Raw genomic sequence first — 57,671 nt, 5'->3', positions numbered from 1 at the left:
TAAAGCGGCTATCTCGCCCGGCCAGGTAATAATCCATCGCCATTTCCATGCGTTCTTGCTGGGTTTGCAGCCGGCGTAAAAGTTCGGCCTGGCTGCGGCTCACCAGTTCGGCAGCGGCGGAGGGGGTTGGCGCGCGCAAATCGGCGACGAAATCTGCGATAGTGACATCGGTTTCATGCCCGACGGCGCTGATTATTGGGAGGCGGCTGGCGAAAATCGCGCGCGCCACGCGTTCGTCGTTAAAGCTCCACAAATCTTCCAGCGATCCGCCGCCGCGGCCTACGATCAATACATCGCATTCCGCACGTCGGTTAGCGGTTTCGATAGCCTGCACGATTTGTGGCGGTGCGTCCGCACCCTGAACGGCAGTCGGGTAAACGATGACGGGTAAGCCAGGATCGCGCCGCCGGAGAATATGCAGAATATCGTGCAGCGCGGCACCGGTTTTCGAGGTAATAACCCCCACGCAGCGTGCAGGCGAGGGAAGCGGCTGTTTATGCGCCTGGGCAAAAAGCCCCTCGGCTTCCAAACGCTGCTTCAACTGCTCATATTGCTGCTGCAACAACCCGGCGCCCGCAGGCTGCATACTCTCAGCGATGATTTGATAGTCACCGCGCGGTTCATACAGCGTTACGCTGGCGCGCACCAAGACCTGCTGACCGCTTTGTGGAGAAAATGTCACCCGGCGATTGCTATTGCGGAACATTGCGCAGCGCACCTGGGCAGTATTATCTTTCAGCGTAAAATACCAGTGCCCGGATGCCGGGCGCGTGAAATTCGATATCTCGCCCTGAATCCAGATAAGCCCCATTTCAGCGTCAAGAAGCTGGCGCACGGCCTGGTTCAGGCGACTAACGGTAAATACGGTAGCGGGGAGCGATTGTGGCATGTGAGCGAGATCAAGTTTTTTAACAGCGGGTTATCCGATTGATACTACCGCTCTTGGCGCTGAAGGCAAGGATTTTGATAAAAAAGTGTAGATGCAATCGATTACCGCCTGTATAATGCCGCGGCAATATTTTATCTGTTCCCACCACCCTGGACGAGATATTGCCATGCTACGTATCGCTAAAGAAGCTCTGACGTTTGACGACGTTCTCCTTGTTCCCGCTCACTCTACCGTTCTGCCAAACACGGCCGATCTCAGTACCCAACTCACTAAAACTATTCGTCTTAATATTCCGATGCTGTCCGCTGCTATGGATACCGTTACCGAGGCGCGTCTGGCGATTGCGCTGGCGCAGGAAGGCGGGATGGGATTTATTCATAAAAATATGTCTATTGAACGTCAGGCGGAAGAAGTGCGCCGCGTGAAAAAACACGAAAGCGGCGTGGTGACCGACCCCCAAACCGTTTTACCAGGCACTACGCTGCAGGAAGTTAAGGCATTAACCGAGCGTAATGGCTTTGCCGGATATCCGGTAGTCACCGAAGAGAATGAACTGGTGGGTATCATCACCGGGCGTGATGTGCGTTTTGTTACCGATTTGAGCCAGCCTGTGAGCGCCTACATGACGCCGAAAGATCGTCTGGTAACGGTGCGGGAAGGCGAAGCGCGCGACGTCGTACTAACGAAAATGCATGAAAAACGCGTGGAAAAAGCGCTGGTTGTCGACGACAGTTTTCACCTGCTTGGCATGATTACCGTTAAAGATTTCCAGAAGGCTGAACGTAAACCCCATGCCTGTAAAGATGAGCATGGCCGTTTGCGGGTTGGCGCTGCGGTAGGCGCAGGAGCAGGGAATGAAGAGCGAATCGATGCGTTAGTCGCCGCCGGCGTTGATATATTGCTGATTGACTCTTCCCATGGCCATTCGGAAGGGGTACTGCAGCGTATTCGCGAGACGCGCGCTAAATATCCGGAACTGCAGATTATCGGCGGTAATGTGGCAACGGCGGCGGGCGCGCGGGCGCTGGCAAATGCGGGCGTCAGCGCGGTTAAAGTCGGCATTGGTCCGGGTTCCATTTGCACCACGCGGATCGTTACCGGCGTTGGCGTGCCTCAAATCACCGCCGTTTCCGATGCGGTAGAAGCGCTGGAAGGCACCGGCATTCCGGTTATCGCCGACGGGGGCATTCGCTTTTCGGGCGATATCGCCAAGGCTATCGCCGCAGGCGCCAGTGCGGTAATGGTAGGGGGAATGCTTGCCGGAACGGAAGAATCACCCGGTGAGATTGAGCTGTATCAGGGGCGTTCGTTTAAATCTTATCGTGGAATGGGGTCGTTAGGCGCAATGTCCAAAGGATCGTCAGATCGTTATTTCCAGAGCGATAACGCTGCGGATAAGCTGGTGCCTGAAGGGATTGAAGGCCGGGTGGCGTATAAAGGGCGTCTGAAAGAGATAGTGCACCAGCAAATGGGCGGCCTGCGCTCCTGTATGGGGCTGACCGGCTGTGGTACGATTGATGCCCTGCGCACGCGGGCGGAGTTCGTCCGCATCAGCGGCGCGGGGATTCAGGAAAGCCACGTTCACGACGTGACGATTACCAAAGAGTCGCCTAACTATCGTCTTGGGTCCTGATTTTTATTCGGCGCAGGGTCATATACAATGCCGTGCGCCGACAAACTGGCTTCTCGCTTGCGGTCTCCATGGCGAGAACACGCTCCCGCCGTCCCCGATTTTATGCTGCAGGAAAATATCGGGTGATTTACTTTAGATTGCTACTTGCCTCGGAATAAGCGTCAATGACGGAAAATATTCATAAACATCGCATACTTATCCTTGATTTTGGTTCTCAATATACTCAACTGGTCGCGCGCCGCGTGCGTGAGCTGGGCGTTTATTGTGAGCTGTGGGCGTGGGATGTCAGTGAAGCCCAAATTCGCGAGTTTAATCCTAATGGGATTATTCTTTCTGGCGGCCCGGAAAGCACCACCGAAATGAACAGCCCGCGTGCGCCACAGTACGTTTTTGAGGCAGGGGTGCCGGTCCTGGGCGTATGTTATGGCATGCAGACCATGGCGATGCAGTTAGGCGGCCAGGTCGAAGGGTCCAGTGAACGCGAATTTGGCTATGCGCAGGTGGAGGTCCTGACGGACAGCGCGCTGGTTCGTGGAATTGAAGATACCTTGAGCGCCAGCGGTAAACCGCTGCTGGATGTATGGATGAGTCACGGCGATAAAGTGACTGCTATCCCTGCAGGTTTTGTTACCGTGGCCAGCACAGAAACCTGTCCGTTTGCGATTATGGCGAACGAAGAAAAACGTTTTTACGGCGTGCAATTCCATCCGGAAGTCACGCATACCCATCAAGGAATGCGCATCCTTGAGCGGTTTGTTCGTGATATTTGTCAGTGTGAAGCTCTGTGGACGGCGGCAAAAATTATTGACGACGCCATAGAGCGCATTCGTCATCAGGTCGGAAACGATAAAGTGATCCTTGGCCTGTCTGGCGGCGTTGATTCTTCCGTTACGGCCATGCTGCTGCATCGCGCGATAGGCGATCGCCTGACCTGCGTTTTCGTGGATAACGGGCTTTTGCGGTTAAACGAGGCCGGGCAGGTGATGGAAATGTTCGGCGATCGTTTTGGGCTGAATATTGTGCACGTTCCGGCCGAAGAGCGTTTCCTCTCTGCGCTTGCAGGCATTGACGATCCTGAGGCCAAGCGTAAAACCATTGGGCGGGTTTTTGTCGAGGTATTTGACGAAGAAGCGCTAAAACTTGAGGACGTAAAGTGGCTGGCGCAGGGGACAATTTATCCCGATGTCATTGAGTCAGCCGCATCCGCGACCGGAAAGGCGCATGTGATTAAATCACACCATAATGTGGGCGGCCTGCCGAAAGAGATGAAAATGGGGTTGGTCGAGCCGCTGAAGGAGTTGTTTAAAGACGAAGTGCGGAAAATCGGCCTTGAGCTGGGGCTACCATTCGATATGCTCTACCGCCATCCGTTCCCGGGCCCGGGCCTGGGCGTGCGCGTGCTGGGCGAGGTGAAGAAAGAGTATTGCGATTTGCTGCGCAAAGCCGACGCGATTTTCATTGATGAACTGCGTAAAGCCGAGCTGTACGACAAAGTAAGCCAGGCTTTCACTGTATTCCTGCCGGTGCGCTCCGTTGGCGTAATGGGCGATGGCCGTAAGTACGATTGGGTGGTTTCGCTGCGTGCGGTGGAAACGATTGACTTTATGACCGCGCACTGGGCGCATCTGCCCTATGATTTCCTGGGCCGCGTATCTAATCGCATTATTAATGAGGTTAATGGTATTTCCCGCGTGGTTTATGATATTTCAGGTAAACCGCCTGCCACGATTGAGTGGGAATGATGCATAGCTAGTTCATAGCGCATTATTTCTATTCAAATTATCTCTAACCCTCTGTAATTGCAGAGGGTTCCTGTTTTTATCTACTTATATTTATTCACTCTACACCATATTTTCGACGGTACACGTGACGGTATTATCCTTTGAGTATGCCCCATACCGTCATAATCATGGATGCATTATGGGTGAATTGTGCTTACCGACACTAAACTAAAACCCCTCAGGCTGCAGGAGAAACTGTATAAGGTTTCCGATCGTGACGGGCTGTATGTCGCCGTGCTCACTCAGGCTCTGTCTCGTTCCGTTATGACTGGCGCATTAACGGGGCCGGGAAAAGCTGATGATAGGGCAGTATGGCCGTGACGGTATCAGCCTGGCAGAAGCGTATAAAGAACTCATTGCCGCCAAAAGCTGCTGAAGTCAGGCCCGTCGCCGTCTGTGGCGAAGCGTAACGGTATCATAAAGACTCAGGGATCGGAGATATTCACGGTATATACCGTCGCCTACAAGAAGCTCGTGACCCTGGCCGACAGCATCCGTGCCATGAAGCAGGCCGTAATTGAGTGCGACATTATGCCGGTGCTCGGCAACAAGGTTATGTCCGAGATAACCACCAGCGTGGTGCGCGACCTTTGCGATCGTCTCGTCGAGCGCGGCGGGCGGCGACGGCGATTCAGGGCAGGGAGATAATCAGTAGCGTATATCGCTATGCTAATGACCGTGGCCATGGAATGATTTGGCGTCAGGCGCTGGCCTGTGCGCGTAAACACGAATGAGCAAAAAAGCCCGCTTAGCGCGGGCTTTTTTATGTCTGGCGATTTAGATCTACGTAAAGAAAAGGAGGTTTCTACGGCCGCCTTTTTAAGAAGACTATCGAAATATTCATTTATCCTGATTAATTAAAATGCAAATCTCATGTTCGGCTAAAATCACACTCTCACTTATAGGGAATTCACGGCTCCCCTCCCTGCTGGAAAAATCTTCAGACGCCGTTTTGCTTATCATGCCGTGTTTCTCTTTGGTGAACCCTCTCGGCTGCGAGTGGCTTTCCGCTTAGTGCTTTTCCGGGGGAGGCATTATTACGCTACCCGGCAGTTCATTCCCACTTTCCGTTATTTTCAGCATTGCAACGCTTTGCTGCAATTGACGAGCTTTCCCGGCCATGCTGCTGGCCACCGCCGCAGACTGCTCAACCAGCGCAGCGTTCTGTTGGGTCACATTATCCATTTCATTGATGGCGAGGGCTATTTGATCGATGCCCATGCTTTGCTCTTCGGTCGCTAAAGTGATTTCGCTCATAATATTGCTGACGCGCGTTACGGCGGTAACGATTTCACGAATGGTATCACCGGCATTTTCCACCAAGCCTGAGCCAGTTTTAATATTTTCTTCCGATTCCGCAATCAGTGTGCTTATTTCTTTCGCCGCGTCGGAGCTGCGTTTTGCAAGGGTGCGAACTTCGCTGGCAACCACCGCAAAACCGCGCCCTTGCTCACCGGCTCTGGCTGCCTCTACTGCGGCATTCAGTGCCAGAATATTGGTCTGATTGGCGATACTGTCGATAACGGCGTTAATATTGGCGATTTTGCACGAGCTACTGGTGATATTACGCATCGTATTGATTACCCGATCCATGACTTCGCCACCCCGATGGGCAATAGCGTTAGCATCGACGCTCAGCTGGCTTGCGTGGCGGGCATTATCGGCGTTTTGCCGAACGGTGGTACGTAACTCTTCTGTGCTGGCGGCGGTTTGCTGCAGGGCGGAGGCCTGCTCTTCAGTTCGCGAGGAGAGATCGTTATTACCGGCTTCCATCTCTACTGTGCTTTGTCCAATGCTGGAAGCGCCTTCCTGAACCTGTGTGACAATGCCGGACAGCGAGCTCTGCATAGTGCCAAGGGATTCAAGCATGCGGCCAATTTCGTTGCGCGGCCCAACGTCAAATTTGTGGTGAAGCTCGCCGCGCCCAATTTTTTCAAGTAGTGAGGAGGTCATTAGCAGGCGCTGGAATAGATTTTTACGCAACCAGAAATGGACCAGGAAACAGATGATGATTGCTATAAACACGGCAATAAAAGAGGAAAAAATAGATCTTTCATTGTCATTTTCCGCCAGCTGTTCCTCCTGAATTGAGCGCTTTTTAAGATAGAGCATGTAGTTAGTAATCGCTTCACTGAAATTAACTTCCTGAACTTTATTTGAATAATCTTTCAGGATGTATTGAGTTTTCAGCATATCGACATTATTACGATAGTTGGACGCCAGCGCTTTATAGGCCTCATCAATTTTTTGTTTTAATGCCTTGCCTTCTCCAGAAGCGCTTGAGGAGTTAACTACCTTTTCCATTGCTGCATCAGAGGTATTCAGGTGCTGGGTAATTAAGGCGACTTTTTTATCAATATAATCGTGGGGTTTCTGGATATTATTCAGATAATTAATATCCCCCCGTGCCGCTGAGATGTTATCCATTACATGATTAAGGTTACGGGTTATCGTAATGATATTTCCCAACTTTCCAAAAGAGGCTTTAGCTCGAAAACTATTGTAAAGAGAGATCCCACTTACAGCCACAATAACTAAAGTTAACAGCACAAGGATAAGTTTGATTGCGTTAGATAAACTAAAATTTTTCATAACCTAAAAGAATGTTAAACAAGGGTATCACCAACATCGGCAGTTTTACGCTTTTCTGTAAGCTTTAAGTAAAGAAAAATTGGCAAATGCACTATAAATGTTTACTTGTTTTTACTTTCTTTGTGAATGGCCTGCGGGAGCATCGCGCAAAGATGCAATATTTGTTTTTGGAAAGCGACCGTAAGGGCAAAATATTTGCCTGAAAAACAACCGGTTCAGCGGGCATCAATTGCATATTTGGTGAGTGAATGTGATGCCATTTGATGGCCGGGGACTAACAATTCCATTGCTGGCGGACTTTTCGTTTAAAAAGTGACTCTTACTCCGCCTGATGGACAAATCTGATTCTTTATAGCTTACATCAGCGCAGATGAGAGGATTTGATAACATTCAACGTTTAATACACGGCGTACAATCGCGTGGTGATATGTGGGGATACGTTTAGTAAAGACAAATTCCGGATTATTGCTGCTGGGTTGCGTGGCCGGGTATGTAAACTCTGCGTGACGACATGTTTTACCCGTCACTTCGCGGCGACGGTAAAAAGGGGACACCATGAACGGTACGCTCATGTAGGTTAGAGGAAGCGTCCGTGCAGCATAAAAATAAATATGTGTTATCTCTACGCGCCGCGTGCACAGGATACTCTGGCTTCACTAAAATAGGGGATTCAGCCTTTTCTTAGTATCCTTTTCGCGGCGTAGCTAACCTGCTGGCAGGGCGAGTAATTTTGGGCAAAGATCGGTCACTCTCACCGCCATACTTCCGCTACAGCCAAGCCTAAGAATTATGCTATACAGATAAAATCATTAGATTTCATTAAGTAATTGCCGGTGCTATACAAGAGGATAGGTGCGTCTGAGTGGCCCTATTCATACAGGCTATTTTTGCGCTAAACGCTATTATCTTAACGGGTTGCTGGCTGTTCTCGAATGATAGACAGGCTACTTTGCTGTAAGCGATTTTTCTCCTGCTGATGATGCCAGGCGCCTACGGAAGAGTAGATAAAGCGGGCAAAGAAAAAGAGAAAGCTGATAAGAAAAACCATACGGACCATGCGATTATTTAACCGCTGCTGTTTTCGTATGCCGGGAGGGTGTGCCACTCTGGGTTCCTTTTTAGTAAGTCCGAAATATGGACGACAGGCTCATTTAGGCACAGTGTGCCACGCAGGTCAATAAAACTGACTGTAAAGTTTCGTTAATTGATTCTTAAGTGAAAAATGTTGTTTTTATGATGCGTTACTATTAATTCCCGGTGAATTGAGAACATAAATTGCGGCATCCTCAGATAAATAATCCAGTCACTCAGCGTTGAGTGATATAAATCAAAAATTACTTTTGCTGGCTATCTACAATCGGCCTTCAATTTTTCAAACAGTACTGCGCCAATAGCGCGCGGCGGTCAGGTTGGATGCCTGTCTGAAAAATACGACTGGGAACCAGGGTATTGTGAAGGACAATTCATGCAATGGGCTGACTGGTATCAAAAAAATAAAAATCAGTGGTGGTGTTTACCGCTAATCCTGCAAGTGGTGCTCCATCCGCTGGCGGTGCTGTGCAACGTTTATACGGCCTTTGACGGCGTCCGCGTCGTGCTGTTTTTCATGCCGCCTGCATTAATGATGGCGGCGCTGATGGTGTTTGGCTGGGCCGCTTTGCCAGGCGTAGTGGCTGCGCTGTTTTTCCGCTATCTGCCACTGCGCGGCGCCTCGGATGCCCTCATGTCGTCCGGCCACTATCTTATTGCGCTGGTATTAAGCTGGGGAGGTTACCGTTTATTCGTGCCACGCCGCTTTTCAATAAGCTTCGGTTACGGGAAACTCACTGGATCGCGCCTGTTTTGGCTGGTTTTCTTTTATTCTTCAGTATTTGCGTTGCTGTACCAGGTGGCGATCACTTTTGGCGTATATGACGCGCGCCGTAATCTGCCGGGCAACGACACATTACAGATAACAACGCTGATTAACTATCAAACCTTTCTGGTCAGTAATCTGATTGGCGTTCCCTTCTGGTATTTTATTTTGCGTACACTGCGGCATCCGCATTTTGCGCGCAGCTTCTATTCACGCCTGCGGGCGCAAATGCATCCCCACGCGTCACCCCTGGAAATTGGCCTGGCGGCAACACTACTTGCCCTTATTGGGCTGCTTATCATGCCAATCGGCGATGAGGGGTCAATATTTAATACCAACTATACCTTTACGCTGATTTTGCCGGTAATGATTTGGGGGACAATGCGCTTTGGTTTTCTCTTCATTACGACGGTATGGACGCTGTGCTTGATGGTGCTTAGCCATTACTACTACCGCTATTTGCCGGACAGTAGCGATTACGAAATCCATATGGCCATTACCTCTGCCTGTTATGTGGTGTTTTCATTCACTATTTATCTGATGGGCGGGGTGGTGACGCGCCAGCGAGCCATTTATGAAAAAGTACAGCGAATTGCGTTTGTCGACCCGGTTGTACAGATGCCGAATTTGCGTGCTCTGTCGCGGGATATTAACCATATCACGATGTCGACGCTTTGCCTGCTGCGCTTCCCGGAACTTGAATTGCTGGGACGTAACTACGGGATTTTATTACGCATTGGCTATATGCAGGAGCTGGACGACTGGCTGCAGGAGGTATTATTACCTGATGAGAGACTTTATTATCTCTCCAGTCTGGAGCTCATGCTGCGGCTGAACGGTGAGAAAAGCCAGGATGAAGTGGAAGTGATCGAGCAGCGAATTCGGCAGTTCCGCTATCTATGGGACGGTATGCCGATACAGCCTCAGGTTGGGATCAGCTATTGCTATATCCGCCATCCCGTTGCCCATCATCCGCTGCTATTAGGCGAATTAAGTACTATGGCCGAGTTTTCACTCAGCAGCAGCAGGCCGGAACGGCTACAGCTTTATAGCTCCCGCCATGCGCAGAACGCGATACGCCATAAAGTTGCTATGATGAACAGCCTACAGCGCGCACTGGATATCGGTGCCTTCGAGCTTCAGGCTCAGCGCGTTGAAGGCGTACGGGGAGACGTGTTCTATGAAATCCTGCTGCGCATGGTCAATGAGCACGGCGAAATGCTGGAGCCCGATCGCTTTTTGCCTGCGGCGCACGAGTTTGGTATGTCCTCCCGCATCGATTTATGGGTGCTGGAACAAGCCGTTCAGTTTATTGCGCGGCATCGGGATGTACTGCCGGGTTGCCGGTTTTCCATTAATCTAACGCCAGCATCCGTGTGCCGGGCACCGTTCGCCAGCGATGTTGCTCATTTGCTGGCGCGCTACGAAGTTCAGGCGTGGCAATTAATTTTTGAGGTCACGGAAAGCAATCTGCTAACTAACATCAAGCAGGCGAATATCACGCTATCGACGCTGCAAAGTATGGGATGTCTTATCGCGATTGATGATTTCGGCACCGGCTACGCCAGCTATTCGCGGCTGCGTGAAATGAACGCCGATATCATGAAAATTGACGGTAGCTTTATTCGTAATATTTTGACCAGTAGCCAGGACTACCAAATCGTTGAGTCGATTTGCCAGCTGGCGCGCATGAAAAAAATGCTGGTGGTTGCCGGTTTTGTCGAAACAGAAGAGACGCGCGCGGCGGTGCTGAAACTCGGCGTAGATTATGTTCAGGGCTGGGTTATCAGCCGGCCGCAGCCGCTGGAGTCACTGCTGCCGGCCGGTGAGTAACACATTACTCACTGCTACTTAGCCATTATATTACGCCTGAGGTTTCACCATCATGAGCGAGGCGCCTCCGCTGGCAGCGCCTTTTGCGATCAAACTCAGGCTCAGGTTGTCGCCTCTTCTTCCTCTACGGTAAGTTTCCAGCCCGCAGAATCCCAATACTGTTGTTCACGCTCTAAATCAAGCAAAACCAGCGCATTTTGGCTGAACCACTCGCGGGGAAAACGCAGCGTCCAGTGATTATCATCGGTTTCCAGCGTTAAGGTGGTTGGCGCCGTGGTCGCCTGGCGCTGATTATTTAACAATACGCCCAGTCGCAGCAGCTTAATCATCGGCAAATACTGTTTTTTGCGAAAAAGCGTAAAGCGCGGGACATCATCAAGTTTGATAGCTTTGCGATGAAAGCGCACCAGCGTGGCCATCATTAACTGCTGCTCCTGCGTAAAGCCCGGTAGATCGCTGTGCTGCAGGATATAGGCTGAGTGCCGATGAATGCCGCTGTGGTTGATGCCTAAACCGACTTCATGCAGCATTGCAGCCCATTTGAGCAGCGCCGTCATTTGAGGATTGACGTGCTTAGCGTGGCCAGACTCCCACTGTTCATACATGCGCAGCGTTGTATCCAGCACGCGACGCGCCTGGTCACTGTCAATATCGTAGCGCTGAGCCAGACTTTGAGCGGTGCGGATGCGCACATCCTGATGGCGAAAGCGTCCCTCCATTTCATAAAGCACGCCTTCGCGCAGCGCGCCGTCAGAGAGACGTAACTCTTTAACGGCCAGTGCATCGAATACACCGCACAGGATAGCCAGCCCCGGAACGAAAACCAGCCGGCGTTCGGCGGAAAGGCCAGGAAGCTCAAGCTCATCGACATTCCTGTATTTCAGCACCCGGGCGCTAATTTTTTCCAGCCGCTCCGGCGTGATAAGCCCGTCACGCTCGCCCAGCGCCAGCAGAACTTCATGTGCGGCTTTAATCGTGCCAGAGGCGCCCAGGGCGACGCTCCAGCCCTGAATACGATACTGCCAGGCGAGGTTTTCCAGTTGCTGGATAGCCGCCATGCGCGCCCGGCGAAAATTCATGGGCGTTATCACTCCGCCCGGAAAAAACTGCTGGCCGAAACTGACGCAGCCCATGCGGCGGCTTTCCACCAATTGGGGCTCGAAATTCTCGCCGATGACCAGTTCCGTTGAGCCGCCGCCAATATCAATAACCAGCTTGCTTCCCCGTTCGGGCTGGGTATGTTCTACGCCCATAAAAATCAGGCGCGCCTCTTCGTTGCCGGAAATGATTTCGATAGGATAGGGGATAACCTCTTCCGCCCGGCGCAAAAACTCACCGGCGTTTGAGGCCAGGCGCAGGCTGTGAGTGCCTACGATGGTAACGTTGGCGGCGCTGAACCCCTGCAATCGTTCGGCAAACAGCGCCAGACACGTGAGACCGCGCTCAATGGCATCTTCGCTCAAACGGTAATTTTCATCCAGTCCATCGGCCAGGTATACGCGCTGTTTCAGGCGCCCAATAATTTGCAGCGCGCCATCCACCACCCGGGCGATGACCATATGAAAGCTGTTGGAGCCAAGATCGACGGCCGCGAATTCCTGTGGGCGCGTATTGCGTTGAGTGAGTGGCATAGCTTAATCAGAGAGTTCCAGAGATTTGATATAGTCGTAGATAGCCAGCTGCGCGCGCACCTTGCGGCGATTCCCGCGCGGGACATAGCGATTACTCAGTTCTTTATCGACAATACGCGCCTTAACCGTATCGCTGAATAAAATAGCCAGAATATCCAGCACCCGCTGTTTTAACCGGGGATCGAGCAGGGCAACGGCGACCTCAATGCGGTAATCGATATTACGCGTCATCCAGTCGGCCGAGGAAAGAAAGACTTTTTTGTCGCCCCCGTTTTCAAAAACGTACACCCTGTCGTGTTCGAGGTAGCGATCCACAATACTGATGACGCGAATATTATCGCTGATGCCTTCAAGTTGGGGAATAAGCGAACACATGCCGCGAACCAGCAGGTTGACCGGCACGCCAAAGCTTGAGGCGGTATATAGCCTGTCCACTAAACCCTTATCGACCAGATTATTCAGTTTTAGCGTAATCCCCGAGGGCTGCCCCTGCTGGGCATTCGCTATCTCTTTATCAACCAGCTCGTAGAGCAGACGGCGCGAGTTTTGCGGTGAAACCATCAAATAGTCAAAATTTACCGGGCGATACGGATTTTCGATAAAGTTAAATACCCGACGCACTTCGTTGGTAATGCGCGCATCGGCGGTCAGTAGCGAATAATCGGTATAAGTACGGGCGGTTTTCTCGTTAAAGTTTCCGGTGCCGATGTGCGCGTAACGCACTACATTATCCCCTTCGCGGCGCGAGATCAGAAACAGTTTGGCGTGGATCTTTAACCCCGGCGCCGAGAAAATAACGTGCACGCCCGCCTCAGTCAGGCGCTTGGCCCAGTGAATATTCGCCTCTTCATCAAAGCGCGCCTGCAGTTCCACAACTACGGTGACCTTTTTGCCATTGTGGGCCGCATGGATCATGGCGTCGATAATTCGGGAATCTTTCGCTACGCGATAAATATTGATTTTGATCGCCAGTACGCTGGGGTCGAATGAGGCCTGGCGCAGCAGTTCCAGTACGTGCTCGAAAGTATGATAAGGGTAATACAGCAGAACGTCCCGTTCACGAATGGCGTCAAATCCGTTGCGAAAACTATCGAACCAAACGTGGCGCAGGCGCGGCAGCGGTTTATTGACCAGGTTCGCTTTGCCCACATTGGGAAATTTAATGAAGTCTTTGAAATTATGATAGCGCCCGCCGGGGACAATTGAATCGTAGCGAGAGATAGACAGTTTTTTACGCAGCACTTCCACCATGTCGTCCGGCATATCCCGCTGATAAACAAAGCGCACCGGCTCCGCCGTCAGGCGCTGCTTGAGGCTGGAAGACATTAGCTCAAGCAGACTCGATTCCATTTCATGCACCAAATCATATTCAGCATCGCGCGTCATCTTCATGGAATAGGCGTTAAGCGCATCGTAGTCGAAAAAACCTTTGAAGATTTCATCCAGACAGTAGCGTAATATATTATCTAATATAATCATTGGCTTACGTCTGCGTGGCGTTTCCGGTGGCAGATTAATAAAGCGTGGCACCTTGTCTGATGGGATTTCCAGCAGCGTATAATGCGTTTCCTGCCCGCGCACAATCTCGACCGCCAGATAGGTATAATCGTCTTTCAGAAACTGGACCAGATCCGTTTCACGAGTAATCAAAATCGGTGTGATATGCGGGCGCAGGGAGTGTTTAAAATAGTGGCGCAGCCACTCCTGCTGGTTCGCGGATAACTGGCGTTCGTTAATCAAAAAGATTTGGTTACGCGCCATTTCCAGCAGCAGATCGTTATACAGCGCGTCAAACTCCTGATCGGCTTTCAACACGCGCGACTGAATTTTGTTAAGCAAATGGCGTGAATGAGAGCCCGATCCCTGTTCTTCGCTGATCAAAATACGCTGTTTCAACTCGGCGAAGCGAACTTTATAAAATTCATCCAGATTATTGGAATAGATGCCGAGGAAGCGCATGCGCTCGATGAGCGGATTTGACTTGTCCGCAGCTTCCTGAAGCACGCGCTCATTAAAGGCTAACCAACTGAGTTCTTTTTCGATATACAGTTTTTCCTGACCCATTACGACTCACACTCCGATCTGGTTTTCTCGGGACGTGGCAAATCCGTCTTAACCGCTATTATGGCGAGCAAAGCCCGGCGTTGTCCAACGCCGGTGTGATTTGATTTATCTGGAAAAGTTTCCAGATAAACTGGTCAGGCACTATTCGTCAGCGGCGTAGCCCTGCGGTGGCAGGCGCTGGCCATCCAGCCAGGCGGTGCCGTCGCGCATCACCAGCCGGTTATCGACAAACCAGCTAATCACCAGCGGGTAAATAGCGTGCTCCTGATGCCGCACGCGTGCGGCAACGAGGGCTTCGTCGTCGCCGGGAAAGACGGGAACGGTTGCCTGCAGGATAACCGGGCCGCCGTCCAGTTCTTCGGTTACGAAGTGGACAGAAGCGCCGTGCTCGCTATCGCCATTTTCCAGCGCCCGGCGGTGAGTATGCAGGCCCGGATATTTTGGCAGCAGAGAAGGGTGAATATTGATAAGCCGCCCGGTGTAATGCGCGACGAAATGCGGAGTAAGAATGCGCATATATCCTGCCAACACCACAAGGTCCGGTGCATATTCGTCAATGTGCCGGATAAGCGCGTCGTCAAACGCCGCCCGGTCCGCGTAATCGGATGGGCGGATAGCGTAGCTGGGAATATTCGCATCACGCGCGCGCTCAAGTCCCTGAACATGGCTCCTGGTGCTGAACACGGCCTGCACCGTTGCCTGAATGCGCCCCTGCGCGCAGGCGTCGATAATAGCCTGCAGATTGCTGCCGGTACCGGAAATCAGCACAATGATTTTTTTCATTATTCAATTACCACGCGCGGTCCGCAATCAGATGCGCGTATTTTACCGATTTGCCACGCGTTTTCACCCAGTTCGGTTAACAGGTGCAGGGCGGCATCTGCAGCATCGGCGGGCAGGGCGATAATCATTCCCACACCGCAATTGAAGGTGCGATACATTTCGCGGCGGCTGACATTGCCGGCCCGCTGCAGCCAGGTGAATACCTCAGGCCACCGCCACGAGGATTCATCAATGACGGCCTCAAGGTGCGCCGGAAGTACGCGGGGAATGTTTTCCCAGAATCCGCCGCCGGTGATATGCGCGATCGCGTGGACATTAAGTGCATTGGTCAGCGCTAAAATTGATTTAACGTAAATCCGAGTTGGGGCCAGCAGGCTGTCGGCAAGCGTTGCGTCGCCGAGGCGCTCGTCCAGCGGCGAGCAGCCGCTGACGTCAATAATTTTCCTTATCAGCGAGTAGCCGTTGGAATGCGGGCCGCTGGCGCCGAGCGCGAGTAACACATCGCCGTGCGCCACGCGGCTGCCATCGATAATATCGGCTTTTTCAACCACCCCGACGCAAAAGCCCGCAATATCGTAATCGCTTCCGCCGTACATACCGGGCATTTCCGCCGTTTCACCGCCTACCAGCGCGCAGCCAGCCTGAAGGCAGCCTTCGGCAATGCCGTGAATGACGCTGGCCGCGGTGTCGACGTCCAGCCTGCCGGTGGCGTAGTAATCGAGAAAGAACAGCGGCTCTGCGCCCTGGACGATAAGATCGTTAACGCACATGGCAACCAGGTCGATGCCGATGGTTTCATGGCGCTGTAAATCCATTGCCAGGCGCAGTTTGGTGCCGACGCCGTCGGTGCCGGACACCAGCACCGGCTCCCGGTATTTCTGCGGCAGGGCGCACAGGGCACCGAAACCGCCGAGGCCGCCCATCACTTCCGGGCGGCGCGTTTTTTTAACGGCGCCTTTGATTCTTTCGACCAGCGCATTGCCGGCGTCGATATCCACGCCGGCGTCTTTGTAGCTGAGAGCGGTTTTGTCGGTCACGGCAATCTCCATGCGGTTGGCAGTGCGCCCGAGTTTAACAGTGAACGCAAACGTTTGCGAGCTAGTTATTACTCTCTGTGGCATGGGTTTTGCGAACCCGATTTTATTGTTCGCTTCCCGGCGGGGTGAGGTAAATACTCTATAGTGATCCTAAGCAAACTTGATCCCGGTCACGGCATTGCATATGGCGCAGCCGAGAAAAAGCGGTATAATCCGGCGATTTTTTTTGTGGCTGCCATCTTTTGGGGAGAAAGAGTATGAAGATCGTGGAAGTGAAACACCCGCTGGTTAAACACAAGCTGGGATTGATGCGCGCAAATGACATCAGCACCAAGCGTTTTCGCGAACTCGCCTCTGAAGTAGGCAGCCTGCTGACATATGAAGCCACGGCGGATCTGGAGACCGAAAAAGTCACGATTGAAGGCTGGAACGGCCCGGTTGAGATCGATCAGATTAAGGGTAAGAAAATTACCGTGGTGCCTATTTTGCGCGCCGGTCTCGGTATGATGGAAGGCGTACTGGAAAATGTTCCCAGCGCGCGCATTAGCGTAGTCGGTGTGTATCGCGACGAAGAAACGCTGGAGCCTGTGCCTTATTTCCAAAAGCTGGTATCCAACATCAATGAACGCATGGCGCTGGTGGTAGACCCGATGCTGGCGACGGGCGGTTCAGTGATTGCCACTATTGACCTGCTGAAAAAAGCCGGCTGCACCAGTATTAAAATTTTGGTGCTGGTCGCCGCCCCGGAAGGGATTCGGGCGCTGGAGAAAGCGCATCCGGACGTAGAGCTGTATACCGCGTCTATCGATCGGGGGCTGGATAACCACGGTTATATTATTCCAGGGCTCGGCGATGCCGGTGATAAAATATTTGGTACCAAATAATAAATATGCCGACTAATAAGTCGGCTTTTTTTTGGCTATATGCCTGACTTGGTTTACACACTCAGAGGATTAAAGTTATGACGCGCCGCGCTATTGGGGTTAGTGAACGTCCGCCGCTTTTACAAACCATCCCATTAAGCCTCCAGCATCTTTTCGCTATGTTCGGTTCCACCGTGCTGGTGCCGATTCTGTTTCATATCAATCCTGCCACTGCGCTGCTATTTAACGGGCTGGGGACGCTACTTTATTTATTTATCTGTAAAGGAAAAATTCCCGCCTATCTCGGATCGAGCTTTGCATTTATCTCGCCCGTGCTGCTGCTATTACCGATGGGATATGAACTGGCGCTGGGCGGATTTATTGTTTGCGGAGCGCTGTTCTGCCTGGTGGCACTGATTGTAAAAAAAGCCGGCACTGGCTGGATAGACGTTATGTTCCCGCCTGCGGCGATGGGCGCTATCGTCGCCGTTATCGGGCTGGAACTGGCAGGCGTGGCGGCGAATATGGCCGGGCTACTGCCCGCGCAGGGGCAAATGGCAGATACCACCGCGGTGACGATTTCCCTGACCACGCTCGCGGTAACGGTACTGGGCGCGGTGTTATTTCGCGGATTTCTGGCCATTATCCCTATCCTTATTGGGGTTCTAACGGGCTATGCGCTCTCTTTCGCGATGGGTGTAGTCGATATTACGCCAATACGCGAGGCGCACTGGTTCGCGCTGCCGACTTTCTATACGCCGCGCTTTGAATGGTTTGCCATACTCACGGTGTTACCTGCGGCGCTGGTGGTTATTGCAGAGCACGTCGGGCATTTGGTGGTGACGGCGAATATCGTGAAAAAAGATTTAGTGCGCGATCCCGGTTTGCATCGCTCTATGTTCGCAAACGGGCTTTCAACGTTCCTCTCAGGCTTCTTCGGTTCAACGCCGAATACCACCTATGGTGAAAATATTGGCGTGCTCGCGATAACTCGGGTCTATAGCACGTGGGTGATAGGCGGCGCGGCGCTGTTTGCTATTTTGCTCTCCTGCGTAGGGAAGCTGGCGGCGGCGATTCAGATCATCCCGGTTCCGGTGATGGGAGGTGTCTCTTTACTGCTGTATGGCGTTATTGGAACATCCGGGATCCGTGTGTTAATCGAATCTAAAGTGGATTACAGCAAAGCGCAGAATTTGATTCTGACCTCGGTCATTTTAATTATCGGCGTTAGCGGCGCACGGATACACGTTGGCGCTACCGAGTTGAAAGGGATGGCGCTGGCCACGATTGTGGGAGTAGGGCTGAGCCTGTTGTTCAAGCTGATAAGCCTGGTGCGCCCTGAAGAAAAAATTATCGACGTGGACGATGAATCTGCGGCATCCTGATAACGCCGCGGGCGGGGATCCTGCCCGCGGTTCTCCGCCCGCCGTTTTCTGTGATAAACTGTGCGGCGATTTTTGTAGGATCGAACTGAGGTCACTCTGAACACGCCGGCACAGCTCTCTTTGCCACTCTATCTCCCCGATGATGAAACTTTCGCGAGTTTCTGGCCGGGCGACAATGCCTCTTTGTTAGCCGCGCTGCGCGGCGTTTTGCATCAGGCGCACAGCGGTTATCTTTACTTCTGGTCTCGGGAAGGCGGGGGGCGTAGCCACCTTCTGCACGCGGCCTGCGCGGAGCTATCCCGTCGCGGCGAGGCGGTGGGTTTTGTGCCGCTGGATAAGCGCACTTGGTTTGTCCCTGACGTGCTGGACGGCATGGAACACCTGGCGCTGGTGTGTATCGATAATATTGAATGTGTCGCGGGGGATGAACCGTGGGAAATGGCGATTTTCAATCTCTATAACCGCATTCTCGAATCGGGGAATACGCGGTTACTGATTACCGGCGACAGACCGCCGCGCCAGCTTAATCTGCGCCTGCCAGACCTGGCCTCTCGCCTCGACTGGGGCCAAATCTATCGCCTTCAGCCGCTTTCTGATGATGACAAACTACAGGCGCTGCAATTGCGCGCCCGGCTGCGCGGTTTTGAACTGCCGGAAGACGTCGGGCGTTTTTTACTCAAGCGGCTGGATCGCGAGATGCGCACGCTGTTTACCACTCTCGATCAGCTCGATCGGGCCTCAATTACCGCGCAGCGTAAACTGACGATCCCTTTTGTAAAAGATATTTTGTCGCTGTAGTTTGCGCGTTCCCGAGAAGCGCGCGCAGCCATTTACTCTACCGGGCGGCGTTATGTTTATTAGAACAGGGCGGCAGTGTGAGCATCTCTGCACCGGGAACTTCATTACATGTGTTTTTTCACGTATTTATCGGCAGGCAGGGATTGTGGATTTACGCGCTTCCTGCAAGCGCGCGAATTCATATTTTACTGCCAGTTCACCGGCAAAATGTAATGACCAGTGCAGCGCATCGCTCTGATTTACCCTGCTGCGCGATGATACCCGCCGTGATTTTCGCAGCGGGTACGGTGGTTTTCATTTCAGTCGCCACTCGGCTCTCGGTCGATTAAGGTTGAAAATTATCTTTTCCGGTTAAGCCACTATCTCCAGCACATTTTCCGGCGGCCGCCCGATGCGTGCGCCAGCATCAGTGACGACGATGGGGCGCTCAATAAGCTTCGGATGGGTGACCATTGCTACTATTAATGCCTCTTCATCAAGAGAGGTATTTTTTAGATTCAACTCGTTGTAAATATCTTCTTTCACGCGCATCAGTTCGCGAGCGCTGCGCATACCGAGCTGCGTCAGCAACGTTTTGATCGTTGCAGCATCGGGGGGCGTTTCCAAATACAAAATGACCCGAGGTTCAATGCCGCGAGATTCCAGCAGCGAGAGCGTTTCACGGCTTTTGGAGCAGCGGGGGTTATGGTAAATGGTCACTAAAGGGGGCATAGGGATTCCTTGTTACATTTTTTGATATTGGCGATAGCGCTGTTGCATTAGGCGTAGCTGATCGATGCGCGCGTCGTAGCGCGCCTGTTGCAAACTGCCGGTTTTTGTTTGCGCGCTGGCGCGGCTTAATAAACTTATCGACTGATCCAGCCGCCCCTGCAGGGCCATAAGCTCTGCCCGTGCGGCTAATTCCCGGTCGGGATGATTGAGTGCGCTTTCCGCCTGGGCTAATAAATCCCAGCCGTTAGTATCGTCAGGGTGGGCGAAGGTATAGCGATTAAGTAGCGCGGCCGCAGGCGCCGGCTGCTTATTTTGTACATAAGCATTGGCCAGGTTGAGCTGCAGCACCGGGCTATTTGCCAGCCCTGGGGCTTTTTGCAGGCGGGTGACAGCGGCGGCTGCGCTATGTCGGCCGAGATCGATATCGGTTGCCAAATTCAGAAACCAGGGGTTATCCGGCTGGGCGCTCAATAGCGGCAGCAAAAAACGCTGGGCCTCAACAAAGTCATTGCTTTCCATTGCTTTTAGCGCTCTGCCATAGCGGGCCGCCTGCTGTTGCTGTGCGTCTCCTTTATCCAGCGCATCCAGTAATTCATCCGTGAGCTGATTACTGCCATCGCCATACATCCCAAGAATGCGCACCTTTGCCATATAAAAGTTGACGGAGGAGCGCGCAACGGTGGCGGGCATTTGATTCGCCCGGTTGCGAGCGTCTGAAAGCCGGCTTTCCGGCAGTGGGTGGGTCAGGAGGATCTCCGGCGGGCGCGTTGAGTAGCGCGCCTGATCGAGAAGTTTATCCAGAAAAGTGGGCATGGCCTGAGGATCGAACCCGGCGCGCTGTAAAACCTGAATGCCAATACGATCGGCCTCCTGCTCGTTTTGCTGGGCAAAACTGATCATACCCTGCCGTGATCCGGCAAGTGTACCGGTCATTGCCGCCATCCCGGCCTGCGGGCTGGCCATTGCCAACAGAATCGATCCTAAAGCGCCCACCCAGGTAAGCGGCGCATTGCGCTTTTGATCTTCCATCGCCCGCGCCAGATGGCGCTGGGTAACGTGGGAGATTTCGTGCGCCATGACCGATGCAAGCTGGCTTTCATTATCGGCATAGCGAAATAATGCGGAATGGAGTACGACATGCCCGCCAAAGAATGCGAAGGCGTTAATTTCATCATTATTAATCAGGTGAAAATAGAAGGGCGTGCGCACCGAATTCGCGTGCGACACTAGCCGCATGCCCAGCGAGTTAATATATTCATCAAGCAGCGGGTCATTAATGAGCGGGGCACTGCCGCGAAGCTGGCGAATATAAAAATCGCCCATTTGCTTTTCCTGCGCGATGGAAAGCGTGCTGCCCGCAGAAGTCCCCATATCCGGGAGACCATCGGCGCTATCGGCAAAGACAGGCAGAGACTGGCCCGCCAGCAGAGCTGTAATCAGAGAGACAACCAGCGCTTTCTTCAACGGCCTGAACATAACGTCTGATCCTGTTTTGTAAGGTATGGTCTTATGACATGCTGAAGGGATAAGGGTTCGATGCCCCAATCCGGTAAAGGTTTGAGTCTTCGTGAATGCCATAGTACCCCGTATACTGTGAAAAACGAAGAGTCAGGAAAGACTATTCGTTACAATTCCGCGCATTACACTGCCGTCGACTTTCCGGGAAATAAATATGCTTGAACTCTTATTACAGTGGTATCGCCGCCGTTTCAGCGATCCGGAAGCGATAGCGCTACTGGTTATTTTAATTTTTGGATGCAGTCTCCTCTATTTTTTTTCTGGCCTGCTGGCGCCTCTGCTGGTAGCGCTGGTCCTTGCTTACCTTCTGGAGTGGCCAACGGCCCGGCTTGAACGTATCGGCTGTTCGCGAAGCGCCGCGACTGGCATTGTGCTGGTGCTGTTTATCGGCGTGGTATTGCTAATGACACTGGTGGTGGCGCCGGTAGCCTGGCAACAGAGCATTTTTTTAGTGCGCGATATGCCGACCATGTTTAATAAGCTGGTTGATTTTTCCGCTACGCTGCCCCGGCGTTACCCGGCGCTGGTGGATGCGGGCATTATTGATGCAATGGCAGAGAATTTACGCGCGCGTTTGTCCACGCTCGGTGAGTCTGTGGTTAAGTTCTCGCTGGCGTCACTGGTTGGCTTATTAACGCTCGCCGTGTATCTGATTCTGGTGCCGCTGATGGTCTTTTTCCTGGTAAAAGATAAAGAACAAATGCTCAACGCGGTGCGGCGCGTACTGCCGCGCAATCGCGGGCTGGCCGGCCAGGTGTGGGTGGAAATGAACCAGCAAATCACCAATTATATTCGCGGTAAGGCGATGGAAATGGTGATTGTCGGCATCGCGACCTACATTGGCTTTATTGCTACCGGGTTGAATTATTCGCTATTACTGGCGGTTTTGGTCGGGCTGTCCGTATTAATTCCTTACATCGGTGCTTTTGCCGTTACGCTACCGGTGACTGGCGTTGCGCTGTACCAATTTGGCATTGGGGCGGAGTTCTGGACCTGTTTTAGCGTCTATCTGGTAATTCAGGCGCTGGACGGTAATTTACTGGTGCCGGTACTGTTTTCGGAGGCCGTAAATTTGCATCCACTGGTGATTATTTTATCCGTGGTGATATTTGGCGGTCTGTGGGGGTTTTGGGGCGTCTTTTTCGCGATTCCACTGGCGACATTAATTAAAGCTGTGGTGCGCGCGTGGCCGGACACGCTGTCAGGCGAACCAATTGACGTTGAGCAGGTGCCATAAGCGGCGTTTTGCGGAATAACAAAGCGGCTTCATGATGAGTGAGAATTGACGCGTTAGATATTGACTGACGGCGGTATTGGTTTCGCCCGTCAGAGGCGGCCTGCCGGCGAGCCGTTAAATTAAAATCCAAAGAATATAAGGCAGAGCCAAAGCGCATTGGTGATAACTTCCGCCTGACGCGGCTTTTGACGGGCAAAAAAATAAGCCGGACGCGTTGCCGGCTTATCGCAGTCGCCGTGAGCGTCAGGCCGCGTGATTTTTCAGCCAGTCCAACACGATATCGTGGTGGTTACTGGTTTTAAAATCGTTAAAAACGTGTTCAATCACGCCGTTGCCGTCAATCAGAAAACTAATACGGTGAATGCCGTCGTAGGTTTTCCCCATAAACGTTTTTTCGCCCCAAATTCCAAACTGCTCGCACACCTTGTGATCCTCATCAGAAAGCAGAGTGAAATTCAGCAGTTCTTTATCAGCGAAGCGTGAGAGCTTTTCCGGTTTATCCGTGCTGATGCCAAGAACTTCTACGCCATATTTTTTCAAATAGTCCATATTATCGCGCAGGCCGCAGGCCTGGACGGTACAGCCCGGCGTCATTGCTTTAGGATAAAAATAGACCAGCACGCGCTGCCCCTGAAAATCGGTTAAATTGACCTGCTCGCCATCCTGATCGGGCAGGCTGAATTTCGGGGCAATATCGCCAGCGTTCAGTGGATTCATCACAACTCTCCATCTCTGTCTTCATGTATTTTGCTGTGGGTAACTGATAACGCTAATAGTGCCTTGCGCATCGAGTTCTGTACATAGCGTTCTGAAGGCGCGCTCGATGTTTGTCGCATTAGGCAGGGCCGGAGCGTGCGCGGCAATTTGGATGTATAAACGTGGAACTGCGCTTTGGCCCGCGTCTTCCGCGGGATGCGTGCGTGAAATCAGCTCAGCGATGTTCATATGATGCGTATCAAACAGATCGGTAAACCGCTCGATAAGATGTGGCGAGTCGGCGACTTCAACCTGAACGCGCACCGTAGCGGGTGCCGAAGGGCGCGCGTGTCCTGCCGTGCGCTTCATCACTATCAGTAAATCTAATTCTGCGCCTTTGAGGGGCAGCGTGGACTCAATTTGAGCAATCGCATTCCAGCTCCCGGAAAGCAGCATAATAAATGTGAATTCATCGCCCAGCATGGCCAGTCGGCTGTCTTCGATATTACAGCCGCAGCCGCTGACGTGACGAGTTATTGCATTGACGATACCCGGACGATCGACGCCAAGTGCGGTAATAACGAGATAATGTTGAGATGACGCAGACAAACCTTAGCTTCCTGTAGCAATAACGTAATCATTAGGAAAACATAAAAAAAACGCGCATACAACCGCACTCAGTATCCCGTTTGCTTGCTTTTGAGGCGGCACCAAACGTACCATTGGTACCACTTGTTTTCACAGGGGATGCACCATGTTCACGGGAAGTATTGTTGCGCTGATAACGCCGATGGATGCAAAGGGAAATATCTGCCGCACCAGCCTGAAAAAACTGGTTGATTATCACGTGGCGAGCGGCACCGCCGCGCTGGTTTCTGTCGGCACTACCGGTGAATCGGCCACACTGAGTCATAATGAGCACGTTGATGTTGTCAAAATGACGCTTGAGCTGGCTGACGGCCGCATTCCGGTTATCGCGGGAACCGGCGCGAACGCCACGTCAGAAGCCATCTCTCTGACGCAGTGTTTTTCCGACAGCGGCGTTGCAGGCTGCCTGACGGTGGTGCCTTATTATAATCGCCCCACGCAGGAAGGTATTTACCAGCATTTTAAAGCGATTGCTCAGAGCACCGATTTACCGCAGATCCTGTATAATGTACCGTCGCGCACCGGCTGCGATATGCAGCCTGAAACGGTGGGCCGCCTGGCGCAGCTTGAAAATATTGTTGGCGTTAAAGAAGCCAGCGGCGATCTGACCCGCGTCAGCCGGATTCAGGCGCTAACCGCGGATGATTTTATTTTACTTAGTGGCAATGACGATAGCGCGCTGGATTTTATGCGCCTTGGCGGCCACGGCGTTATTTCAGTTACGGCGAACGTTGCAGCGCGTGATATGGCGCAAATGTGTAAACTGGCAGCAGCGGGAGACATTGCCGGTGCGCAGGCCATCAATCAGCGCCTGATGCCGCTGCATATAAACTTATTTATCGAGCCTAATCCGTCACCGGTGAAGTGGGCTTGTGAAAAACTGGGTCTGGCAGCAACCGGCGGGCTTCGCCTGCCGATGATGCCGTTGACTGATACCGGACGTCAGGTTGTACTTAGCGCCATGACGCATGCCGGTTTGCTATAACGTTTAGGGAGATTGAATGGCTTACTCAGTTCAGAAGTCAACGGTAGCAAAATTGGTAGGCGTCTCGCTTATCATGCTGCTGGCGGCGTGTAGTTCCGATTCACGCTATAAGCGCCAGGTCAGCGGCGATGAGTCCTATCTGGAAGCGGCCCCGTTGTCAGAGCTGCACGCCCCGGCGGGCATGATTCTGCCGATTGAAAATGGTCAGTATGAGGTGCCTGCGCCGCGCGGCGGCGGAGCCTTGGGCAAAAAGCTGGATATTCGCCCGCCGGCGCAGCCGCTGGCGCTGGTTAGCGGCGCACGCACGCAGTTTACCGGCGATACGGCGACGATGCTTCTTGATAGCGGCAGCACTGCGTCCTTATGGCCGCGCGTAGTCAGCGTTATGCAGCAGAAAAACTATTCTATCCTGAAGCGCGAAGACGGCAGCCAGACGCTGACCACCGACTGGGTGCAGTGGCAGCGCGCAGACGAGGATGAACAATATCGCGGGCGCTATCAGGTTGGGGTTCAACAGCAGGGCTATCAGCAGGCGTTAACCGTGAAGCTGCTGGGGCTGGAGCAGGCCGGGAAACCTGTCGCAGATGCCGCTTCTATGCAGCGCTACAGTACGCAAATGTTGAATGCGATTGCCGCAGGTTTAGATAGCAGCCTGAGCGCGGGTAGCAGCAAAAATGCCGCCTCTGCGAGCGCTATTGACGTTCAAAGCGGCGCCGATGATACCGGGCTGCCGGTGCTGGTGGTGCGGGCACCGTTTAATACGGTGTGGAGCCGCCTTCCTTCGGTGCTGGAAAAAGTCGGTATGAAGGTGAGCGATAGCACGCGTTCAGAAGGCAGTCTGGCAGTGAGTTATTCTCCACTGTCAGACAGCGAGTGGCACGAACTGGGGGCGCGCGATCCGGGGCTTGCCAGCGGCGATTATAAAGTACAGGTCGGCGATTTAGATAACCGCAGTAGCCTGCAGTTTATTGATCCGAAAGGCCATACGCTGACCCAGTCGCAAAATGATGCGCTGGTCGCGGTGTTCCAGGCCGCGTTCAGTAAATAGCTAAGAGGCCGACGAAAGTCGGCTTTTTTATTGCTCTCAAAAACTATTTCCCGGGAGCGCGGCAGCGCCGGTTTAGGCTCCGCCTTGTTAGCGCCGCTGATTAACGCTGATGCGTTAGGGTATTAACTAGGTGCTACAGGAGGCAGGCCAGTGCCGTTTCTTGTATTGCCGGTGGCAGCTTGGCCCCTGTGAACACGGCGATAACTGCCGCTTATTTCGCCCAATGAATAGCGTATGAAACCGGGCGGCCCCTGAGCGGGATTTCAGTCATTCTGGTGCGCCATCTCCGGTGACATCATTACGCTAAGGCATCAGGCGGAAGATAAGGTTAGACGAAAACGGCTCTTCTACGACGAAGGCCACTGGCTATTTTGGGTTGCCGGGAACAGGCGTCTGCGATACATCACGCCCGTTGCCATAGGAGCGCTTCGTCGTTAAGGCTGATTGATGCATATTCACCTTCAGACCGTGTAAACGGCCTATAACCCAGGAGTATATGAGGATGCAAAAGCAGGCTGAGTTGTATCGTGGTAAAGCGAAAACCGTCTACAGCACTGAAGATGATGCTTTGCTGGTGCTTGAGTTTCGGGATGATACGTCAGCGGGAGACGGGGCGCGTATTGCCCAGTTCGAGCGCAAAGGTAAGGTTAATAACCGCTTTAATTATTTCATTATGCGCAAGCTGGAAGAGGCCGGAATTCCGACCCAAATGGAAGCGCTGCTATCGGATACGGAATCGCTGGTGAAAAAGCTCGATATGGTGCCAGTGGAATGTGTGGTTCGCAACCGCGCCGCAGGCTCGCTGGTGAAACGCCTGGGCGTAGAAGAGGGGCTGGTGCTCGACCCACCGCTGTTCGATCTATTCCTGAAAAATGACGCGATGCACGATCCGATGATTAATGAATCCTATTGCGAAACCTTCGGTTGGGTGAGCCGTGAGCACCTGGCACAAATGAAAACATTGACCTATCGGGCAAACGCGGTACTGACAACGCTTTTTGATAACGCAGGATTGATTCTGGTGGATTTTAAGCTTGAGTTCGGACTGTTTAACGGTGAAGTCCTGTTGGGTGACGAGTTCTCTCCGGACGGCGCGCGGCTGTGGGATAAAGCGACGCTGAACAAACTGGATAAAGATCGCTTTCGTCAGGAAATGGGTGGCCTGATCGAAGCTTATGAAGAGGTTGCACACCGGCTGGGCGTTGATTTGTCCTAAGTACGCAATCGTTTCCGTACCCCGATGAGCGGTGAGAAACAAAAAACACGGGCGGGCCGGTAGCCATTGCCGACCTGCAGTCACCCTCCTGTCGGGATAATACCGCGCCAGTACGGGCAGCGGCGGAATAGCCGCTATTGTCTCGCCGCTGTGTCAGAAGATGGCTGTAATGGTGGCTTCCCGCCGGCGCGGTGGCCGCGCTTTATGCTGCAAACCGCGCAGTGGTGAAGACGCAGTTTTCCTGCAGCGGGCGCAGGTAGTGGCCGGTGGCTCAGGTTGTTATCTTTTACCATCGGCTATCGCTACGCGAATAGCCGCTAGGGACGGGAATGTCTGTGGGCTAAACGGCGCTCATTAGTCCTTCAACTCAGCGTTATTGTTGAGTCTACAGGAATTGCTCATCGCAAGTTTCACCACCTTATTTTTTTCTGTGAACGCTTTCTTATGGTAATCCGCGCCGGAACCACCTACGATCTGTGCTATCTCTCCGCTATTTTCATTCGCTAAAATAGCCGCAGCGACGGTTATCTCGCGTGGATGAGCCACGGTTGCACCGATGTGGCGGCGGTAGAACATCCGTAAAACATGATTAAAAGGAAGCTGGTTATGCGTTGGCAAGGGCGTCGTGAAAGTGACAACGTTGAAGATCGTCGTGGCGATAATGCGGGCGGCGGTATGCCGGGGATGTCTGGCGGAGGCGGCGGCTTTCGCATTCCCAGAGGAAAAGGCGGTTTGGTGATTCTGGTGATTGTACTGGTGGCTGGCTATTATGGCTACGATCTCACGCCGTTATTAAACGGCGGCGGGCAGCCCCTGAGCCAGCAGCAGAGCGCGCAAAATATCAGCCCTAATGAAGATGAGGCGGCAAAGTTTACCTCCGTCATTTTGGCTACGACCGAGGACACCTGGTCACAGCTCTTTCAGCAAATGGGTAAAACCTATCAGAAGCCAAAGCTTGTGATGTATCGCGGTGCGACCCGCACCGGTTGCGGCACCGGGCAGTCGGTAATGGGGCCGTTTTACTGCCCGGCGGACAGCACGGTTTATATCGATCTCTCATTTTATGACGAAATGAAAAGCAAACTTGGCGCGGACGGCGATTTTGCCCAGGGCTATGTGGTTGCTCATGAAGTGGGCCATCACGTTCAAAAACTGCTGGGGATCGAGCCGCGCGTGCGCCAGTTACAGCAAAATGCGTCTCAGAAGCAGGTTAACCAGCTATCGGTTCGCCTGGAACTTCAGGCGGACTGTTTTGCCGGCGTGTGGGGCCACGCGATGCAAAAGCAAGATGTTCTGGATACGGGCGATTTACAGGAAGCGCTGAATGCGGCCGAAGCCATTGGCGACGATCGCCTGCAGCAGCAAAGCCAGGGGCGCGTGGTGCCAGACAGCTTTACGCACGGTACTTCTGAGCAGCGCTATTCCTGGTTTAAACGCGGTTTTGACAGCGGTAACCCGTCCCAGTGCGATACCTTTGACGGAAAACTCTAACGACCTATGCTGGATAGTCAGTTTGTCGCTCTGACGGCGAAGCAGGCGCGGCAAGGGCATCGCCGGTTGTTAATCATCTCTGGCGACTCAACGTGGACCGAAACCCGCGCTCTTTCGCTAATTGATTTATTGCCCGGTGACTGGCTGTGGGTGAGCAATGACATGCAGGAACGAGGCTGCCCGCCCGGTGCGTTAAAAACGCTATTGGGGCGGGAGTTTCTGCACGCGGTATTTGATGCGCGGCACGGGCTGGATGTACAGGCGCTGGCGGCGCTGGCCGGAACGCTCAGGGCTGGCAGTTGGCTGGTGCTACTCGCGCCTGCGTGGGAAAGGTGGGCGCATTTTCCCGATGCCGATAGCCCGCGCTGGAGCGATAGCCCGCAGCCCATACCAACGCCGCTGTTCATTGAACGTTTTCAGCATATTGCTCTGCAGGACTCGCGCTGTGCGCGCTGGCTACAGGGCGAGGTGCCGGCGTTACCCGATATTGCCACCTTTCCTGACTGGCATGCTGCCAGCGGCGCACCTTTGGAACAGCAGAACGCCATTCTTACGGCACTGCGGGCGATGGAGTCGGGCGTTGCCGTAGTTACCGGCCCTCGCGGACGCGGCAAATCGGCGCTGGCCGGTATGCTGGCGCACGGTGCGCCTCGCGCCGCTTTGGTCACGGCACCTACTCGCGCCGCCGTTGACATACTGGCTCAATACGCGCAGGGCAACGGTATATTTATTGCTCCCGATCGCCTGTTAACCATGTTGGATGACGATTGTGCCCCTGCAGCGGACTGGCTTATCGTTGATGAGGCCGCTGCGCTACCGCTGCCGCAGCTGCGGCGTCTGATCTCAGCGTTTGCGCGCGTACTGTTAACCACCACGGTGCAGGGATATGAAGGAACCGGGCGCGGCTTTTTACTGAAATTTTGCGCTGGAGTATCGCAGCTGCGGCGCTTCTCTCTGGGCGCGCCTGTACGCTGGGCGGAAAACGATCCGCTGGAGCGCCTGTTAGATAACATTCTGTTATTTGATGACTCGCTTCCCCCGCTGCCGGAAGAGATAACCCCCGTTATTGACGAGCCGCAGTCTGCGCCGTGGCGGCATGAACCGGCGCTTGCGGAGTCGGCATGGCGGCTGCTGTCCGGTGCGCACTACCGTACATCGCCTCTGGATTTACGGCGCATGATGGATGTGCCCGGCCAGCGCTTTATCTTTGCCCGCCATAATAATGCCATCGCAGGCGCGCTGTGGCTGGTTGATGAAGGCGGGCTGGCGCCCGAACTCAGCCGGGCGGTGTGGGCAGGCGTCCGCCGCCCGCGCGGGAATCTGGTGGCGCAGTCGCTGGCGGCGCACGGAGGCGCGCCGCTGGCGGCGACTCTGCGCGGGCAGCGCGTGAGCCGTATTGCGGTGCATCCGGATCTCCAGCGGCGCGGATTGGGGCAGCGTCTATTGTCCCGGCTTCGCCAGCGGGCTGATGGCTATGATTATCTTTCCGTCAGCTTTGGTTATACCGGTGAACTGTGGCGCTTTTGGAAGCGTGCCGGCTTTATTCTGGTGCGTTTTGGCAGCCACAGAGAAGCCAGCAGCGGTTGCTATGCTGCGATGGCACTGTTACCGCTGACGCCCGCTGGAGCAAGGCTGGCGCGCGGTGAACACCGACGCCTGCGCCGGGACGCCCGCTGGCTTGCCGACTGGATTGATGAGCCGCTCCCGCTGAAATACTGGCATGATGACTTAACGCTAAACCGGGCCGACTGGCGCGAGCTGGCCGGGTTCGCTTACGGGCATCGTCCGCTGGAGGCCTGCCTCGGCAGTCTGCAGCGTATGCTGGCCCACTGTTCCTTACCGCTGCAGGCTCTGCGTTCACGTCTTGAGCAGCATTTATTACCGGCGGAGATCTGCGCCAGGTACGCTATTGCCGGACGGCGTGCGCTATTGGCCGCGTGGCGTGAGGAAACGGCGCAGGCGATGCGTCAGCTTGCACCGACCTGCGCCCGGGCGCTGGAGCAGCGCCTGAACCAGCTGAAAAAACGTTAACCCCTGTGCCGTGCCCACGGTGATATCACGAGAATGCTCCATGCCTGTGAAGCGCAAAGGTGATGGCGTGCAAGCGCTGGGGGCTGCCGCTTTTGGTCTTAAAATAGGGTACGAGCGATACCATGATTAATTCTAAATAAATGCGTGGTTTTCCCAGGGCCATCGCCGCTGTTAAGGAAATACGAGTCAGCCTGGCGCTCGAACTCGGTAGTGTATTTTCTTCCTGCCATGAATAGCGCCTGCATTGCAGGCGCTATGGTTATCCGTAATTCGCTGCCCGTTGGCATTTCGTGTTAAACCGCCGGAAAGCCCCGGCGGCGCGTGGGCTGACGCATTCCAGCGTCAAAATTACGATTTACTCACCAGAGGATTTATGCGCTATTGACCGTCCGGGGATCGCCTGAGGCAGTAGCGGCATGAATGCTCTGTACGAAGGTTAGTCTTCGATAGCGGTGGTATAGCGATGGGTAAAGTGCTGTCCATCAACAAAGGTCACATCAACATCAATTGTGGCCTGCCTGGCGCTCTCCCCCTGGATTCTAAGATTGAGCAGGTTGGTTCCCTTATTACCTGCGCCATCATAGTTTTCATTGCCGGGAGCGCTATAGTCTGGAAAGTAAGCGTGCTGGCAGGCGACGGTAAAGTGCTTCACCACCGGATCGTCATTTTGAAACTCGCCGTTCAGTAAGCCTCGCAGCGCAATATAATATTCTCCTTTACGGTTAATAGTAGGCGGAATGCTGACCGTGACACTGTATGTCTTTTCGCGAAATGCACACTGGGTTGAATCGCTCAATGGAGTGTTATTGTAATGCGCAACGGCGGTGAGCGTGACGGTTTCGTTCGCAGTATCGTTTAGCCACGCAGCCGCGTGGCCCTCGGCGTCGGTCAATACCGTGACGCTTTGAGCGTCGTTTTCAAAGCGGGCGTTACCGTCCACGCTGATGGTCACCGGCGTATTAGCCAGCGCAGTACCTTCATTGCTAACAATAGAAACAGTGACTTCATTTTTCTCGATACCATTGGATGCGGCCCCGCTTGTAGCCTCAAGGGTTAAGGTGTAGGTCAGTTCTGGCACAAAGTGGGCTACGGCCAGCGCCTTTTCGCTGCCTTCGTGGTAGCGGTAGCTTGCCGCTACGATGACGCTTTCTGGCCGGGTATTGGTTAAACTCGCGCTTGCCGTTCCATCTTTTTGCGTTACGACGGAAAGCGTTGACTCCCCGCTCTCAGTGAAACGTGCGTGACCGATAGCCTGCAGATCAATAATCACGTGCGGCAGCGGCCGGTTATCATCGCGATGGGTTAAGGCCGCGGTAATAGAATTGCTTTCTTTGCCGTCGGCGTGGGCGCCGTTTTTTGCATGCAGCGTGAGCTGATACGGGTGGGGCAGTGCGCCGAATCGAGATTGTGCCGAGCCGCGCGCGCGAATATTACCGCTATCGTCCAGACTCACGGCGTTAACTGTAACGGTTTCTGCAACCTCACTGGTGATATATGCCTCGCCAATTCCCCCTTTTTGTGTGATCACGGAAAGCTGAGAACCAGCGTTTTGCGTAAAGTGAGCGTGTTTATCCACGCTGAGATCGATAATACGGTGGCTTAGAGGGTTATTTTGCGCGTCTGTCAGTCGCACCTTTACCGTATTGCGCGCGCTTCCATCCGGCGCTGCGCCTGAGCTTGCTTCAACCTGCAGGCGCTCCGGATCGCTGGGGGTCTGCCGGGTAAAGGTTGAGGGCGCCTGAGCGGTTAGCGTATGCGCTGCATCGTAGGCGGAAACCGTGACAGTTTCCGCCTGGGCATCAAAGAAGGGGAGCTGAACTTCCCCCTGCGAGTCAGTCAGAGCGCTAATAATATTGATGCCGCTGGTAAAGTGCGCGTTCCCGGTCAGAGAAAACAGAAGTGCGGTATTCGCCACTGCGAGAGGCCCGTCAGTTAGGCGAGCGTATACGATATTGGCGCTTTTATCATCGGCAAATGCCGTTGAGGTAGCGTTAAGGGTAAGTGTAATAGACATTATTGACTCCAATAAATATGTGTAATCAAGGCCAAAGACCCTCTCTGGCGGAGTCAAGGTTGGGGGAAATCAGTAATTAATAACGAGATAATTAGCATGCATTTATTTAGCGTGATAACCAAATGGTCGTAACACTCGCTCAAGACGCATGTATTCAGGACGCGTAAAAGCACCTTCAGACGCGGCAGCGGAATTTATCACAGCCGGTCATTACGTGACTGGCGCACAAGAGTTGAGGGCGGTTGATAGCGTAATGCGCTTTATATATGCCTCAGCCCGGTGCGGCATTTCAGCTCAATAGAAGGGCGGGAAAGCGAGAATTTCCCGTAGCGTATCGCCGGCCAGGCGGCGATAACACCGGCTGCCAGCGAATTAAAGTGTATGCGAGAGCGTGGATTAACGGAGATGCATTGACGCAATACCTGCGCTGAAGAGGCCAGACTGACTGAAATAGTTTCCGGGAATGAAAGACGCGCGCAGGCTGGGCGATACCTGCTTCAGGAAAACACGCAGAGGCCGGGCGCGTGAAGCTTATTTTACCGCTGCATGGTCGGCCTCTGACGTAGGGCTTACTTTTTCTTCTGCGGCCAGTCGTCCTCATCGTCCCACTTATCATTAAAATCGCGGTGCGGCGGCAGCTTTGGACGATTAGCCATATATTTTTTAGGATCGACGCGCTTTAAATCCTTAATCACGTTAATAAAAATGCCCAGTAAGAGCACCAGTACAATGATCCACCAGTATTTTTCAAGCCATTCCATGTGATAGCTCCTCTTTAGGCGCTGGTCGATCAGGCGACCAACTGCTCCATAATACGTTGATACATACGGGCCAATAATTGCAGGTCCGCAGCGTTGACGCATTCATTAATTTTATGAATGGTCGCGTTAACGGGCCCCAGTTCGACAACCTGCGCGCCCATGCGTGCGATAAAGCGCCCATCGGAAGTGCCGCCTGTGGTCAGCAGCTGCGGTTTGATTTCATTATAGTGTTCAACGGCGTTAATCACCGCATCCACCAGTTTTCCGCGCGACGTCAGAAACGGCTGCCCGGACAGCAGCCAGTCGGCGGTATAACGCAGGCGGTGGCGCTCCAGCAGTTCAGTGACCCGCCGCTGAATCAGCGTATCCGTAAGCTCGGTGCTAAAACGGAAATTAAACTGGAGAAATAGATCGCCCGGGATCACATTATTACTGCCCGTGCCCGCCTGAATATTGGCGATTTGCATACTGGTTGGGGGGAAAAATGCGTTGCCCTGGTCCCACTCGATACCCACCAGTTCATTGATCATCGGCGCGGCGCGGTGCACCGGGTTATCTGCGAGATGGGGATAGGCAACATGCCCCTGCACTCCGTGAATAGTGAGATTACAGGTTAAAGAACCGCGGCGGCCATTTTTGACAACATCGCCCACGATTTCACTGCTGGAAGGCTCTCCCACCAGGCAGTAATCAAGGCGCTCGCGCCTTGCCATTAGCGTTTCCACTACTTTTACCGTGCCGTTTTGAGCGCTGGCTTCTTCATCGGAAGTAATTAAAAACGCCAGCCGACCTTGATGATGGGGATGTGCGGCGACAAAGCGCTCTGCGGCAACAACCATGGCTGCTAAAGACCCTTTCATATCCGCAGCCCCGCGGCCGAACAGCATACCGTCGCGGATCGTGGGTTCGAACGGCGGATTAATCCAGCGATTAGCGTCGCCGGGCGGCACCACATCGGTATGTCCGGCAAAGGCCAGCGTTTCACCTTCGCCGCGCCAGGCCCAAAGATTTTGGGTATCTTCAATGTCGATATGTTCAATCGTAAAACCGATAGCGCGCAGACGTTCAACGAGCAGCGCCTGGCAGCCAGCATCGTCCGGGCTAAGAGAAGGACGACGAATCAACTGTTGAGCCAGCTCTATCACCGGACAGGACATGCTTACTTTACCTCGCTGAAATACTGTTGATAGCTCTCATCGCGAAAGCCCACCAGTAACGGCGAGTTTGGGCGCTGGAGCAAAGGGCGTTTAATTATCGCTGGCATTTCCAGCATCAGCGCCGCTGCGCTGGATGCGTCGGTAACTGTGGCGCGACGCGCTTCATCCAGACGGCGCCATGTGGTGCCACGGGTATTCAATAACGGCTCCCAGCCTAACGCGTCGATAAATGTATGCAGCAGCGCGGCGTCTAATCCATCGGCGCGATAATCATGAAAACGGTAGTCGATACCCCGCTGCTCCAGCCAGCGGCGGGCTTTTTTCACCGTATCGCAATTCTTAATACCGTAAAGCGTCACCATTATTGTCGCAATCCTTGTTTCTGTTTTTATATAGGCGTTCGAGACCGCCATAACCCGTTAAGCCCGTCAATATACCGAATCGGGCGGCCTGAGGGGTAATGAATCTGGCGTCAGATCGGGAAAGCGCGCGAAGATTCGACGTCTGATGCTGTAAAAATGCGCTTTTCGGATGATTCTTCAGGCCAGCGGCCAGAGGCGGTTTCCTGCAACCCTGGGAAACCGCCTCTCAGGCGTGCTTAATCTTCGGGCGATTCGCGTAGCGGAAAGCGGCGGCGCACCAGCACGAAAAACAGCGGTACGAAAAAGATAGCCAGTAGTGTGGCGGATAGCATACCGCCGGTAACGCCGGTACCGACCGCGTGCTGGCTGCCGGAGCCGGCGCCCTGGCTGAGCGCCATAGGAAGCACGCCAAAAATAAATGCCAGCGACGTCATAATAATCGGTCGCAGCCGCTGGCGGCAGGCCTGGAGCGTGGCGTCGATAAGATCTTCGCCGCGCGCGTTCAGCGAGCTGGCGAACTCTACAATCAGAATAGCGTTCTTAGCCGACAAACCGATAACCGTCAGCAGGCCAACCTGGAAGTAGACATCATTTTCTAGTCCGCGCAGCCAGGTTGTGCACAGCGCGCCAACGACGCCCAGCGGAACTACCAGCATGACGGAGAAGGGAATCGACCAGCTTTCATACAGCGCGGCCAGGCACAGGAACACCACCAGCAGCGAAATAGCGTAAAGCGCCGGTGCCTGAGCGCCGGACAGGCGTTCCTGCAATGACATGCCGGTCCACTCCAGGCCGTAATTACCCGGAAGCTGACGCGTGAGTGTTTCCATGATATTCATTGCCGTGCCGCTGCTAACACCGGGGGCGGCTTCACCGACGATTTCAAGCGCCGCGTAGCCGTTATAGCGTTCAAGACGCGGTGAACCGGTTATCCAGCGCGAGGTGGCGAAAGCGGAAAAAGGCACCATGTTGCCACTGCGATTGCGCACATACCATTTACTAATATCTTCAGGCAGCATGCGGTATTTTGCCGCCGACTGCACATACACTTTTTTCACGCGCCCCCTGTCCATAAAGTCGTTAATGTAGCTGGAGCCCCACGCGGTTTGCAGCGTATTGTTGATGTCGTCAATCGCTACGCCCATCGCCTGGGCTTTACGCTGATCGATATCGATTTGCAATTGCGGACTGTCATCCAGCCCGTTGTGCCGAACGCGGGTAAGATTAGGAGAACGGGCGGCGAGCTCAAGCAGCCTGTTACGTGCCGCCATTAGCGCGTCATGCCCCTGGCCCGCGTGATCCTGCAGCTCCATATCAAAACCTGCGGCGTTGCCAAGACCGCTAATCGCCGGCGGGCTGCTGGCGATAACCCGGGCTTCGCGGATGCGGTTAAATGCGCGGGTAGCGCGCTCAATAATCGCGAAGGATGAGGCATCTTTGTTGGCCGCGCGCGTTTCCCAGTCTTTCAGGCGAATAAACATGCGCGCGACGTTCTGCCCGTTGCCGCCGGGGCCGGCGCCAATAGTGGCGAACACCGAGCGCACGTTTTCTTTCTCCTGGGTCATATAATAGCGCTCAACCTGCTGAACGACCTTCAGCGTTTGCTGCTGGGTGGCCCCCGGTGGTAATTGAATCGAGGTGGTAAATACGCCGCGATCTTCCTGGGGCAGGAAGGATGTCGGGAGCCGCATAAAAAGCAGCATCATCACGCCTAGCAATACAGCGTAAAGCAGGAGCCAGCGCAAAGTATGCTGTAGCAAATGTGCAACGCGGTTTTCATAGCGCAGCGTGTAGCGCTCAAAGGTACGATTAAACCAGGCGAAAAAGCCGCGCTGCCCGTGATGCTCACCTTTTTTAAGCGGTTTGAGCAGCGTTGAACACAGTGCGGGAGTGAGGATTAGCGCGACCAAAACGGAGAGCACCATCGATGACACTATCGTAATGGAGAACTGGCGGTAAATTGCGCCGGTCGTGCCGCTAAAAAACGCCATCGGAACAAATACGGCGGAGAGGACCAGCGCAATCCCCACCAGCGCGCCCTGAATCTGCCCCATGGATTTACGCGTAGCCGCACGCGGCGACAGGCCTTCCTCGCTCATCAGGCGCTCAACGTTTTCTACTACTACGATAGCGTCATCGACTAACAGCCCTATTGCCAGCACCATGGCGAACATCGTCAGCGTATTAATACTGTAGCCGCACAGCCACAGTACGGCGAAGGTACCAAGCAAGACCACAGGAACGGCGATGGTCGGAATAAGCGTTGCGCGGAAATTCTGTAAAAACAGGAACATAACTGCGAATACGAGCGCAATCGCCTCCAGTAGCGTTTCCACTACGTCGATAATGGATGCCTGAACAAAAGACGTAGTTTCATAAGCCACGCGGTACTCAAGCCCGTGAGGAAAATAGGCGGACAGTTCGTTGAGCCGGGTGAGTGCGCGTTTCGCCGTTTCCATTTCATTGGCCCCCGAGGCGAGCTTAATGCCCAGCCCCGAGGCGGCCATGCCGTTATAGCGGCTTAAGTAGTCATACTTTTCCGCGCCCAGCGCGACCTGCGCCACGTCGCCAAGCGTAATCAGCGAGCCGTCCTGATTAACGCGCAGCGTGATAGCGCGAAACTGTTCCGGTGTCTCCAGCAGCGCCTGGGCGTTAATGGTTGCGTTCAGCGCCTGCTTATCGACGGCCGGCGTTCCGCCCAGTTGACCCACGGCGACCTGGCTATTTTGGGATTTAATCGCATTCACCACATCCTGCGTGGTGAGCTGATAGGCGGTCAGTTTATTCGGATCGAGCCAGATGCGCATGGCGTACTGGGTACCATAGGCGTCAACGTCGCCAACGCCGTTTACCCGGCTCAGCGGATCCTGAATATTGCTGGCGACATAATCGGCGATATCCTGCTTATCCATGCTCCCGTCAGTGGACACAAAGGCTATCATCAGAATATTAGTATCCCCGGTTTTTCGCACGGTAACGCCCTGATTTTGCACCGCCTGTGGCAGTTTGCGCATCGCAGACTGTAACTGGTTTTGCACCTGCTGTACCGCTTCATCCGGGGAGCTTCCCGCTTCAAAGGAGAGCGTGACGGAGGCCTGCCCGGTATTACTGCTTTGTGACGACATATACAGCAGGTTATCAAGGCCGGTCATGTTTTGTTCGATAACCTGAGTTACCGTGTTTTCCAGCGTTTGCGCCGACGCGCCCGGATAATTAGCGTTAATGCGCACTTTCGGCGGCGCCAGATCGGGATATTGCTCTACAGAGAGTGAAAAAATGGCGAGAGTGCCCGTCAGGCAAATAAGGATAGCCAGTACCCAGGCGAAAATAGGGCGATCGATAAAAAAATTCGCCATTGAATCAAAATCCTCGTAATACGTGATATCGGGCGGGGGCTTACTTTAGCCTCTGGTACGGACCCAATCGTGGAGAGATTAAGAAGAAAATGTAAATTATCGTTGAAGATTGCAGGCCGGATGGCCTGCATCAGGTGCTATGAATGACGTGATTCCAGATACATGACGGTTGCCGCGACCCGCGAGCGAACGTTGAGTTTTCGCAACACATTGCGAATATGCACTTTTACCGTTTCTTCAGAAATAAACAGCGCGGCGGCAATTTCTTTGTTTGACATCCCGCGTCCCAGCTCCTGTAGTACATCCAGTTCACGGCTGGTTAATAGCGCTAACGGCGATTTTTCGTCTTCTTTCGATTCTCTGGTCGCGAGGTATTCGCGTACTTTTTCACTGAAGGCCTCCTGGTTTTGCGCACCGTGGAGAATTGCCTGCAAAAGTTCGTCTGGATCGCTGTCTTTAAGAAGGTAGCCGTCTGCGCCTGCATCGATTAACGCATACACGTCAGAAGCTGCGTCGGAGACGGTCAGAACGATGATACGCGCACTGATGCCATCGCGGCGCAGCGCCTGCAGCGTATCCAGACCGCTCAGTCCTTTCATATTAAGATCTAACAATATCAAATCCGGGGTTAGCCGGTTAGCCATACTGATGGCCTCTGCGCCGCTGCTGGCTTCACCGACAACGTTAAATGACGGTTCGTTCTGCAATAGTTGATGCAGGCCGCGTCGCATAAGTGGGTGATCGTCGACAATCAGTACCTGATAGCAATGTGAATGTGGCATGATGCGTATCCTGGAGCGTTGCAATGTTCCAAATGTTTATTAAAGGCCGTTTCCACTGCCTTTTTCTTCCGCCGCTGAACGCAGGTGCACGCATACGCGCGTTCCGCCCGTTTCACGTCGGGTTATATCCAGCGTACCACCAAGGAGGGCGGCACGCTCGTACATAATGTTTAATCCATGGTGTCCTGCCGGCCCTTCAAGGCTGTCAATTCCCTTACCATCATCGGTAATTTCAACGCAACGCTCGCCGTCGCTGGCGCTGTGACAGGTCACGGCGATCGTTTTTGCCTGCGCGTGGCGAATGGCATTTAGCAGCGCTTCACGGATTATCTGTAGCAAGTGGACCTGGCTTGCGGCATCAAGATCGTCGTCGGGCAGGTTGCCATTAAGAATAATCGCCGCATCGGTGCGTTCACGCAGCGGTGCAATCATTGCGTGAAGTGCAGCCGGGAAACTGGCCTGCTGCAGCGACAGGCGAAAAGTGGCAAGCAGTTCGCGCAGCTCGCGGTTAGCATCGTTCAGCGCCTGAGAAAAATCGGCGATAATTTGCTGCGCTCGCTGGTTATCCGGAACTACCGCCCTTTTCAGCAGCGTAAGCTGAATACGCAGATAAGAAAGCGCCTGCGCCAGCGAGTCGTGCAGTTCGCGCGCAATTGCCGCGCGCTCTTCCATCACCAAAAGCTGCTGGCGCTCTTGTTGCGTATGGGCGAACCAGAGTCCGCGCCCGAGCATAGTTGAAATACTTTTCATAAATAACGCGCCAGGAAAACGCTCATCGGCCTGCCAGCGCAAAAAACCCAGCGCATTGCCGCCTTGCATAATCGGCGTTTGCTGCCATTCTCGCCCGTCCTGAGGCGTCCCTTCCAGCAGATGCCGGCCGCCATTATCCTGCATTTCAAGCGCGCACAGCGGGCCGTAGTGACGCGCAATTCTCAGTACGCGCTGGAAGCCCCGATTATCAGCGACGCTGGCATTCATCGCCCGGGAGCAGCTATACAGCACTTTAAGCCGGCGATTAGCCTCTTTCAGGCTGCGGTTTTTTTGCTGTACGTTTTCTTCCAGCGATTGATACAGCTTATGTAACTCTTGTGCCATTTGCGTAAATGAGCAAGCCAATTGGCCAAGTTCATTCGGCAGGTGTGTGTCCAGCGGCGGGAAATTGAAATTACGCCGCTCAATCGATCGGCTGGCCTGTGCCAGAGCGCCGAGCGGTTCTACCACCTGCTGGCGGATGCGGCGCAGGGTGATGTACACCAAAATAAAAATAGCGAAAAACCCGATTAGCGACATGAGCGCCACGTGTTCCATTTTGTGTTCCGCGCTGCGCTGCAGGCTGAGAACAAACGTATCGATATTCGCGGTATATTGCGCGATATTTTGGTTAAGCCAGTTTTTATCACCGGCCTGAATATGTCGCTCAAACTCCTGCCAGTCGCGCTGCAGAATGATGTAATGGCTTTGAACCTCACGCGGCGCCCCGGCGCGTTTCAGCGGGTGAAACAGCGGCGAGTTCAGGGTGTCGGTAAAATGCTGACGATGCTCGGGCAGCAAGTAAGGCGATGTTTCAAGGTCATACGCGATGCGATAAATTTGCATGCGCAGCGAACCTGCCAGATTGACCGCTTCGGTATCGCGCAGGCTGCTAAAGAGCGTTGAGAACGCCACACCCGTCGTTAACAGTGACAATAAAATAATGCAGAGAAAAGCGTGGGCGATGCCGGTAAATACAGGGCGTTTAACCATAAATATCGCTGGTCCTTTCCGGGCGTTATGTGGCGCAACCTACCAAATAACGCAGACTGTGAAAAGCAAAACAAGAAGTGGAGTGTTGGCTTTTATATGTCGACAAAGCATAGCCGCTGATGAGAAAAAAGTCAGCGCCGGCGTCTGTTTACGGCGATTAACCGAGGCGGAAACGCAGGCAGCAGAGTGAACGTTTTTTGCACAAAGAAAGTCCAGCGTCGGGGAGTAGCGAGGCGGATAATAGCGGTCCGGTGCCGCCGGGACAATGGTTATTAAAGAGCGTAACATGTCGCTTTCAGCCTATTCAGGAGAGCGATATGACGCCGGCAATCCGCGTGATAAAAGATAAAATTTTGTCTGATAACTATTTTATCCTGCGCAATATCACCTATGACCTGACGCGCCGCGATGGCACAGCTTTGCGACATAAGCGTGAAGTGTATGACCGTGGTAATGGGGCGACGATCCTTCTCTACAGCCGGGAAAAACAAACCGTGGTGCTGACCCGGCAATTTCGGGTTGCGACCTGGGTTAACGGAAACCCGGACGGATTGCTGATTGAAAGCTGCGCCGGGCTGCTGGACGATGATGCGCCGGAAGCGTGTATCCGGCGTGAGGCTCAGGAAGAAACGGGCTATACGCCCGGTGAGGTGGAAAAGCTCTTCGATCTGTATATGTCGCCAGGCGGCGTCACCGAACTGATTTCGTTTTTTATCGCAGAATACCGCGATGAACAGCATACCGGGCGCGGCGGTGGAGTTGAGGATGAAGACATCGACGTATTAGAAATTCCGTTTTCTGACGCACTGGCAATGGTGAAAGAAGGCACGATTCGCGATGGTAAAACCGTGATTCTACTTCAGCAACTGCAGCTACGGGGCGTGATGCGCGCTGATTGAGTAACACACTGTATTTATCCGCCTGCGCGGTATTCTGCGCAGGCGTCTAGGTGCTCTTTTCCGTATTTAATTAACCGCGCAGCGATGCTTTTATGGCATAACGCCAGGCCGCCGTTGAGGCGGCGATAAATCTTTAGACATTTTTCAAAGTCGCGCGGCCAGCAAGCCTTCCAGCTTGCGCTGATCTGCGGCAAATAAGCGAATGCCCTCAGCCAGCTTTTCGACCGCCATCGCATCCTGATTATGCTCCCAGCGAAATTTCGCTTCACTCATCGGTGGCGGTTGCTTATATCCCTGTGGCGCAGGGATCAGTTTGCGCAGCACCGGCGCTTCGCTTTTTTGCAGCTCTTCGAGAAGCGCCGGAGAAATGGTCAGGCGATCGCAGCCCGTCAGCGCCAGAATTTGTTCAATACGGCGGAAGCTGGCACCCATGACGATAGTGCTGTAGTTATGCTGCTTGTAATAATCGTAAATACTGCGCACCGATTTCACGCCGGGATCTTCTTCAACTACATAAGGTTCCAAAGGTTTCCGGGCGTGATACCAGTCATAGATGCGCCCGACAAACGGCGAAATGAGAAATACGCCCGCCTCGGCGCATGCGCGGGCCTGAGCCAGCGAAAACAGAAGCGTCAGGTTGCAGTGGATACCTTCTTGTTCCAGCGTTTGTGCGGCGCGTATCCCCTCCCACGTGGCCGCCAGTTTGATAAGAATTCGCGATGTATCGATTCCCTGCTCCTGATACAGCGCGACCAGGCGGCGCGCTTTGGCAACGCTTTTTTCCGTATCAAATGATAAATGCGCGTCGACTTCGGTAGATACCCTGCCGGGAATACTGTTTAGTATTTCGACGCCGAAATTGACTGCCAGCTTGTCACAGGCCGTGGCGATAATACGCTCGCGGCCGCTTTCATGGCGACGGGCGTAATCCAGCGCTTCGTCTATCAGCCCTTCATAGGCTTTGATTCCCGCAGCTTTAAGCAGCAGAGAAGGATTTGTCGTGGCATCCTGAGGCTGATAGTGGCGAATGGACTCAATATCGCCGCTATCGGCAACAACGGTGGTGAATTTCTTGATGGCTTCCAGTTGGTTCATGTCCGCATCTCCATGGCGGGTAGCGCGCTTCGCGGCGAGTGAAAATAAAAAACCTGGGTATAGATGAACAAAAAAGCATAGCAGACGGCTATAGCAATGCGGTGAGGCTTATGTAACATAACACCTAAAAAAATATAACAAAAGGGTGCCGAAAGCCTAAAAGTTTGGCGGCGTTCAACGTTTTCCTGTGGGGTACAGAGTGATACTGACCGACCGATTTCGTTAATCCCAGCACAACACGTAAATGTAAAGGAACAGAGCGATGGATGAACAATTAAAGCAAAGTGCCCTCGACTTTCATGAGTTCCCGGTCCCGGGGAAGATTCAGGTTTCCCCAACCAAACCGCTGGCTACTCAGCGCGATTTGGCCCTGGCCTATTCGCCAGGCGTGGCGGCGCCGTGTCTGGAGATAGCCGAAGACCCGCTGGCGGCGCACAAATATACGGCGCGCGGCAATCTGGTGGCCGTCATCTCTAACGGCACTGCGGTGCTGGGGCTTGGGAATATCGGCGCGCTGGCCGGTAAACCGGTGATGGAAGGCAAAGGCGTACTATTTAAAAAATTTGCCGGTATTGATGTATTCGATATTGAAGTGGATGAAACCGATCCTGACCGGCTGATTGACGTGGTTGCCGCGCTGGAGCCCACTTTCGGCGGGATTAACCTTGAAGATATTAAAGCGCCGGAATGCTTTTACATTGAGCAAAAGCTGCGCGAGCGCATGAACATTCCGGTATTTCACGACGATCAGCACGGTACGGCGATTATCTGCACTGCCGCCGTGTTAAACGGCCTGCGGGTAGTGAAAAAAACTATCTCCGATGTGCGGCTGGTGGTTTCCGGCGCGGGGGCATCGGCGATCGCCTGCATGAACCTGCTGGTGGCGCTGGGTATGCAAAAACACAACATTGTAGTCTGTGACTCGCGCGGCGTTATTTACAAAGGGCGTGAAGAAAACATGGCGGAAACCAAGGCCGCCTATGCCGTGGCGGATGACGGAAAGCGCACTCTGGAAGAGGTGATTGAGGGCGCTGATATTTTCCTCGGCTGTTCCGGGCCGAAGGTAATGACGCCAGAGATGGTGAAGAAAATGGCGCCAGCGCCGCTGATACTGGCGCTGGCAAACCCGGAACCGGAAATTATGCCGCCGCTGGCGAAAGAAGTGCGCCCGGATGCCATTATTTGTACCGGTCGTTCGGATTTTCCTAACCAGGTAAACAATGTGCTTTGCTTCCCGTTTATTTTCCGCGGAGCGCTGGACGTCGGCGCGACCGCTATCAATGAGGAAATGAAGCTGGCGGCGGTGCATGCTATTGCGGAACTGGCGCACGCAGAACAGAGTGACGTGGTGGCCTCCGCCTACGGCGATCAGCCGCTTTCTTTTGGGCCAGAGTATCTGATCCCGAAACCTTTCGATCCGCGTCTTATCGTTACTATTGCGCCAGCGGTCGCGAAGGCGGCGATGGATTCCGGCGTGGCGATGCGGCCAATCGAAGATTTTGAGGCCTATAAAGACAGGCTGACGGAATTTGTCTATAAAACCAATCTGTTTATGAAGCCGGTATTTTCTCAGGCGCGTCAGGATCCGAAACGCGTGGTGCTGGCAGAAGGCGAGGACACGCGCGTACTGCACGCGACGCAGGAGCTGATTACGCTGGGGCTGGCGCGGCCCATCCTGATTGGTCGCCCGAGCGTAATTGAAATGCGCATCAAAAAGCAGGGTCTGCAGATTCAGCCGGGCCGGGATTTTGAAATTGTTAATAATGAATCCGATCCGCGCTATAAAGCCTACTGGAATGAATATTACGCCATCATGAAGCGCCGCGGCGTAACGCAGGAGCAGGCCCAGCGCGCGCTGCTGAGTAATACCACCGTCATTGGTGCAATAATGGTGCATCGCGGGGAGGCCGACGCGATGATTTGCGGAACGGTCGGTGATTACCATGAACATTTTCATGTGATTGAAGAGATATTTGGCTACCGGGAAGGGGCGAAAACGGCGGGTGCCATGAATGCGCTGCTGCTGCCTGCCGGCAATACCTTTATTACCGATACGTACGTTAACCCCGATCCGAATCCGGAGCAGTTAGCGGAAATCGCCATCATGGCAGCGCAAACCGTGCGTCGTTTCGGAATTGAGCCTAAGGTGGCGCTGCTATCGCATTCAAACTATGGATCGTCCAACGCGGCGGCGGCGGTTAAAATGCGGGAAACGCTGGCTATCGTACAGGCGCGGGCGCCCGATCTGATGATTGACGGTGAAATGCACGGCGATGCGGCGCTGGTGGAGTCGATTCGCCAGGAAAGAATGCCGGATAGCCCGCTGAAAGGCACTGCGAATATTTTGGTGATGCCCAATATGGAGGCCGCGCGCATTAGCTACAATCTGCTGCGGGTGTCCAGCTCGGAAGGGGTTACGGTAGGGCCGGTACTGATGGGAATAGCCAGGCCGGTGCATATACTGACGTCCATCGCCTCGGTGCGGCGGATTGTGAATATGGTCGCGTTAGCGGTCGTAGAAGCACAGACTCAGCCGCTATAGCCCGCACGGGCGCCGCTTGCGGCGGCGCCCGTATCAGCAGATGGAAACCCGAGGTTTAATTTTATGGTTTTGGCCCGCGTAGAGATGAATTGCGGACTGGCCGGTTTTTTTATCGGCGGCGCTGTTTGAAAGCGTACATTGTCAAAATCATTCCTTCCCGCCTGTAAAAAAGTACGATACTGCGCCGTATATCAGGAACCTCGCTATTTCTCGCCTAAAAGTACCTTGCCATGCAGGTGGCAGGCGCTGGTTATTCATAAGCATCGCTGCGGCTATTCATTCAAAACAACCAGAGATAATGTCTCTTGCGTCAACGGCGCACCGCCATATAGCAGAAACACTTTCCTGTTCATAACACGACATTTATTCTGTTTATGTGCACTATTTATGGGGGGGTATGAGCTAAGGTTGATTAACAGACAGTTTGTCGTACCCGCAGAGGCGGTAATTGATAAAAGAAACCAGCCAGCACAGCGCGAACAGACCGATTATCCAAAAACCCATGTCGCCAAGATTATCGTTAAGCCTGACAATGGTATGCCAGGGTTTTCCATTTAGATGTAATGTCTCTGTAATAAGCCCCAGTGCTTCAATACCGCCGATAAAGAGCGCCACAATCACGGAAGCGCCGGTAATCGTCATATTGTAATAGAGCTTGCGTACCGGGCGTGAGAACGCCCAGCCATATGCGCCAACCATAATTAAATTATCCAGGGTGTCTATCAGCACCATTCCCGCGGCAAAGAGCGCTGGGAAAATCATGATGGTGCCAACGTTCATGCCCTGGCCTGCACCGGCGGCGGAAAGCCCCAGCAGCCCGATTTCAGTTGCGGTATCAAAGCCCAGCCCGAAAAGAAACCCCACCAAATACATCTGCCAGCTATGGGTTATCAGACGAAATAAAGGGCGGCACAGGCGGCTGAGCCATCCGCCGCTCAGAGCGTCCAGCGCTTCATCAGGCAGCGAGTTGCCCTGTTTAAGCAAACGGAATTTTCGCCATATCGCCATCAGTATCGTCAGGTTGATTAAGGCGACGATCGTGAGGAATAGCGCTGATACTGCGGTTCCAATGGTTCCGCCAAGGGCGTGCAGCTCGACTAATTGCGCGCGAAAGGTAATGGTGGCGCCGGCAATCATCAGTGAGGCCAGCACGACAATCGTTGAATGACCCAGTGAAAACCAGGCCCCGACGCTGCAGGCGGGTTTCCCTTGCTGCATAAGCTTACGCGTAATGTTGTCGATGGCGGCGATATGATCGGCATCCACGGCGTGCCGCAGCCCAAAACTGTACGCCAGTATTGCGCTGCCCATTAATGTTGCGCTGTGGCTAAACGCTAGCGCGGCCAGCCCCCAAGCTAGAATATTAAGAAGCGCCAGCGTGGCCAGCAGTATAACGGCGCGGTGGCGCGGCTGCCGGGCCGAAAGCGTTGCATGGTTATTCATGAGCCTTGGTTTCCTTTAAATCAGTGAAAGGGGAAGTGTTATCTGGGGTCGGAGCATTTATGGGCTGTGTCAGCAGATATCCCCAGGTGACCAGTACAAAAGAGAGCGTAAGTGAAGGGATACCAAAGGGCGCCAGCAAAGTATTAAAGGCGCCTTGTAACAGCACACAGCCAGCAATACCGGCAATGCTTAACGCCACCGCGATGCGGCCCGCGGGGCGAAAAGTATCGCCAATTGCGATGGCCGTTAATACGGCGCTGAAAGCGTAGAGCCCTTCGCCAAGCGTGAGCGGCTCTGCCCCAAGCAATTCCGCGAAGGTAAGCGCCAGCGTAGCGCCCAGCAGGGCATATCCCATAGCGCGCAGCGAGGCGCAGGCGAGCCCGAGTAAGATAAAGCCTCCTGCCAGCGCATTATTAGCGAGAAATACCTGTGAGATCCCCGCCAGCAGCGCTTTTAGCAGCGTATCCGGTGGCGGTAGTGCCGTTAATGATGTGTTTACCAGCGGTAGGGCAGGCGCCGGCAAGTGCATCGCCGCCAGTGAGGAAAAATGATAGCTGGCCAGTAGCGCAATCCAGCTTACGATGACAAACGGCGCCGTCAGTACCGGCAGACGCCATGGGCTTAGCCAGCGCGCGGTAATTTCCATTACCCACACCGAGAGCGCGCTCCAGAATACAATCGCTACCCAAAGCGCGATGCCGGGGGCAAGGAATGTCGCCAGTGCCGCTCCCGTCAGACAGCCATTATACCCGTATAGCCCCTGAGACAGCGCGAACTGGCGCCTCGGGCTGAGCGCTGCCGTTAGCGTACTGATGGCCGTGCCGGCCAGGCAGGCTACGGCGATGTACGACATTTGAGCCTGGTATGCGGCAATGCATACTGCAATGAAGAAGAAGAGACCGCACAGGGGATTATTCTGGAACATGACCTGTGAGCCGCCGCGTAACACGGCATCCGTGCTTTGCCAAAGCATCCGGTATCCAGAGACTGATTTTTGCATCTTTCCTCCGTTGAATTTAGCGCCAGAGAAACGGGGCAGCCAGCGGGGCACCGGTGATTGTTTCGCGCGCCGCCTGCCAGAACGATCGGATGGCCTGTTTGACCTGGCAGGCTTCCTTGCCCAGCGCTTTAAAGATAATGCCGCCCTGATTTGGGAGCAGACTGGCACCGCAGGCAATGCCTTTTTGAGGCTCATAGCACGGCGTAATGCGAGCCAGAACGGCATCGCGGTGCCGCGGAGGTGTGAGCAGAATGACGTTACCGAAAACATCGAATGGCCCCATAATGCCGATATTGTTCAACGGCTGGCACCGGGGCGTTAAAGCGTAGCGCTCGCTGAAAATATCCGTTCCGCCCGCCAGCTGTGCGCGAATATATGAAGCGTATAAATCGAATGCGAAGCCCCCATCGGCCGAGTGATACTTGCGCCCGGAAGACAAGATTTCTGAGTAAAGTAAAGACGCGGTTGGATGGAGTGTGATTTGCGTTTCCGTTAGAAAGCGCGAGCCGCAGTGTGGAATGGTGGGATCGGGAAGAAATTCCAGATAGCTATTTTCCTCCAGAGAAATGCGCTGCAGCTGCGCGGCGTAGTTGTGGCTCATGGTGTGAATTTTGGTTGCTGACTGAGTGGTGACGTGCGCGCAGGCGTCCCTGGCAACGTGAATATCGAGCGCCAGTCTGTCTCCCTGCAAAATACAGCCCGAGGTTGAAATCATAAATACGCAGGGCATGTGCGGCATGGCTTCATCCCAGTACAGCGCTTTTTGTACCAGGCTCGGGGCGTGCCGTTCCATGTCCAGCAATACGCTACGATCGCCACGCCTTGCGAAGCCAAGGTGTAAATAGCCTTTTTTCCCTGGCGTATCGCTGGCCATTTGCGGCGGCTCATCCTGCCAGGCGGCTAACTCCGGCGCTTTTTTTCCGAGCCTGGCGACCATTTCTAATGCCTGTTCCGCTCTCATGCTGTCTCCAGGGGCGCACGGGTAAACAGGAAGTCGCGCATAATAGTATCGACGAGCGCTGCGATCCCTTCACCGGTTTTACAGTTGGTGAGGATATAGGGGCGTCCTCCGCGCACCCGCTGCGTGTCCTGCTCCATGACGTCGAGGCTGGCACCGACATAAGGAGCCAAATCGATTTTATTGATAACCAGGATGTCAGCCTGAACCAGGCCCGGCCCGTTTTTACGCGGAATTTTTTCGCCTTCGGCGACATCAATCACGTAAATGTAAAAGTCGGCGAGCGCGGGGCTAAACGTTAATGTCAGGTTGTCTCCGCCGCTTTCGATAAGTACAACGTCACTTTCGGGAAAGCGCGCCTCCATTTCTTCCACGGCGGCGATATTCATACTTGGATCTTCTCTGACGGCGGTGTGGGGGCAGGCTCCCGTTTCTACACCCAGAATCTTCTCTTCATCGAGAATACCTTTCAGTGTCCGTTTGACCTGTTTGGCATCTTCGGTGGTAACAATGTCATTGGTGATAATAAGCGGTTTAACTCCCCGCTGAATAAGTAAGGGCGTAATGACTTCGATAACAGCGGTTTTGCCTGAGCCGACGGGGCCACCGATACCAATACGGGCGATTTTTTGCATGTCAGTTCCTTCACGGGTTCAGTTAGTAAAAAGGCGGGTGTAAGCCTGTACGTGCAGGGAGGCAAGTATCTCAGTCACAGGCGCATAACTGGCCATTTGGTCGAGATCGCCCCGCTCTGCGTCATCGCACAGCGCTTCAATATCCTGATTCAGGGAGAATAAAATGCGCTGGGTATCAATATGCGTAATACGCATTAAGCGAATGGCCGCGCTTAAAAGCGTCATCGCCACGCCGTAGAGATGGGCAACGACGATATTGCGTGAAGTAACGCCAAGCGCATTCATTACCAGCGCCTGAGTGATTGGATATGTGCCCGGCGTATTTCCCGCCTGGATTTGCGCCAGCCACCAGGCGATGCGCGCTTCGCCGGTGACGCTGGCGGCCATTTCTGCCAGCTTTTTCCCCATACGCGTCGCCATCACCCGTCCTTCTTCATTGAGCTTTCGGCTGAAAAGCCGGGCGTCATGGATAAGCGCGGCGCTGGCATCCTTTGCCTGCAAAGCACGGCAGCAGGAAGCCACGGCGCGCGCATCACCGGTTGCCGCCTGCTGCAGCGCGCTACGCGTGAATTCGGCTAACGTGTCTGCATCACAGATGATTCCGTGCTGGATGGCGGACTCCACGCCGTTAGAAAAAGCAAATGCGCCGACCGGTAGCACAGAATCGCTGAATTGTATGAATTGCAGCAGGCACCGGGCGTTCATTTTTGCCCCGCAGAGCTATGGGCGGCGAGAGAGCTGTCTATATGAACGTGAGTCGCTGTGTCTTCAGCGCCGCCGAACAGCAGGCGGGCCTCTGACTGCGTCATTTGAGGAAGCACGCTTTCCCCGCGTTCGAACACGTAAGGCAGATAATAAAAGCCATGGGTTTTTATCACTGACTCCATCACGTGCGGTGATACCGTCAGCGGAATAAAAACCAGGTTATCTTTGATTACCGCTTTCCAGTGTTGATTGCCGAGCGCGTGCCCCAAATCGAAGCTTATCTTTATAATCTCTGCGACATTACGGGCGTGTAGTCCGTCCATGCGGATGACCATGACGTCACGTAATTGAATACTGACGACCACGGCCTGCCGGATGTCGGCATTCCACACTAAAATATCGCCGTCGTTGAGCAAACGATCGCGTGGCAGAGAAAGACCAATCTCCAGCCCGCCGCGGGTGGTTTTACGGCAGCGGCTCTTTTGCGCCTCCCACTGTGAAAGCTCCAGAATATCAGGCGAGGTGTGCGCCAGGCGTTCCTGCCAGCACCGGTCGCGTTTTATATTGCCTAAGATGCTTTCTATAAGGATCATGGTTGCCCCCGGTTAGCTGAAAAAATAGCGCTGGTTCAGTGCTACGGTTTTAACCGGTTTTACCGTGGCATGTTCGCCATTAACTTTGACGGCAAAGGTTTCCGGGTCGACGTCGATGTGCGGCGTTTGCGCGTTGCGCACCATGTCGCGTTTTGAAATCGCGCGGCAGTTACGTACCGCCATGACTTCGCGTTCGAGCCCGAGGCGCTCTTTGATGTTATCTTCCTGCGCTGCCTGAGAGACGAAGGTAATACACGTCTCCTGGCATGTTTTCCCGAGGGCACCGAACATGGGGCGATAAAAGGTGGGCTGCGGCGTTGGCAGAGAGGCGTTAGGATCGCCCATTACCGCCCAGTTAACCATTCCGCCTTTAATTACCAGTTTTGGTTTAGCGCCGAAAAAACGGGGTTCCCACAGTACCAGGTCTGCCATCTTTCCAACTTCTACCGAACCTAAAACGTGGCTGATGCCCTGAGCGATTGCGGGATTAATAGTGATTTTGGCCACATAGCGAAGCACCCGGAAATTGTCGTGTTCCGGCGCGTCTTCCGGTAATTTCCCGCGCGCGGCTTTCATAGCGTGCGCTGTTTGTACCACCCGCAGCCAGTTTTCGCCGACGCGCCCCATTGCCTGAGAATCGCTGGAAAACATAGAAATGATACCCATATCTTGCAGCACATTTTCGGCGGCAATGGTTTCCGGACGCACGCGGCTTTCTGAGAAAGCCACATCCGCCGGGACATTGGGGTTCAAGTTATGGCACACCATAATCATGTCGAATAATTCGGCCTGGCTATTTACGCCGAAAGGTAAGGTTGGGTTGGTTGAACTCGGTAGTACGTTCATTTGGGAGGCAACTTTAATGATATCCGGAGCGTGCCCGCCACCGGCGCCTTCGGTATGAAAAGTGTGAATAGTCCGGCCTTCGAAGGCGTCAATGGTATCTTCAACGTAACCGCCTTCATTCAGGCTATCGGTATGCACGGCAACCTGAATATCCATATCGTCGGCCACGCGTAGCGCATGGCGCAGGGCCGAGCCGGTGGCACCCCAATCTTCATGGACTTTCAGCCCAATTGCGCCGGCGATGATTTGCTCCTGCAGCGGAGCTGCATGTGAACCGTGCCCTTTGCCGAGGATCCCAACATTAACCGGAAGGCTTTCAAAGGCCCGCAGCATGCGGTGAATATGCCAGGGGCCGGCCGTGACCGTCGTTCCGTTAGAGCCATCCGTTGGACCCACGCCGCCGCCGAAAAACGTGGTTACACCATTCGACAGCGCGTGCTCAGCCTGCTGGGGGGAGATAAAGTGGATGTGGGTATCAATGCCAGCGGCGGTCAGAATAAGGTGCTCGCCGGAGATAGCATCGGTACTGACGCCGACGACCATGCCAGGAGTGACGCCATCCATCATGCCCGGATTACCGCTTTTACCAATACCGGCGATGCGTCCGTTTTTAATCCCAACGTCGGCTTTGATAACGCCCAGGCGCGCGTCGAGAATAGTGACGTTGGTGATAACTAAATCAAGGACCTCCGTGCTGCGCATACGGTTATCTGCGCCCATACCGTCGCGCAGTGATTTTCCGCCCCCGTAGACGGATTCCTCGCCGTAACCGCGCAGATCTTTTTCTATTTGAATCACAAGACTCGTATCAGCGAGACGAATTTTATCGCCGGTTGTAGGGCCAAATAGCCCCGCATATTCTTGACGAGAAATAACAGGCATACCGATTCCTTAATCGCCGAAGGCGAATCTATGCTTTTAGATTTTTATAGCCGAGCGTGATGGCGCGTTTTACCGCAACCAACTTTTCTGCCCTTTCGTTATGGGCGACAGGGCTGTCGCCAACCCAGCCGTCTGCCAGGTTATTAAATCCGTACAGCGTTTGTTTACCGCCAATGGAAATAAGCGCGACTTCAATTTCATCTCCCGGTTCAAAGCGAATAGCCGTCGTTGACGCAATATTAAGACGCTTGCCCCACGCGGCGGCGCGATCGAACTGCAGTGCCTTATTTGCTTCAAAAAAATGAAAATGTGACCCTATTTGAATAGGACGATCGCCGGTATTTTTCACTTTTAATCGGGTCTCCTGCTGATTGTTATTGAACTCTATTGGCTCCTTCGCCAGAATATATTCTCCTGGCGAAATATCTTTTTTATTTGTCATAATGGTTTCCTGATTAATAAGGGGCGTGGTCAGTATTATTACTGGATAGGATCGTGGACGGTAATTAAACGACTGCCATCGGTAAAAATAGCCTCTACCTGCACGTGGTTAATTAAATCAGGGACGCCCTCCATAACATCTTCGCGGCGCAGTACCTGGCGAGCATCGTGCATAACTTCCTCCAGCGTTTTCCCCGCTCGGGCGCCTTCAAGTGCGGCGACGGTAATAATAGCGACGGCTTCGGGATAGTTGAGTCTGAGACCTTTTTGCTGCCGCTTTTCCGCAACATTGGCCAGGGTATACACCATCAGTTTTTCCATTTCACGCGGGGTGAGTTGCATGTTTCCTCCGAACTTAAGGCGAGAAAATATCGTTCGTTAAGAGCGTAGGGCTGATAAAAAAAACTGTATAGACAATTAAACGTAATAAAAATATAAAAATATCGATTAATTATTGTTAGTCGTTTAAAAAAACGCTTTTTCTATAAAAGATGACGAGATTTGTTTTCATTGGTAAAAGCGCGTGGAGGAAATAGGGCGAAATATCTCAGTTAACAGGAGTTTGCTTAAGTTATTTTCTTAATTACGGTTTTTTATTGGTTTTTTTTAATTTAACTATGAAAGGGCGAAGCGAAGAGAAAAGAACAAGAGGAAAAGTAACGCTTATTTTTGCATTGACGTGAAGATATTATTTAAACCCGATCCATTAACTATTTCTCCCGCCACTTTGGCGCCGGACAGTATTCCACTTCCTCACGAGCTACACGTGCAGTTGCCCGATAACTGACAGGTGCCAGCATAACGTATGATGGCCCTGGCTATTATGTAGTAACCCACAGGAGGATTACACCCAGTCCTGAACGCGGAGGAAATCCTGCAGTTCGGCTTCTCGGCTGCCTGGCGCGGGGTGGTAGTCATATTGCCAGCGCACCAGCGGCGGCATTGACATGAGTATTGATTCGCTGCGCCCTCCGCTTTGTAAACCAAACAGCGTGCCGCGATCCCACACTAAATTGAATTCCACGTAGCGCCCGCGCCGCCAGAGTTGAAACTGGCGTTCACGCTCGCCCCACGGCGTTTTACGCCTGCGTTCGACGATGGGCAGATACGCGGCCAGAAAACCCTGGCCTACCGCCTGCATAAAGCGAAAACAGGTGTCAAAATCGGGGGCGTTCAGATCGTCAAAAAACAGGCCGCCGATGCCGCGCTGTTCGTCCCGGTGTTTGAGGTAGAAATAGTCGTCGCACCATTTTTTGTAGCGCGGGTACACGTCCTCTCCAAAGGGCGCACACAGGTCACGCGCCGTAGCGTGCCAGTGGCGAGCATCTTCTTTAAAGCCATAGAAAGGGGTTAAATCAAAGCCGCCGCCGAACCACCAGACCGGCGCACAGCCCGGTTTCTCTGCGATAAAAAAGCGTACATTCGCATGGCTGGCAGGCACCCACGGGTTAAGGGGATGGACAACCAGCGAGACGCCCAGCGCGTCGAAACTGCGCCCGGCCAGCTCGGGACGATGGGCGGTGGCGGATGCGGGCATCGCCGAGCCGTATACGTGAGAAAAATTGACGCCGGCCTGTTCGAAAAGTGGCCCGGTTAACACCCGAGTGCGTCCGCCGCCGCTTTCCCGCCGCCAGATGTCCTCCTGGAAAGTGCCGCCATCCAGCGCGCTCAGGCGCTGGCAAAGCGTATCCTGCAGGTGAAGAAGGCTCTGTTTCACTGTTTGAAGATTTGGTTTCATGATGCAGCTCCGCGTTGGGTATGCGCCTTTTGATTATCGAACCAGTTGAAATAGTTAATTACCCCGGCGGCGATAGCATGGGCGATTTTCTGGCGAAATGCGGTGGTGCCGAGCAGCCGCTCTTCGGCGGGGTTGGTGATAAACGAGGTTTCTACCAGTACGGAGGGAATTGACGGAGATTTGAGCACCACAAAAGCCGCCTGTTCAGTATGGCTGCTGTGTAGCTTATGAATTCCGCGGATTTGCGACAGCACGTGGGAGCCGAGGGTCAGGCTGTTTTTTATTGTGTCCGTCTGGACTAAGTCGAATAAAACCTGCTGTAAATAATGATCCCGATGTTGAACCCTGCGGCCAGCCACATCGTCTGCGGCGTTCTCTTTTTCCGAGAGATATTTCGCCATCGCGCTGCTGGCGCCCCGGTTCGACAGGGCGAAGACCGATGCGCCGGCGGCGGCAGGGTTGGTAAATCCATCCGCGTGAATTGACATAAACAGACAGGCACCGTGCCGGTGTGCGATTTCCACCCGGTCGTAGAGCGGAATAAATTCATCTGCCGTGCGCGTTAGCCGGGCGTCGTAGCCTTTCTGGCGTAATATCGCCCGCACATTATTGGCGATGGCCAGTACCACGTGTTTCTCCTTTGCTCCGTTACTGCCGACGGCGCCGCTGTCAATGCCGCCGTGTCCCGGGTCCAGCATAATGATTCGCTTATCGCCGCTGGGGGCTTTCAGCGCACGGTGGCGACTGTGGGTTTTCAGCGCCGGGCTTTCCTCGCGGGCCAGCGCGTTATTCAGGCCCGCGTAAGTCAGAGCGGCGAATCCGGTTAATAAGAACTGACGGCGGGAGGCGAAGGGAATCATCGTTTTAATTTTATTCATACGGCCTTGTTATGCGTCTGACGTAATTTGCGACCTGTTGTTATAGCCTGGCGGCACGCCCTGAACGATAGAGTTTTATAACAAAAGTTTTACGATTTATTACGACCGGATATCAAGTTACAGCGCGCCGCACTGCCAGGATGTGCGTGAGGATATTGGCTATTTTGTTGATTATCGCCATAATCAGCGCTTTCACACTATAAAGGCGACCACATCCATGGAAATACGCGTTTTTCGCCAGGATGACTTTGAAGAGGTTATCACGCTGTGGGAGCGCTGTGACTTGCTGCGTCCCTGGAACGATCCGGAAATGGATATTGAACGGAAAATGAATCACGACCCCGATCTGTTTCTGGTGGCAGAAGTCGGCGGTGAAATAGTAGGGTCACTGATGGGCGGTTACGACGGGCACCGGGGATCGGCCTGGTACCTCGGGGTGCATCCGGAATATCGCGGGCGCGGTATTGCCAACGCGTTGCTCAATCGCCTGGAAAAAAAGCTTATGGCGCGCGGTTGCCCGAAAATTCAGATTATGGTTCGGGATGATAATAATGATGTGGTTACCGGGCTATACGAAAAGCTGGGCTATGAGCAGCAGGATGTAGTGTGCCTGGGGCGGCGATTAATCGAGGATGATGAATACTGATTGAAAGCCGCGGCGCTTACGAGCCGGTGCGAGCGAGGCTGATTACGCGCAGCGTAATCTCTGGCCAGACGCGCTTTGTCACTCATAATTGATACTTTATTCAACAAGTCATGTGGTTACCTTCTGATTTTGATAGCCGGGGAGGGTTAAAGCTCCCGCCTGGCTTTTGGTGTGTATTACTATTGCAGGCCCGAACGTGGGTGCTTTTTGTGCTGGCGGGCGCTTCGCGCCAACAGGGGGCTGAGCTGCTGGCGCTGTTTTATCCCGACCGACAGGCTTTTGGGTGGGGATTGCTGGCGGGTTTACCGGCCGTTATCGCATTTTTACTCAGCGGCCGGCGGGGGCGCTTTCCGCGACTATGGCAGGGCTGGCGCTGGGTATTAATCGTGACTCAATTCATATTGCTGTGCTGGCAGGGCGCCTGGCTGAGTGACGATAATGCCTCGCTGCAGGTGGCAGCGCTGCTGGCTGCCGATGCGCTGGCGCTAGGGTGGTTGTTAACCAGCCGCCGGCTGCGCGCCTGTTTTCTTCCCGACGGGTAATAAAAAGGGAACCTTTTGTGATTCGCCGGGCCTTACTGGCGGTATATCACGCAGCGATTTTAAAGGATACGAAATGAAAAACGTGCGTCCGTTATGTCTGGCGGGAATAGCATTATTACTGAGTGGCTGTTCGACGCTTTCAGAAGTGCACTGGTCAAAAATGGCGCCGTGGAACTGGTTTGGCGGCGGCATTAAAGTGACGGAGCAGGGAGTCGGCGGTATTACCGCGACAACCCCGCTGAGCGACGATGCTATCGCCGACGGCCTGAATGACGATTATCGCCTGCGCAGCGGCATGCGTATGCACAGTGGTAAATTGTCGAAATATTATGAGGCGATGAAACAGGACGCGCTCGCGCTGGTGATTAGCGGTGAGAACGGCAGCATCAGACGTATTGATGTGATGGATAAAGAGATTGAAAGTGAAGCGGGCGTAAAGATAGGTGCGCCGTTTAGCGATGTTTACGCCCGGGCTTATGGTGCCTGCCAGCCAGGCAACGATGACGATGCCCGGCTGGTGGTCTGTGCGGCGCCGGACAGCCAGCATATCTATTATGGGTTTAGCGGCGCATGGCGCGGCCCTGAAGGCCTGATGCCTTCCGACGATACGCTAAAAAACTGGACGTTGAAAAAAATTATCTGGCAGCAATAAGTATCTTTTATCCGCCGCTTTTTTGTGTGATTCTAAAAATGGCTTGAGTACCGTACCCAGCGGATTGATGGGGACCTTAACGCGATGCGTGGTGACCCGGGCGGATAGTACCGCCCAGGAGATGCGGCTGGTTATTGTCACCGCCGACGCGGTAGCAATGGCTTCACATTCACGCACGCATATTGATTTAAAAGAGACAGAGATCCTTTCTGCGCTGAGTTAATAAGCGGGCCGGTGTCAGGTGAGGCATTGAAAAGAAAGCGGCTATTAGCCGCC

49 protein-coding genes and 1 pseudogene (1 of these 50 cut by a window edge) are annotated in these 57,671 nt (G+C 53.7%); 19 read left to right on the top strand and 31 right to left on the bottom strand.

The window, feature by feature from the left end:
• Positions 1-889 carry the 5' portion of an exodeoxyribonuclease VII large subunit gene (xseA, locus tag SFA31_RS18190; protein WP_322839250.1) on the bottom strand. 488 nt of this gene lie to the left of the window's left edge, so the window shows 889 of its 1,377 coding nt (coding positions 1-889); the start codon lies at positions 887-889; the stop codon falls past the left edge of the window.
• Between the two features lie 166 nt (positions 890-1,055).
• On the opposite strand from xseA, the gene guaB reads away from it, so the two are divergent.
• From guaB to SFA31_RS18175, 3 genes and pseudogenes are all read left to right on the top strand, one after another.
• Positions 1,056-2,522 (top strand): IMP dehydrogenase, encoded by a 1,467-nt coding sequence (guaB, locus tag SFA31_RS18185; protein WP_322839249.1) that lies wholly within the window; start codon positions 1,056-1,058, stop codon positions 2,520-2,522.
• 164 nt (positions 2,523-2,686) lie between these two features.
• On the top strand, positions 2,687-4,264 hold the full coding sequence (gene guaA / locus SFA31_RS18180; protein WP_322839248.1) for a glutamine-hydrolyzing GMP synthase: 1,578 nt from the start codon (positions 2,687-2,689) through the stop codon (positions 4,262-4,264).
• Between the two features lie 189 nt (positions 4,265-4,453).
• Positions 4,454-4,995: pseudogene (locus tag SFA31_RS18175) on the top strand (tyrosine-type recombinase/integrase); the annotation flags it as partial.
• Positions 4,996-5,314: 319 nt separating this feature from the next.
• Here the strand turns inward: SFA31_RS18175 and SFA31_RS18170 are convergent.
• Both SFA31_RS18170 and SFA31_RS18165 read right to left on the bottom strand, forming a co-directional pair.
• Positions 5,315-6,730 carry a methyl-accepting chemotaxis protein gene (locus SFA31_RS18170; RefSeq protein WP_322839247.1) on the bottom strand — a complete coding sequence of 472 codons (1,416 nt, stop codon included), beginning with the start codon at positions 6,728-6,730 and terminating at the stop codon, positions 5,315-5,317.
• Between the two features lie 1,072 nt (positions 6,731-7,802).
• Positions 7,803-7,952 carry a YfgG family protein gene (locus SFA31_RS18165; RefSeq protein ID WP_322839414.1) on the bottom strand — a complete coding sequence of 50 codons (150 nt, stop codon included), beginning with the start codon at positions 7,950-7,952 and terminating at the stop codon, positions 7,803-7,805.
• A 408-nt stretch (positions 7,953-8,360) separates the two neighbouring features.
• Between SFA31_RS18165 and SFA31_RS18160 the strand changes: the two genes are divergently transcribed.
• The gene (locus SFA31_RS18160; protein ID WP_322839246.1) at positions 8,361-10,583 is read left to right on the top strand and encodes an EAL domain-containing protein; all 2,223 of its coding nucleotides are present in this window, start codon (positions 8,361-8,363) and stop codon (positions 10,581-10,583) included.
• A 101-nt stretch (positions 10,584-10,684) separates the two neighbouring features.
• Here the strand turns inward: SFA31_RS18160 and ppx are convergent, their stop codons facing one another.
• The 4 genes from ppx to purM form a co-directional block, all read right to left on the bottom strand.
• Positions 10,685-12,214 (bottom strand): exopolyphosphatase, encoded by a 1,530-nt coding sequence (gene ppx, locus SFA31_RS18155; protein ID WP_322839245.1) that lies wholly within the window; start codon positions 12,212-12,214, stop codon positions 10,685-10,687.
• Positions 12,215-12,217: 3 nt separating this feature from the next.
• A complete protein-coding gene (ppk1, locus tag SFA31_RS18150) occupies positions 12,218-14,278 on the bottom strand; it encodes a polyphosphate kinase 1 (protein ID WP_322839244.1) in 2,061 nt (686 codons plus the stop codon).
• Positions 14,279-14,419: 141 nt separating this feature from the next.
• The gene (purN, locus tag SFA31_RS18145) at positions 14,420-15,061 is read right to left on the bottom strand and encodes a phosphoribosylglycinamide formyltransferase (protein ID WP_322839243.1); all 642 of its coding nucleotides are present in this window, start codon (positions 15,059-15,061) and stop codon (positions 14,420-14,422) included.
• A complete protein-coding gene (gene purM / locus SFA31_RS18140) occupies positions 15,061-16,098 on the bottom strand; it encodes a phosphoribosylformylglycinamidine cyclo-ligase (protein WP_322839242.1) in 1,038 nt (345 codons plus the stop codon). The genes purN and purM overlap by 1 nt, the downstream gene beginning before the upstream one ends.
• Before the next feature lie 257 nt (positions 16,099-16,355).
• Between purM and upp the strand changes: the two genes are divergently transcribed.
• From upp to hda, 3 genes are all read left to right on the top strand, one after another.
• Complete coding sequence (upp, locus tag SFA31_RS18135; RefSeq protein WP_322839241.1) at positions 16,356-16,982, top strand: uracil phosphoribosyltransferase; 627 nt, start codon at positions 16,356-16,358, stop codon at positions 16,980-16,982.
• Positions 16,983-17,059: 77 nt separating this feature from the next.
• Positions 17,060-18,346, top strand: coding sequence for a uracil permease (uraA, locus tag SFA31_RS18130; protein WP_322839240.1), 1,287 nt, complete (start codon positions 17,060-17,062; stop codon positions 18,344-18,346).
• Between the two features lie 96 nt (positions 18,347-18,442).
• Positions 18,443-19,144, top strand: a complete 702-nt coding sequence (hda, locus tag SFA31_RS18125; protein ID WP_322839413.1) for a DnaA inactivator Hda — start codon at positions 18,443-18,445, stop codon at positions 19,142-19,144.
• Between the two features lie 351 nt (positions 19,145-19,495).
• Here the strand turns inward: hda and arsC are convergent, their stop codons facing one another.
• The gene (arsC, locus tag SFA31_RS18120; RefSeq protein WP_322839239.1) at positions 19,496-19,855 is read right to left on the bottom strand and encodes an arsenate reductase (glutaredoxin); all 360 of its coding nucleotides are present in this window, start codon (positions 19,853-19,855) and stop codon (positions 19,496-19,498) included.
• A 12-nt stretch (positions 19,856-19,867) separates the two neighbouring features.
• On the bottom strand, positions 19,868-21,331 hold the full coding sequence (locus tag SFA31_RS18115) for a M48 family metallopeptidase (RefSeq protein ID WP_322839238.1): 1,464 nt from the start codon (positions 21,329-21,331) through the stop codon (positions 19,868-19,870).
• A 196-nt stretch (positions 21,332-21,527) separates the two neighbouring features.
• On the opposite strand from SFA31_RS18115, the gene SFA31_RS18110 reads away from it, so the two are divergent.
• A complete protein-coding gene (locus SFA31_RS18110; protein WP_322839237.1) occupies positions 21,528-22,610 on the top strand; it encodes an AI-2E family transporter in 1,083 nt (360 codons plus the stop codon).
• Between the two features lie 243 nt (positions 22,611-22,853).
• Here SFA31_RS18110 and bcp read toward each other — a convergent pair whose 3' ends face one another.
• Positions 22,854-23,327, bottom strand: coding sequence for a thioredoxin-dependent thiol peroxidase (gene bcp / locus SFA31_RS18105; protein WP_322839236.1), 474 nt, complete (start codon positions 23,325-23,327; stop codon positions 22,854-22,856).
• A gap of 21 nt (positions 23,328-23,348) precedes the next feature.
• Positions 23,349-23,915, bottom strand: a complete 567-nt coding sequence (locus SFA31_RS18100; RefSeq protein WP_322839235.1) for a glycine cleavage system transcriptional repressor — start codon at positions 23,913-23,915, stop codon at positions 23,349-23,351.
• 145 nt (positions 23,916-24,060) lie between these two features.
• On the opposite strand from SFA31_RS18100, the gene dapA reads away from it, so the two are divergent.
• The 3 genes from dapA to purC all read left to right on the top strand — a co-directional run bounded on the left by dapA (position 24,061) and on the right by purC (position 27,203).
• Positions 24,061-24,939 carry a 4-hydroxy-tetrahydrodipicolinate synthase gene (gene dapA / locus SFA31_RS18095; RefSeq protein WP_322839234.1) on the top strand — a complete coding sequence of 293 codons (879 nt, stop codon included), beginning with the start codon at positions 24,061-24,063 and terminating at the stop codon, positions 24,937-24,939.
• Between the two features lie 16 nt (positions 24,940-24,955).
• Positions 24,956-25,987, top strand: a complete 1,032-nt coding sequence (bamC, locus tag SFA31_RS18090; protein WP_322839233.1) for an outer membrane protein assembly factor BamC — start codon at positions 24,956-24,958, stop codon at positions 25,985-25,987.
• A 502-nt stretch (positions 25,988-26,489) separates the two neighbouring features.
• Positions 26,490-27,203, top strand: a complete 714-nt coding sequence (gene purC / locus SFA31_RS18085) for a phosphoribosylaminoimidazolesuccinocarboxamide synthase (RefSeq protein WP_322839232.1) — start codon at positions 26,490-26,492, stop codon at positions 27,201-27,203.
• A gap of 354 nt (positions 27,204-27,557) precedes the next feature.
• Here the strand turns inward: purC and SFA31_RS18080 are convergent, their stop codons facing one another.
• Entirely contained in the window at positions 27,558-27,779 is a 222-nt protein-coding gene (locus SFA31_RS18080) for a hypothetical protein (RefSeq protein WP_322839231.1), read from the bottom strand.
• A 30-nt stretch (positions 27,780-27,809) separates the two neighbouring features.
• Between SFA31_RS18080 and SFA31_RS18075 the strand changes: the two genes are divergently transcribed.
• Positions 27,810-28,694: a neutral zinc metallopeptidase gene (locus tag SFA31_RS18075; RefSeq protein ID WP_322839230.1), complete on the top strand. Its 885-nt coding sequence runs from the start codon at positions 27,810-27,812 to the stop codon at positions 28,692-28,694.
• Positions 28,695-28,700: 6 nt separating this feature from the next.
• Positions 28,701-30,725, top strand: a complete 2,025-nt coding sequence (locus SFA31_RS18070; protein WP_322839229.1) for a tRNA(Met) cytidine acetyltransferase TmcA — start codon at positions 28,701-28,703, stop codon at positions 30,723-30,725.
• Between the two features lie 436 nt (positions 30,726-31,161).
• On the opposite strand, the gene SFA31_RS18065 is transcribed toward SFA31_RS18070, so the two are convergent.
• The 7 genes from SFA31_RS18065 to narQ all read right to left on the bottom strand — a co-directional run bounded on the left by SFA31_RS18065 (position 31,162) and on the right by narQ (position 40,900).
• On the bottom strand, positions 31,162-32,739 hold the full coding sequence (locus SFA31_RS18065) for an Ig-like domain-containing protein (RefSeq protein WP_322839228.1): 1,578 nt from the start codon (positions 32,737-32,739) through the stop codon (positions 31,162-31,164).
• 569 nt (positions 32,740-33,308) lie between these two features.
• On the bottom strand, positions 33,309-33,500 hold the full coding sequence (locus SFA31_RS18060; RefSeq protein WP_322839227.1) for a YpfN family protein: 192 nt from the start codon (positions 33,498-33,500) through the stop codon (positions 33,309-33,311).
• Positions 33,501-33,529: 29 nt separating this feature from the next.
• Positions 33,530-34,657: a succinyl-diaminopimelate desuccinylase gene (gene dapE / locus SFA31_RS18055; protein WP_322839226.1), complete on the bottom strand. Its 1,128-nt coding sequence runs from the start codon at positions 34,655-34,657 to the stop codon at positions 33,530-33,532.
• Positions 34,658-34,659: 2 nt separating this feature from the next.
• Positions 34,660-35,019: an ArsC family reductase gene (locus tag SFA31_RS18050; protein WP_322839225.1), complete on the bottom strand. Its 360-nt coding sequence runs from the start codon at positions 35,017-35,019 to the stop codon at positions 34,660-34,662.
• A 236-nt stretch (positions 35,020-35,255) separates the two neighbouring features.
• A complete protein-coding gene (gene acrD / locus SFA31_RS18045; protein ID WP_322839224.1) occupies positions 35,256-38,375 on the bottom strand; it encodes a multidrug efflux RND transporter permease AcrD in 3,120 nt (1,039 codons plus the stop codon).
• A 137-nt stretch (positions 38,376-38,512) separates the two neighbouring features.
• Positions 38,513-39,157 (bottom strand): nitrate/nitrite response regulator protein NarP, encoded by a 645-nt coding sequence (gene narP / locus SFA31_RS18040; protein WP_322839223.1) that lies wholly within the window; start codon positions 39,155-39,157, stop codon positions 38,513-38,515.
• Positions 39,158-39,196: 39 nt separating this feature from the next.
• Positions 39,197-40,900 (bottom strand): nitrate/nitrite two-component system sensor histidine kinase NarQ, encoded by a 1,704-nt coding sequence (narQ, locus tag SFA31_RS18035; RefSeq protein WP_322839222.1) that lies wholly within the window; start codon positions 40,898-40,900, stop codon positions 39,197-39,199.
• A gap of 317 nt (positions 40,901-41,217) precedes the next feature.
• Here narQ and nudK point away from each other — a divergent pair, with 317 nt between their 5' ends.
• A complete protein-coding gene (nudK, locus tag SFA31_RS18030; RefSeq protein WP_322839221.1) occupies positions 41,218-41,799 on the top strand; it encodes a GDP-mannose pyrophosphatase NudK in 582 nt (193 codons plus the stop codon).
• 144 nt (positions 41,800-41,943) lie between these two features.
• Here nudK and tal read toward each other — a convergent pair whose 3' ends face one another.
• Positions 41,944-42,894 (bottom strand): transaldolase, encoded by a 951-nt coding sequence (gene tal, locus SFA31_RS18025; protein WP_322839220.1) that lies wholly within the window; start codon positions 42,892-42,894, stop codon positions 41,944-41,946.
• A 262-nt stretch (positions 42,895-43,156) separates the two neighbouring features.
• Here tal and maeB point away from each other — a divergent pair, with 262 nt between their 5' ends.
• The gene (gene maeB / locus SFA31_RS18020; RefSeq protein WP_322839219.1) at positions 43,157-45,436 is read left to right on the top strand and encodes an NADP-dependent oxaloacetate-decarboxylating malate dehydrogenase; all 2,280 of its coding nucleotides are present in this window, start codon (positions 43,157-43,159) and stop codon (positions 45,434-45,436) included.
• A gap of 402 nt (positions 45,437-45,838) precedes the next feature.
• Here maeB and SFA31_RS18015 read toward each other — a convergent pair whose 3' ends face one another.
• The 11 genes from SFA31_RS18015 to amiA form a co-directional block, all read right to left on the bottom strand.
• Positions 45,839-46,879: a HoxN/HupN/NixA family nickel/cobalt transporter gene (locus SFA31_RS18015; protein WP_322839218.1), complete on the bottom strand. Its 1,041-nt coding sequence runs from the start codon at positions 46,877-46,879 to the stop codon at positions 45,839-45,841.
• Positions 46,872-47,879: an urea transporter gene (locus tag SFA31_RS18010; protein ID WP_322839217.1), complete on the bottom strand. Its 1,008-nt coding sequence runs from the start codon at positions 47,877-47,879 to the stop codon at positions 46,872-46,874. The genes SFA31_RS18015 and SFA31_RS18010 overlap by 8 nt, the downstream gene beginning before the upstream one ends.
• Positions 47,880-47,895: 16 nt before the next feature.
• Entirely contained in the window at positions 47,896-48,840 is a 945-nt protein-coding gene (locus tag SFA31_RS18005) for an urease accessory protein UreD (RefSeq protein ID WP_322839216.1), read from the bottom strand.
• Positions 48,837-49,472: an urease accessory protein UreG gene (ureG, locus tag SFA31_RS18000; RefSeq protein WP_322839215.1), complete on the bottom strand. Its 636-nt coding sequence runs from the start codon at positions 49,470-49,472 to the stop codon at positions 48,837-48,839. The genes SFA31_RS18005 and ureG overlap by 4 nt, the downstream gene beginning before the upstream one ends.
• Before the next feature lie 18 nt (positions 49,473-49,490).
• On the bottom strand, positions 49,491-50,177 hold the full coding sequence (locus tag SFA31_RS17995; RefSeq protein WP_322839214.1) for an urease accessory protein UreF: 687 nt from the start codon (positions 50,175-50,177) through the stop codon (positions 49,491-49,493).
• Positions 50,174-50,770, bottom strand: a complete 597-nt coding sequence (gene ureE, locus SFA31_RS17990) for an urease accessory protein UreE (RefSeq protein WP_322839213.1) — start codon at positions 50,768-50,770, stop codon at positions 50,174-50,176. Before ureE ends, SFA31_RS17995 begins: the two co-directional genes overlap by 4 nt.
• 12 nt (positions 50,771-50,782) lie before the next feature.
• Positions 50,783-52,498 (bottom strand): urease subunit alpha, encoded by a 1,716-nt coding sequence (locus SFA31_RS17985; protein ID WP_322839212.1) that lies wholly within the window; start codon positions 52,496-52,498, stop codon positions 50,783-50,785.
• A 28-nt stretch (positions 52,499-52,526) separates the two neighbouring features.
• The gene (locus SFA31_RS17980; RefSeq protein ID WP_322839211.1) at positions 52,527-52,940 is read right to left on the bottom strand and encodes an urease subunit beta; all 414 of its coding nucleotides are present in this window, start codon (positions 52,938-52,940) and stop codon (positions 52,527-52,529) included.
• Between the two features lie 38 nt (positions 52,941-52,978).
• Positions 52,979-53,281 (bottom strand): urease subunit gamma, encoded by a 303-nt coding sequence (locus tag SFA31_RS17975; protein ID WP_322839210.1) that lies wholly within the window; start codon positions 53,279-53,281, stop codon positions 52,979-52,981.
• 502 nt (positions 53,282-53,783) lie between these two features.
• A complete protein-coding gene (hemF, locus tag SFA31_RS17970; RefSeq protein ID WP_322839209.1) occupies positions 53,784-54,677 on the bottom strand; it encodes an oxygen-dependent coproporphyrinogen oxidase in 894 nt (297 codons plus the stop codon).
• The gene (gene amiA, locus SFA31_RS17965) at positions 54,674-55,555 is read right to left on the bottom strand and encodes an N-acetylmuramoyl-L-alanine amidase AmiA (RefSeq protein WP_322839208.1); all 882 of its coding nucleotides are present in this window, start codon (positions 55,553-55,555) and stop codon (positions 54,674-54,676) included. The genes hemF and amiA overlap by 4 nt, the downstream gene beginning before the upstream one ends.
• Positions 55,556-55,772: 217 nt before the next feature.
• Here amiA and SFA31_RS17960 point away from each other — a divergent pair, with 217 nt between their 5' ends.
• The 4 genes from SFA31_RS17960 (at position 55,773) to SFA31_RS17945 (ending at position 57,618) form a co-directional block, all read left to right on the top strand.
• The gene (locus SFA31_RS17960; RefSeq protein ID WP_322839207.1) at positions 55,773-56,201 is read left to right on the top strand and encodes a GNAT family acetyltransferase; all 429 of its coding nucleotides are present in this window, start codon (positions 55,773-55,775) and stop codon (positions 56,199-56,201) included.
• Between the two features lie 98 nt (positions 56,202-56,299).
• Positions 56,300-56,743, top strand: a complete 444-nt coding sequence (locus SFA31_RS17955) for a DUF2919 domain-containing protein (protein WP_322839412.1) — start codon at positions 56,300-56,302, stop codon at positions 56,741-56,743.
• Positions 56,744-56,816: 73 nt separating this feature from the next.
• The gene (locus SFA31_RS17950) at positions 56,817-57,395 is read left to right on the top strand and encodes an RpoE-regulated lipoprotein (RefSeq protein ID WP_322839206.1); all 579 of its coding nucleotides are present in this window, start codon (positions 56,817-56,819) and stop codon (positions 57,393-57,395) included.
• A gap of 67 nt (positions 57,396-57,462) precedes the next feature.
• Positions 57,463-57,618, top strand: a complete 156-nt coding sequence (locus tag SFA31_RS17945) for a hypothetical protein (protein WP_322839205.1) — start codon at positions 57,463-57,465, stop codon at positions 57,616-57,618.
• Positions 57,619-57,671: the final 53 nt, after the last annotated feature.

It is taken from the genome of Erwinia sp. HR93 (assembly GCF_034555055.1).
Classification (GTDB): Bacteria; Pseudomonadota; Gammaproteobacteria; order Enterobacterales; family Enterobacteriaceae; genus Apirhabdus; species Apirhabdus apintestini.
Note: the sequence above shows the minus strand (reverse complement) of the source record. Positions and strands in the feature narration are given on the sequence as shown.

Bases quoted from the DNA above. Each gene is read 5' to 3' on its own strand.
- guaB (WP_322839249.1), top strand. From the start codon at position 1,056: ATGCTACGTATCGCTAAAGAAGCTCTGACGTTTGACGACGTTCTCCTT.
- guaA (WP_322839248.1), top strand. From the start codon at position 2,687: ATGACGGAAAATATTCATAAACATCGCATACTTATCCTTGATTTTGGT.
- SFA31_RS18170 (WP_322839247.1), bottom strand. From the start codon at position 6,730: ATGGATAACATCTCAGCGGCACGGGGGGATATTAATTATCTGAATAAT.
- SFA31_RS18165 (WP_322839414.1), bottom strand. From the start codon at position 7,952: ATGGTCCGTATGGTTTTTCTTATCAGCTTTCTCTTTTTCTTTGCCCGC.
- SFA31_RS18160 (WP_322839246.1), top strand. From the start codon at position 8,361: ATGCAATGGGCTGACTGGTATCAAAAAAATAAAAATCAGTGGTGGTGT.
- ppx (WP_322839245.1), bottom strand. From the start codon at position 12,214: ATGCCACTCACTCAACGCAATACGCGCCCACAGGAATTCGCGGCCGTC.
- ppk1 (WP_322839244.1), bottom strand. From the start codon at position 14,278: ATGGGTCAGGAAAAACTGTATATCGAAAAAGAACTCAGTTGGTTAGCC.
- purN (WP_322839243.1), bottom strand. From the start codon at position 15,061: ATGAAAAAAATCATTGTGCTGATTTCCGGTACCGGCAGCAATCTGCAG.
- upp (WP_322839241.1), top strand. From the start codon at position 16,356: ATGAAGATCGTGGAAGTGAAACACCCGCTGGTTAAACACAAGCTGGGA.
- uraA (WP_322839240.1), top strand. From the start codon at position 17,060: ATGACGCGCCGCGCTATTGGGGTTAGTGAACGTCCGCCGCTTTTACAA.
- arsC (WP_322839239.1), bottom strand. From the start codon at position 19,855: ATGCCCCCTTTAGTGACCATTTACCATAACCCCCGCTGCTCCAAAAGC.
- SFA31_RS18115 (WP_322839238.1), bottom strand. From the start codon at position 21,331: ATGTTCAGGCCGTTGAAGAAAGCGCTGGTTGTCTCTCTGATTACAGCT.
- SFA31_RS18110 (WP_322839237.1), top strand. From the start codon at position 21,528: ATGCTTGAACTCTTATTACAGTGGTATCGCCGCCGTTTCAGCGATCCG.
- bcp (WP_322839236.1), bottom strand. From the start codon at position 23,327: ATGAATCCACTGAACGCTGGCGATATTGCCCCGAAATTCAGCCTGCCC.
- dapA (WP_322839234.1), top strand. From the start codon at position 24,061: ATGTTCACGGGAAGTATTGTTGCGCTGATAACGCCGATGGATGCAAAG.
- bamC (WP_322839233.1), top strand. From the start codon at position 24,956: ATGGCTTACTCAGTTCAGAAGTCAACGGTAGCAAAATTGGTAGGCGTC.
- purC (WP_322839232.1), top strand. From the start codon at position 26,490: ATGCAAAAGCAGGCTGAGTTGTATCGTGGTAAAGCGAAAACCGTCTAC.
- SFA31_RS18080 (WP_322839231.1), bottom strand. From the start codon at position 27,779: ATGTTCTACCGCCGCCACATCGGTGCAACCGTGGCTCATCCACGCGAG.
- SFA31_RS18075 (WP_322839230.1), top strand. From the start codon at position 27,810: ATGCGTTGGCAAGGGCGTCGTGAAAGTGACAACGTTGAAGATCGTCGT.
- SFA31_RS18070 (WP_322839229.1), top strand. From the start codon at position 28,701: ATGCTGGATAGTCAGTTTGTCGCTCTGACGGCGAAGCAGGCGCGGCAA.
- SFA31_RS18065 (WP_322839228.1), bottom strand. From the start codon at position 32,739: ATGTCTATTACACTTACCCTTAACGCTACCTCAACGGCATTTGCCGAT.
- SFA31_RS18060 (WP_322839227.1), bottom strand. From the start codon at position 33,500: ATGGAATGGCTTGAAAAATACTGGTGGATCATTGTACTGGTGCTCTTA.
- dapE (WP_322839226.1), bottom strand. From the start codon at position 34,657: ATGTCCTGTCCGGTGATAGAGCTGGCTCAACAGTTGATTCGTCGTCCT.
- SFA31_RS18050 (WP_322839225.1), bottom strand. From the start codon at position 35,019: ATGGTGACGCTTTACGGTATTAAGAATTGCGATACGGTGAAAAAAGCC.
- acrD (WP_322839224.1), bottom strand. From the start codon at position 38,375: ATGGCGAATTTTTTTATCGATCGCCCTATTTTCGCCTGGGTACTGGCT.
- narP (WP_322839223.1), bottom strand. From the start codon at position 39,157: ATGCCACATTCACATTGCTATCAGGTACTGATTGTCGACGATCACCCA.
- narQ (WP_322839222.1), bottom strand. From the start codon at position 40,900: ATGGTTAAACGCCCTGTATTTACCGGCATCGCCCACGCTTTTCTCTGC.
- nudK (WP_322839221.1), top strand. From the start codon at position 41,218: ATGACGCCGGCAATCCGCGTGATAAAAGATAAAATTTTGTCTGATAAC.
- tal (WP_322839220.1), bottom strand. From the start codon at position 42,894: ATGAACCAACTGGAAGCCATCAAGAAATTCACCACCGTTGTTGCCGAT.
- maeB (WP_322839219.1), top strand. From the start codon at position 43,157: ATGGATGAACAATTAAAGCAAAGTGCCCTCGACTTTCATGAGTTCCCG.
- SFA31_RS18015 (WP_322839218.1), bottom strand. From the start codon at position 46,879: ATGAATAACCATGCAACGCTTTCGGCCCGGCAGCCGCGCCACCGCGCC.
- SFA31_RS18010 (WP_322839217.1), bottom strand. From the start codon at position 47,879: ATGCAAAAATCAGTCTCTGGATACCGGATGCTTTGGCAAAGCACGGAT.
- SFA31_RS18005 (WP_322839216.1), bottom strand. From the start codon at position 48,840: ATGAGAGCGGAACAGGCATTAGAAATGGTCGCCAGGCTCGGAAAAAAA.
- ureG (WP_322839215.1), bottom strand. From the start codon at position 49,472: ATGCAAAAAATCGCCCGTATTGGTATCGGTGGCCCCGTCGGCTCAGGC.
- SFA31_RS17995 (WP_322839214.1), bottom strand. From the start codon at position 50,177: ATGAACGCCCGGTGCCTGCTGCAATTCATACAATTCAGCGATTCTGTG.
- ureE (WP_322839213.1), bottom strand. From the start codon at position 50,770: ATGATCCTTATAGAAAGCATCTTAGGCAATATAAAACGCGACCGGTGC.
- SFA31_RS17985 (WP_322839212.1), bottom strand. From the start codon at position 52,498: ATGCCTGTTATTTCTCGTCAAGAATATGCGGGGCTATTTGGCCCTACA.
- SFA31_RS17980 (WP_322839211.1), bottom strand. From the start codon at position 52,940: ATGACAAATAAAAAAGATATTTCGCCAGGAGAATATATTCTGGCGAAG.
- SFA31_RS17975 (WP_322839210.1), bottom strand. From the start codon at position 53,281: ATGCAACTCACCCCGCGTGAAATGGAAAAACTGATGGTGTATACCCTG.
- hemF (WP_322839209.1), bottom strand. From the start codon at position 54,677: ATGAAACCAAATCTTCAAACAGTGAAACAGAGCCTTCTTCACCTGCAG.
- amiA (WP_322839208.1), bottom strand. From the start codon at position 55,555: ATGAATAAAATTAAAACGATGATTCCCTTCGCCTCCCGCCGTCAGTTC.
- SFA31_RS17960 (WP_322839207.1), top strand. From the start codon at position 55,773: ATGGAAATACGCGTTTTTCGCCAGGATGACTTTGAAGAGGTTATCACG.
- SFA31_RS17950 (WP_322839206.1), top strand. From the start codon at position 56,817: ATGAAAAACGTGCGTCCGTTATGTCTGGCGGGAATAGCATTATTACTG.
- SFA31_RS17945 (WP_322839205.1), top strand. From the start codon at position 57,463: ATGGGGACCTTAACGCGATGCGTGGTGACCCGGGCGGATAGTACCGCC.